Origin of the sequence: Microbacterium sp. M3, assembly GCF_033548675.1 — a bacterium.
GTDB lineage: Bacteria > Actinomycetota > Actinomycetes > Actinomycetales > Microbacteriaceae > Microbacterium > Microbacterium arthrosphaerae.
Genome location: NZ_JAWTZT010000001.1, coordinates 579,411 through 634,829, shown reverse-complemented (window position 1 = coordinate 634,829; position 55,419 = coordinate 579,411). Strand labels below are relative to the sequence as shown.

General features: G+C 71.9%; 53 protein-coding genes and 1 tRNA gene (2 of these 54 running past the window's edge). 40 read left to right on the top strand and 14 right to left on the bottom strand.

Going from position 1 to position 55,419, the window contains the following annotated elements; all coding sequences use genetic code 11:
- The 5 genes from R8Z57_RS02895 to R8Z57_RS02875 form a co-directional block, all read left to right on the top strand.
- On the top strand, positions 1 to 751 hold the 3' portion of the coding sequence (locus tag R8Z57_RS02895) for a DUF2510 domain-containing protein (RefSeq protein ID WP_318352245.1). Its footprint begins 218 nt before the window's first position; the window shows 751 of its 969 coding nt (coding positions 219-969); its start codon lies beyond the left edge, outside the window; the stop codon is at positions 749 to 751.
- Entirely contained in the window at positions 748 to 1,551 is an 804-nt protein-coding gene (locus tag R8Z57_RS02890; protein WP_318352244.1) for a sulfite exporter TauE/SafE family protein, read from the top strand. Before R8Z57_RS02895 ends, R8Z57_RS02890 begins: the two co-directional genes overlap by 4 nt.
- A 280-nt stretch (positions 1,552 to 1,831) precedes the next feature.
- Positions 1,832 to 2,281, top strand: coding sequence for a MaoC family dehydratase N-terminal domain-containing protein (locus R8Z57_RS02885; RefSeq protein WP_318352243.1), 450 nt, complete (start codon positions 1,832 to 1,834; stop codon positions 2,279 to 2,281).
- Positions 2,278 to 2,694 (top strand): MaoC/PaaZ C-terminal domain-containing protein, encoded by a 417-nt coding sequence (locus R8Z57_RS02880; protein WP_318352242.1) that lies wholly within the window; start codon positions 2,278 to 2,280, stop codon positions 2,692 to 2,694. The genes R8Z57_RS02885 and R8Z57_RS02880 overlap by 4 nt, the downstream gene beginning before the upstream one ends.
- 3 nt (positions 2,695 to 2,697) lie before the next feature.
- Positions 2,698 to 3,834, top strand: a complete 1,137-nt coding sequence (locus R8Z57_RS02875) for a UDP-N-acetylmuramate dehydrogenase (RefSeq protein WP_318352241.1) — start codon at positions 2,698 to 2,700, stop codon at positions 3,832 to 3,834.
- Here R8Z57_RS02875 and R8Z57_RS02870 read toward each other — a convergent pair.
- The 3 genes from R8Z57_RS02870 to R8Z57_RS02860 all read right to left on the bottom strand — a co-directional run bounded on the left by R8Z57_RS02870 (position 3,831) and on the right by R8Z57_RS02860 (position 7,029).
- Positions 3,831 to 3,959: a hypothetical protein gene (locus R8Z57_RS02870; protein ID WP_318352240.1), complete on the bottom strand. Its 129-nt coding sequence runs from the start codon at positions 3,957 to 3,959 to the stop codon at positions 3,831 to 3,833. The two genes, R8Z57_RS02875 and R8Z57_RS02870, sit on opposite strands and share 4 nt — an antisense overlap.
- Before the next feature lie 695 nt (positions 3,960 to 4,654).
- A complete protein-coding gene (locus R8Z57_RS02865; protein ID WP_318352239.1) occupies positions 4,655 to 5,536 on the bottom strand; it encodes an endonuclease domain-containing protein in 882 nt (293 codons plus the stop codon).
- Between the two features lie 290 nt (positions 5,537 to 5,826).
- Positions 5,827 to 7,029: a pyridoxal phosphate-dependent aminotransferase gene (locus R8Z57_RS02860; RefSeq protein ID WP_318352238.1), complete on the bottom strand. Its 1,203-nt coding sequence runs from the start codon at positions 7,027 to 7,029 to the stop codon at positions 5,827 to 5,829.
- Between the two features lie 178 nt (positions 7,030 to 7,207).
- Here R8Z57_RS02860 and R8Z57_RS02855 point away from each other — a divergent pair, with 178 nt between their 5' ends.
- From R8Z57_RS02855 to R8Z57_RS02835, 5 genes are all read left to right on the top strand, one after another.
- Positions 7,208 to 7,600: a hypothetical protein gene (locus tag R8Z57_RS02855; RefSeq protein ID WP_318352237.1), complete on the top strand. Its 393-nt coding sequence runs from the start codon at positions 7,208 to 7,210 to the stop codon at positions 7,598 to 7,600.
- An 86-nt stretch (positions 7,601 to 7,686) separates the two neighbouring features.
- The gene (locus R8Z57_RS02850; protein ID WP_318352236.1) at positions 7,687 to 8,598 is read left to right on the top strand and encodes an ABC transporter ATP-binding protein; all 912 of its coding nucleotides are present in this window, start codon (positions 7,687 to 7,689) and stop codon (positions 8,596 to 8,598) included.
- Positions 8,595 to 9,473, top strand: coding sequence for an ABC transporter permease (locus R8Z57_RS02845; RefSeq protein WP_318352235.1), 879 nt, complete (start codon positions 8,595 to 8,597; stop codon positions 9,471 to 9,473). Before R8Z57_RS02850 ends, R8Z57_RS02845 begins: the two co-directional genes overlap by 4 nt.
- A 70-nt stretch (positions 9,474 to 9,543) precedes the next feature.
- Positions 9,544 to 10,731, top strand: coding sequence for a sensor histidine kinase (locus R8Z57_RS02840; RefSeq protein ID WP_318352234.1), 1,188 nt, complete (start codon positions 9,544 to 9,546; stop codon positions 10,729 to 10,731).
- Positions 10,728 to 11,360 (top strand): response regulator transcription factor, encoded by a 633-nt coding sequence (locus tag R8Z57_RS02835; RefSeq protein ID WP_318352233.1) that lies wholly within the window; start codon positions 10,728 to 10,730, stop codon positions 11,358 to 11,360. Before R8Z57_RS02840 ends, R8Z57_RS02835 begins: the two co-directional genes overlap by 4 nt.
- A gap of 10 nt (positions 11,361 to 11,370) precedes the next feature.
- Here the strand turns inward: R8Z57_RS02835 and R8Z57_RS02830 are convergent, their stop codons facing one another.
- Complete coding sequence (locus R8Z57_RS02830; protein ID WP_318352232.1) at positions 11,371 to 11,688, bottom strand: hypothetical protein; 318 nt, start codon at positions 11,686 to 11,688, stop codon at positions 11,371 to 11,373.
- 23 nt (positions 11,689 to 11,711) lie between these two features.
- Here R8Z57_RS02830 and pnuC point away from each other — a divergent pair, with 23 nt between their 5' ends.
- The 7 genes from pnuC to R8Z57_RS02795 are packed head-to-tail and all read left to right on the top strand — an operon-like array spanning position 11,712 to position 19,545.
- Positions 11,712 to 12,323 carry a nicotinamide riboside transporter PnuC gene (gene pnuC, locus R8Z57_RS02825; RefSeq protein WP_318352231.1) on the top strand — a complete coding sequence of 204 codons (612 nt, stop codon included), beginning with the start codon at positions 11,712 to 11,714 and terminating at the stop codon, positions 12,321 to 12,323.
- On the top strand, positions 12,316 to 13,386 hold the full coding sequence (locus R8Z57_RS02820; RefSeq protein ID WP_318352230.1) for an AAA family ATPase: 1,071 nt from the start codon (positions 12,316 to 12,318) through the stop codon (positions 13,384 to 13,386). Before pnuC ends, R8Z57_RS02820 begins: the two co-directional genes overlap by 8 nt.
- A gap of 9 nt (positions 13,387 to 13,395) precedes the next feature.
- Entirely contained in the window at positions 13,396 to 14,967 is a 1,572-nt protein-coding gene (locus R8Z57_RS02815) for a MoxR family ATPase (protein WP_318352229.1), read from the top strand.
- Between the two features lie 5 nt (positions 14,968 to 14,972).
- Positions 14,973 to 15,614 carry a potassium transporter Kef gene (locus tag R8Z57_RS02810; RefSeq protein ID WP_318352228.1) on the top strand — a complete coding sequence of 214 codons (642 nt, stop codon included), beginning with the start codon at positions 14,973 to 14,975 and terminating at the stop codon, positions 15,612 to 15,614.
- A complete protein-coding gene (locus R8Z57_RS02805) occupies positions 15,611 to 17,548 on the top strand; it encodes a VWA domain-containing protein (protein WP_318352227.1) in 1,938 nt (645 codons plus the stop codon). Before R8Z57_RS02810 ends, R8Z57_RS02805 begins: the two co-directional genes overlap by 4 nt.
- A complete protein-coding gene (locus R8Z57_RS02800) occupies positions 17,541 to 18,149 on the top strand; it encodes a phosphohydrolase (RefSeq protein ID WP_318352226.1) in 609 nt (202 codons plus the stop codon). Before R8Z57_RS02805 ends, R8Z57_RS02800 begins: the two co-directional genes overlap by 8 nt.
- A complete protein-coding gene (locus R8Z57_RS02795) occupies positions 18,142 to 19,545 on the top strand; it encodes an AMP-binding protein (protein WP_318352225.1) in 1,404 nt (467 codons plus the stop codon). Before R8Z57_RS02800 ends, R8Z57_RS02795 begins: the two co-directional genes overlap by 8 nt.
- Positions 19,546 to 19,612: 67 nt before the next feature.
- Here the strand turns inward: R8Z57_RS02795 and R8Z57_RS02790 are convergent, their stop codons facing one another.
- Both R8Z57_RS02790 and aceB read right to left on the bottom strand, forming a co-directional pair.
- Positions 19,613 to 21,208: an isocitrate lyase gene (locus R8Z57_RS02790; RefSeq protein ID WP_318352224.1), complete on the bottom strand. Its 1,596-nt coding sequence runs from the start codon at positions 21,206 to 21,208 to the stop codon at positions 19,613 to 19,615.
- Positions 21,209 to 21,344: 136 nt separating this feature from the next.
- The gene (aceB, locus tag R8Z57_RS02785; RefSeq protein ID WP_318352714.1) at positions 21,345 to 22,985 is read right to left on the bottom strand and encodes a malate synthase A; all 1,641 of its coding nucleotides are present in this window, start codon (positions 22,983 to 22,985) and stop codon (positions 21,345 to 21,347) included.
- A gap of 237 nt (positions 22,986 to 23,222) precedes the next feature.
- On the opposite strand from aceB, the gene R8Z57_RS02780 reads away from it, so the two are divergent.
- Entirely contained in the window at positions 23,223 to 24,701 is a 1,479-nt protein-coding gene (locus R8Z57_RS02780) for a helix-turn-helix domain-containing protein (protein ID WP_378723073.1), read from the top strand.
- Positions 24,702 to 24,840: 139 nt separating this feature from the next.
- On the opposite strand, the gene R8Z57_RS02775 is transcribed toward R8Z57_RS02780, so the two are convergent.
- Entirely contained in the window at positions 24,841 to 26,244 is a 1,404-nt protein-coding gene (locus R8Z57_RS02775; protein ID WP_318352223.1) for an FAD-binding oxidoreductase, read from the bottom strand.
- 261 nt (positions 26,245 to 26,505) lie between these two features.
- Positions 26,506 to 28,047, bottom strand: coding sequence for a PucR family transcriptional regulator (locus R8Z57_RS02770; protein ID WP_318352222.1), 1,542 nt, complete (start codon positions 28,045 to 28,047; stop codon positions 26,506 to 26,508).
- Between the two features lie 93 nt (positions 28,048 to 28,140).
- Here R8Z57_RS02770 and gabT point away from each other — a divergent pair, with 93 nt between their 5' ends.
- The 12 genes from gabT (at position 28,141) to R8Z57_RS02710 (ending at position 40,007) form a co-directional block, all read left to right on the top strand.
- On the top strand, positions 28,141 to 29,502 hold the full coding sequence (gene gabT, locus R8Z57_RS02765) for a 4-aminobutyrate--2-oxoglutarate transaminase (protein WP_318352221.1): 1,362 nt from the start codon (positions 28,141 to 28,143) through the stop codon (positions 29,500 to 29,502).
- A 197-nt stretch (positions 29,503 to 29,699) separates the two neighbouring features.
- Positions 29,700 to 31,061 carry an NAD(P)/FAD-dependent oxidoreductase gene (locus tag R8Z57_RS02760; protein WP_318352220.1) on the top strand — a complete coding sequence of 454 codons (1,362 nt, stop codon included), beginning with the start codon at positions 29,700 to 29,702 and terminating at the stop codon, positions 31,059 to 31,061.
- Positions 31,058 to 31,975, top strand: coding sequence for a universal stress protein (locus R8Z57_RS02755; protein WP_318352219.1), 918 nt, complete (start codon positions 31,058 to 31,060; stop codon positions 31,973 to 31,975). The genes R8Z57_RS02760 and R8Z57_RS02755 overlap by 4 nt, the downstream gene beginning before the upstream one ends.
- The gene (locus R8Z57_RS02750; RefSeq protein WP_318352218.1) at positions 31,972 to 33,543 is read left to right on the top strand and encodes an APC family permease; all 1,572 of its coding nucleotides are present in this window, start codon (positions 31,972 to 31,974) and stop codon (positions 33,541 to 33,543) included. The genes R8Z57_RS02755 and R8Z57_RS02750 overlap by 4 nt, the downstream gene beginning before the upstream one ends.
- Before the next feature lie 40 nt (positions 33,544 to 33,583).
- Complete coding sequence (locus R8Z57_RS02745; RefSeq protein ID WP_318352217.1) at positions 33,584 to 34,948, top strand: NAD-dependent succinate-semialdehyde dehydrogenase; 1,365 nt, start codon at positions 33,584 to 33,586, stop codon at positions 34,946 to 34,948.
- A gap of 228 nt (positions 34,949 to 35,176) precedes the next feature.
- Complete coding sequence (locus R8Z57_RS02740; protein ID WP_318352216.1) at positions 35,177 to 35,614, top strand: pyridoxamine 5'-phosphate oxidase family protein; 438 nt, start codon at positions 35,177 to 35,179, stop codon at positions 35,612 to 35,614.
- 175 nt (positions 35,615 to 35,789) lie between these two features.
- Positions 35,790 to 35,862: transfer RNA gene (locus tag R8Z57_RS02735), tRNA-Trp, on the top strand.
- A gap of 96 nt (positions 35,863 to 35,958) precedes the next feature.
- Positions 35,959 to 36,231 carry a preprotein translocase subunit SecE gene (secE, locus tag R8Z57_RS02730; protein ID WP_318352712.1) on the top strand — a complete coding sequence of 91 codons (273 nt, stop codon included), beginning with the start codon at positions 35,959 to 35,961 and terminating at the stop codon, positions 36,229 to 36,231.
- A gap of 83 nt (positions 36,232 to 36,314) precedes the next feature.
- Positions 36,315 to 37,472 (top strand): transcription termination/antitermination protein NusG, encoded by a 1,158-nt coding sequence (nusG, locus tag R8Z57_RS02725; RefSeq protein WP_318352215.1) that lies wholly within the window; start codon positions 36,315 to 36,317, stop codon positions 37,470 to 37,472.
- A 130-nt stretch (positions 37,473 to 37,602) separates the two neighbouring features.
- Positions 37,603 to 38,034 (top strand): 50S ribosomal protein L11, encoded by a 432-nt coding sequence (gene rplK, locus R8Z57_RS02720; protein ID WP_192634886.1) that lies wholly within the window; start codon positions 37,603 to 37,605, stop codon positions 38,032 to 38,034.
- 14 nt (positions 38,035 to 38,048) lie between these two features.
- Positions 38,049 to 38,741: a 50S ribosomal protein L1 gene (gene rplA / locus R8Z57_RS02715; RefSeq protein ID WP_318352214.1), complete on the top strand. Its 693-nt coding sequence runs from the start codon at positions 38,049 to 38,051 to the stop codon at positions 38,739 to 38,741.
- Between the two features lie 219 nt (positions 38,742 to 38,960).
- Positions 38,961 to 40,007 carry an NAD(P)H-dependent flavin oxidoreductase gene (locus tag R8Z57_RS02710; RefSeq protein WP_318352213.1) on the top strand — a complete coding sequence of 349 codons (1,047 nt, stop codon included), beginning with the start codon at positions 38,961 to 38,963 and terminating at the stop codon, positions 40,005 to 40,007.
- 22 nt (positions 40,008 to 40,029) lie between these two features.
- Here R8Z57_RS02710 and R8Z57_RS02705 read toward each other — a convergent pair whose 3' ends face one another.
- On the bottom strand, positions 40,030 to 40,305 hold the full coding sequence (locus R8Z57_RS02705) for an acylphosphatase (protein ID WP_318352212.1): 276 nt from the start codon (positions 40,303 to 40,305) through the stop codon (positions 40,030 to 40,032).
- A gap of 60 nt (positions 40,306 to 40,365) precedes the next feature.
- Between R8Z57_RS02705 and R8Z57_RS02700 the strand changes: the two genes are divergently transcribed.
- Positions 40,366 to 40,719, top strand: coding sequence for a DUF1801 domain-containing protein (locus tag R8Z57_RS02700; protein WP_318352211.1), 354 nt, complete (start codon positions 40,366 to 40,368; stop codon positions 40,717 to 40,719).
- A 6-nt stretch (positions 40,720 to 40,725) separates the two neighbouring features.
- Here the strand turns inward: R8Z57_RS02700 and R8Z57_RS02695 are convergent, their stop codons facing one another.
- On the bottom strand, positions 40,726 to 41,439 hold the full coding sequence (locus tag R8Z57_RS02695; RefSeq protein ID WP_318352210.1) for a LysE/ArgO family amino acid transporter: 714 nt from the start codon (positions 41,437 to 41,439) through the stop codon (positions 40,726 to 40,728).
- 71 nt (positions 41,440 to 41,510) lie between these two features.
- Between R8Z57_RS02695 and R8Z57_RS02690 the strand changes: the two genes are divergently transcribed.
- On the top strand, positions 41,511 to 42,404 hold the full coding sequence (locus tag R8Z57_RS02690; RefSeq protein ID WP_318352209.1) for a LysR family transcriptional regulator ArgP: 894 nt from the start codon (positions 41,511 to 41,513) through the stop codon (positions 42,402 to 42,404).
- 193 nt (positions 42,405 to 42,597) lie between these two features.
- Here the strand turns inward: R8Z57_RS02690 and R8Z57_RS02685 are convergent, their stop codons facing one another.
- On the bottom strand, positions 42,598 to 43,623 hold the full coding sequence (locus R8Z57_RS02685; RefSeq protein ID WP_318352208.1) for an NADP-dependent oxidoreductase: 1,026 nt from the start codon (positions 43,621 to 43,623) through the stop codon (positions 42,598 to 42,600).
- A gap of 152 nt (positions 43,624 to 43,775) precedes the next feature.
- A complete protein-coding gene (locus R8Z57_RS02680) occupies positions 43,776 to 44,963 on the bottom strand; it encodes an ROK family protein (protein ID WP_318352207.1) in 1,188 nt (395 codons plus the stop codon).
- 113 nt (positions 44,964 to 45,076) lie between these two features.
- Here R8Z57_RS02680 and R8Z57_RS02675 point away from each other — a divergent pair, with 113 nt between their 5' ends.
- From R8Z57_RS02675 to R8Z57_RS02640, 8 genes are all read left to right on the top strand, one after another.
- Positions 45,077 to 46,183: a Gfo/Idh/MocA family oxidoreductase gene (locus tag R8Z57_RS02675; RefSeq protein WP_318352206.1), complete on the top strand. Its 1,107-nt coding sequence runs from the start codon at positions 45,077 to 45,079 to the stop codon at positions 46,181 to 46,183.
- On the top strand, positions 46,180 to 47,760 hold the full coding sequence (locus tag R8Z57_RS02670; RefSeq protein ID WP_318352205.1) for a sugar ABC transporter ATP-binding protein: 1,581 nt from the start codon (positions 46,180 to 46,182) through the stop codon (positions 47,758 to 47,760). Before R8Z57_RS02675 ends, R8Z57_RS02670 begins: the two co-directional genes overlap by 4 nt.
- Positions 47,757 to 48,857 carry an ABC transporter permease gene (locus R8Z57_RS02665; protein ID WP_318352204.1) on the top strand — a complete coding sequence of 367 codons (1,101 nt, stop codon included), beginning with the start codon at positions 47,757 to 47,759 and terminating at the stop codon, positions 48,855 to 48,857. Before R8Z57_RS02670 ends, R8Z57_RS02665 begins: the two co-directional genes overlap by 4 nt.
- On the top strand, positions 48,854 to 49,930 hold the full coding sequence (locus tag R8Z57_RS02660; protein WP_318352203.1) for an ABC transporter permease: 1,077 nt from the start codon (positions 48,854 to 48,856) through the stop codon (positions 49,928 to 49,930). The genes R8Z57_RS02665 and R8Z57_RS02660 overlap by 4 nt, the downstream gene beginning before the upstream one ends.
- Before the next feature lie 14 nt (positions 49,931 to 49,944).
- Positions 49,945 to 51,144 carry a substrate-binding domain-containing protein gene (locus tag R8Z57_RS02655; RefSeq protein WP_378723338.1) on the top strand — a complete coding sequence of 400 codons (1,200 nt, stop codon included), beginning with the start codon at positions 49,945 to 49,947 and terminating at the stop codon, positions 51,142 to 51,144.
- Between the two features lie 126 nt (positions 51,145 to 51,270).
- The gene (locus tag R8Z57_RS02650) at positions 51,271 to 52,125 is read left to right on the top strand and encodes a sugar phosphate isomerase/epimerase (RefSeq protein WP_318352201.1); all 855 of its coding nucleotides are present in this window, start codon (positions 51,271 to 51,273) and stop codon (positions 52,123 to 52,125) included.
- A gap of 80 nt (positions 52,126 to 52,205) precedes the next feature.
- On the top strand, positions 52,206 to 53,213 hold the full coding sequence (locus R8Z57_RS02645) for a sugar phosphate isomerase/epimerase (RefSeq protein WP_318352200.1): 1,008 nt from the start codon (positions 52,206 to 52,208) through the stop codon (positions 53,211 to 53,213).
- A 17-nt stretch (positions 53,214 to 53,230) separates the two neighbouring features.
- A complete protein-coding gene (locus tag R8Z57_RS02640) occupies positions 53,231 to 53,527 on the top strand; it encodes a Dabb family protein (protein ID WP_318352199.1) in 297 nt (98 codons plus the stop codon).
- Between the two features lie 38 nt (positions 53,528 to 53,565).
- Here the strand turns inward: R8Z57_RS02640 and R8Z57_RS02635 are convergent, their stop codons facing one another.
- Both R8Z57_RS02635 and R8Z57_RS02630 read right to left on the bottom strand, forming a co-directional pair.
- Positions 53,566 to 54,030: a MarR family winged helix-turn-helix transcriptional regulator gene (locus R8Z57_RS02635; protein WP_318352198.1), complete on the bottom strand. Its 465-nt coding sequence runs from the start codon at positions 54,028 to 54,030 to the stop codon at positions 53,566 to 53,568.
- Positions 54,031 to 54,041: 11 nt separating this feature from the next.
- On the bottom strand, positions 54,042 to 55,419 hold the 3' portion of the coding sequence (locus R8Z57_RS02630) for an MDR family MFS transporter (protein ID WP_318352197.1). It continues 371 nt past the right edge of the window; 1,378 of the gene's 1,749 nt are visible here — the last part of the coding sequence; the start codon falls outside the window, past its right edge; the stop codon is at positions 54,042 to 54,044.

Below are 55,419 nucleotides of genomic sequence, written 5' to 3'. Positions count from 1 at the left end.
CGCCGCCGCGGCGCAGCCCGTGGTCGGCGCGCACCCGGCGCCGGGGACGCCGGTCGAGCCCGCCGCCGGGGTGACGGCGTCCGGCGCCGCGGCATACGGGCAGCCGGGGTACGCGCAGCCGGGGTACGGGCAGGCGTCGTATGCGCAGGGCGAGTACGCCCAGCCGGGGTACGCGCAGGGGGCGTACCCCGACCCCGCGTATCAGGCGGGCGCGGCGACGGGCGGCGCCTTCGCCGCGGCGACCGAGCCGCGGAAGTCGAAGCTGTGGATCGTCTGGGTGGTGCTCGGGGTCGTGCTGCTGGGCGTCGTCATCGCCGCCACCGTGCTCATCCCGCTGCTGATCCTGTCGGCGTCGGCGGGCGGTGGGGCGGGGGCCGCCGGGCAGAGCGCCGACGAGCGCGCCGCCGCCTCGGCGGTGGAGGAGTACGACGCCGCGTGGCAGGACGGCGATTGCGACGGATTCACGGCCGCGACCAGCGACGACTTCCGTGCGCTCAACGGCTTCACCGACTGCACCGCGTTCGAGGCCGACGCCGAGGCGTTCGACGCGAACTTCGACGACTACGTGGTGACGATCACCGAGGTCGAGACCCAGGGCAGCCAGATCGCCGTGACGACGCGGGAGACCTACACCGCGCTCATCGACGAGAACGGCGAGCCCACCGACCCGACTCCGGGTGCCACCGTCTACCACTACACCCTCGTGGCGGCCGACGGCGGATGGGTCATCGACGACCTCACCTACGAATGAGCGAGCAGACAACGCCCACCCGCAGCGCGCGCTTCTTCCTCGTCTGCGTGCTGATCGGCCTCGTGGCGGGCCTGCTCTCGGGACTGTTCGGCGTGGGCGGCGGCACGGTCATCGTGCCGTTCCTCGTGCTGTTCCTCCGGTTCGACCAGCGCCTGGCGGCCGGAACGTCGCTCGCCGCCATCGTGCCCACGGCCACCGTCGGCGTCATCTCCTACGCGGTCCACGGCTCGGTCGCCTGGATCCCCGCGTTGCTGCTCGCCGCCGGTGCGGTCGTCGGCGCGCAGATCGGCACCTGGCTCCTGCCCCGGCTGTCGCTGACGGTGCTGCGCTGGGCGTTCGTGGCCTTCCTCGCCGCCGTCATCGTCAGCCTGTTCGTGGTGGTGCCGTCCCGCGATGCCGAGCTCGAGCTCACGTGGCTGAGCGGTGCGGCGCTGGTCGTGCTGGGCGTGGCCACCGGCATCCTGTCGGGACTCATCGGCGTCGGCGGCGGCATCGTCGTGGTGCCGGCGCTCATGCTGCTGTTCGGCACGAGCGACCTCGTGGCCAAGGGCACGTCGCTCCTCATGATGATCCCGACCGCGGTGTCGGGCACGATCGGCAACGTCCGTCGTCGCAACGTCGACCTCGTGGCGGCCGCCATCATCGGCGTGGCCGCCTGCACGACGACGGCGCTCGGCGCGTGGGCCGCCGTGCTGCTCGACCCGTTCCTCGCGAACGTGCTCTTCGCCGCCTACCTCGTCGTGATCGCGGTGCAGATGGGGCTGCGCGCCTGGCGCGGACGGGCGCGCCCCGCCCGCTGACGCACCGGGCGGTGGCGCTGGGCCGTCGCTCGTGCAGCCGCCGGTGAGACGCACTCGGGCGCGGGGCTCCGCCATCGCTCGCGTCGGGCCGGCGTGGTGCAGCCGACGCGGGGCTCCGCGATCGCTCGTACCGGCCGGTGGCGCTTGGGCCGTCGCTCGTGACCGGCAGGTGTGACGCACTCGGGCGCAGGGCTCCGCGATCGCTCGCTCCGCGCCGTCCGCCCTCGCACGCCCGATCTCGTCCGACCGGGCGCTCGGGACCGCTCGGTAGGATGTCCTGGTGCCAGTGAACCCCGAGCTCGTCGGCCGCGACTTCCCGCCGACCGCCCCCTACCTCGTGGGTCGCGAGAAGGTGCGCGAGTTCGCGCGCGCCGTCTTCGCCGACGACCCGCAGCACACCGACCCCGCCGCCGCGCAGGCGCTCGGTTACGCGGACGTCGTCGCGCCCCCGACCTTTCCGATCGTCGTCACCGACGCCACGCTCCAGCAGCTCCTCGCCGAACCCGACTCGGGCATCGTGCTGCAGAATGTGCTGCACGCCGAGCAGAAGTTCCGCTACAGCCGGCCGATCGTCGCGGGCGACGAGCTGACCGCACGGCTCGCCGTCACCGGGATCCGCGCGATGGGAGCCGCCGCGATGGTGACCAGCGAGTCCGAGATCACCGACGCCGACGGCGCCCACGTGGTGACCGCGACGTCGATTCTGCTGGTGGGGGAGGGCAGCGAGTGAGCGCGTTCGCGAACCTGAGCGTCGGCGACGTGGTCGCCGAGCGCACGGTGCATCTGACCCGGGAGTCCCTCGTGCGCTATGCGGGGGCATCCGGGGATTTCAACCCGATCCACTACCGCGACGACGTCGCCGCCGCCGTCGGCCTGCCGGGTGTCCTCGCCCACGGCATGCTCACGATGGGCGTCGCCGTCGGCACCCTGGCGTCGTGGCTGGGCGACAGCGGCCGCCTGCTCGACTACGGGGTGCGCTTCACCAAGCCCGTCGTGGTCGATCCCGAGACGGGCGCGGACGTCACCGTCGTGGCCAAGGTCGGAGCGGTCGACGACGAGTCGGCACGCATCGACCTCACCGTGTCGTACGCCGGCGCGACCGTGCTCGTCAAGGCGCAGGCGCGCGTGCGGACCACCGACTGACGCATGCCCGACATCACCCCGATCCCGCTCTCGGGACTGACCACGCTGCGCACCGGCGGCCTGCCCGCCCGCATGATCGACGCGGCGACGACCGACGAGCTCGTCGGCGCCCTGCGCGACGTCTGGGCGACCGGCGACGAGTGGCTCGTGCTCGGCGGCGGCTCCAACCTGTTCGTGGGAGACGAGCCGTTCGACGGCACCGTCGTGCGCGTGCTGACGAAGGGCATCGAGCGGATGCCGTCACCCCTGCCGGGTCGCGTGCGCCTCAGGGTGCAGGCGGGCCACGACTGGGACGACCTCGTCGCCTACGCCGTCGGCGAGGGCCTGGGCGGCATGGAGGCGATGTCGGGCATCCCGGGCACGGTGGGTGCGGCCCCGGTGCAGAACATCGGCGCGTACGGCCAGGAGATCGTGCAGACGCTCAGCGAGGTCGAGCTGCTCGACGAGTCGACGGGCGAGGTGTCGACGGTGCCGGCCGCCGAGCTCGGCCTGGGCTTCCGCACGTCGGTGCTGAAGCACCACTACGGCTCGGTTCCGGCCCGTCGCGCGGTCATCCTGTCGGTCACGCTCGATCTCCCCGAGGTCGGGCATGAGCCCCGCCGCATCGCGGGCGACCAGCTGCGCACCGCGCTGCGGCTGGCGCCCGACGACGAGGTCACCCTCGCCTGGGTGCGCGAGCGCATCCTCGAGACCCGGCGCAGCAAGGGCATGGTGCTCGACGCCGACGACCCCGACACCTACAGTGCCGGATCGTTCTTCCAGAACGCCGTGGTCACGGCATCCTTCGCACGCACCCTCCCCGATGCGTGCCCTCGCTGGCCGGTGCACCCCGACCTCGACCCGGTGCTCGTGATCCCGCTGGCGAGCTTCGACGGCCATGTGCCGGCGCCGAGCGCCGTCGAGTCCGACGTCAAGGTGAGCGCGGGATGGCTGATCGAGCACGCGGGCGTCCGCAAGGGCTTCAAGCTGCCGCGCTCGCGTGCGGGACTGTCGACCAAGCACGCGCTCGCGCTGACCAACCGCGGCCGGGCGACGGCGGCCGAACTCGCTGAGCTCGCCCGGTTCATCCAGGGCCGCGTGCAGGCCGAGTTCGGGCTCATCCTGCAGCCCGAGCCGGTCCTGGTGAACGTCGAGCTCTAGCCCGGCCGGTCTTCGTCGTCCTCGCCCGAGTCGCCGGCCTCGTCGACCAGCAGCTCGCGGTGCGCCGGTGCCAGGTTCGCCAGCGCGGCCACCAGTTCCATCGCGACCCTCAGTCGTCGTCCCATGGCGCGTGTCCTCTCGTCCGCCTTCACAAAGGACGACGAACGGCACGGCGCTCGTCTCGACGTTCCTCCCCGGTCCACTTCCCGCGCTCCCTCCCTCGAGTCGCCAAGACACGCCGGTCGGCCACACGCGGCTGCAGCGTGTCTTGGCGACTCGAGCGCTGCGCGGGCCGGCACGAGCGCTGCGCGGGCCGGCACGCGCGCAGCGCGGCCCAGCGGTGAGAGGTCTCCATACGGTCGCCACAACACGCCGGTCGGGCCGCGCGGATGCGGCGTGTCTTGGCGACTCGAGCATGAGGAGCGGGCCTGGTGCCGTCGGCCCGGCCGTGCGGGGAGACGCCCGGCCGCGCGGCGAGACGCCCGGCCGTGCGGCGAGACGCCCGGCCGTGCGGGGAGACGCCCGGCCGGTCCGCCACACGCAGCTGCGGCGTGTCTTGGCGACTCGAGCGCTGCGCGGCCCGGCACGCGCGCAGCGCGGCGCAGCGGTGAGAGGTCTCCGCGCAGTCGCCACAACACGCCGGTCGGGCACGCGTGGATGCGGCGTGTCTTGGCGACTCGAGCATGAGAAGCGGGCCCGGTGCCATCGGCCCGCCCGGGCGTGGAGACGCCCGGGCGGGCGTGGAGACGCCCGGGCGGGCGTGGAGACGCCCGGCCGTGCGGGGAGAGAGGCTGCGGGAGGGGCCGGGGCGCGACCGGCGTCAGCGGGCCAGCAGGCGACGGACGCGTGCGACCAGAGCGGCGGGGTCGTCGAGGTCCCGCGCGGTCACAACCGTCACCCTGTAGCCGAGGGACTCCAGTTCAGCGCGCCGGACCTGATCGCGGCTCCACTGGCCAGGGCTGACATGGTGCTCGCCGTTGTACTCGACCACCAGGCGTGCTGCGCGGTACAACATGTCCACCCGTGCGACGAAGCGTGTGCCGTCGAAGATCTCGACGTTCGTGTCCGGTGCGGGGAGGCCGGCGAGCACGAGGATCGCGCGAACCTCGGACTCGCGCGGCGACTCCACCCCGGGCGAGGCCAACGTCAGGGCTGTGGCGCGCGCTCGGGCGCCCCGGCCCGAGCCGGCTTGCGTATGCGCGTGACACAGCTGCTCCAGCGAAACCACCGGCCGGCGGCGCGAGATGAGGTGGTCGGTGATGGCCACGAATCGCGGGAGGGAGACGAGCGATGCGAGGCTCGCCCACGTACGCGCCGGCGTGGTCGTGCGGATCCCGCGCGCCTCGTGCACGTCGCCGGGCGCGATCTTCACCGCGCGCCCGACGACGCCGTCGCGACGGATGCGATTGGCCGGCAGTGCCACCCCGACCGTCGGTCGCGCGAACGCGCGCCATCCCAGCTCGAGGGGAAGCGGCATCCCATGCAGGACTCCTGCCGTGGCGTCGCACGCGAACGTGTGAGACGGAAGCACACTGAACAGCACGCGCAGGCGCTCGAAGTCGGACAGGGCGCGCTGGGCCCTCGTGCCGTGGAACGGCGCCGACAGTCGCTTGGCCTGCAATCGACCCGACGAGACACCGAGGAGTCGCGCATCGCGCACGAGGAAGGCGTCGCCGAGTTCGGACGGAAGGGCGGAGCGCATGCTTCATGCTGCGCCCGCTCGTGACCCGGCCGGCTGCACCTAACGGGATCTGTGCAGACTGCGCTTCGCGCACCGCGCTGTGGAGGAGACGCGGCCGGACGGCCGCGTCACAGCTCTCGAGGCACTCGCCACAACACGCCGATCGAGGGGCGGTCGCATCGGCGTGTCTTGGCGAGTCGGGTCAGCACGGCAGCGAGGGGGGAGGGGGGAGGGGGCGAGGGGGGAGGGCGAAAAGCGGAACGCGGATGCCTCGGGCCGAGGCATCCGCGTTCCGTGACGGTCGTGCGCGGTTACGAGGCGAAGAGGCGCTGCAGGCGCTGCACGCCTTCGAGGAGGGCTTCGTCGCCGAGCGCGTACGAGAGGCGCAGATAGCCGGACGGGCCGAAGGCCTCGCCGGGCACCACGGCGACCTCGGCCTCTTCGAGGATGAGGTCGGCGAGCTCGAGGGTCGTGGTGGGGGTCTTGCCGGCCCAGTCGCGCCCGAGGAGGCCGCGCACATCGGGGTAGGCGTAGAAGGCGCCGAGGGGCGTCGGGACCGTCACGCCGTCGATCTTCGACAGTTCGGTGACGATCGTGCGGCGGCGGCGGTCGAACGCCAGGCGCATCTGCTCGACCTCGCTCTGGGGGCCGGTGAGGGCGGCCAGCGCCGCGCGCTGCGCGATGTTGTTGACGTTGGAGCACAGGTGCGACTGCAGGTTGCCGGCGATCTTGATGGCGTCCTTCGGGCCGATCATCCAGCCCACGCGCCAGCCGGTCATTGCATACGTCTTGGCGACGCCGTTGACCAGGATCGTCTGCGCCGCGGCAGCCGGCGCCGCCTCGACGATCGACACGGCGCGCACGCCCTCGTAGACGAGGTTCTGATAGATCTCGTCCGAGATGATCCAGATGCCGTGCTCGACGGCCCACTCGCCGATCGCCCGCGTCTCCTCCTCGGTGTAGACCGAGCCGGTCGGGTTGGAGGGGGAGACGAACACGAGCGCGGTGGTCTTGTCGGTGCGGGCGGCCTCGAGCTGCTCGACGGTGACCTTGTAGTCCTGGTCGGCGCCGGCGAACACCTCGACGGGCACGCCGTCGGCCAGCGCGATCGCCTCGGGGTAGGTGGTCCAGTACGGCGCCGGCAGCAGCACCTCGTCACCGGGGTTCACCACGGTCTGGAAGGCTTGGTACACCGCCTGCTTGCCGCCGTTGGTGACGATGATCTGCGTCGGGTCGACCTCGAGGCCCGAGTCGCGCAGCGTCTTGGCGGCGATCGCCTCGCGCAGCACGGGGAGGCCGGCCGCCGGAGTGTAGCGGAAGTTCGCGGGGTCGCGCAGCGACTCGGAGGCCGCATCGACGATGGCCTGCGGCGTGGGGAAGTCGGGCTCGCCCGCCGCGTACGAGATGACGGGGCGGCCGGCGGCCTGCAGCGACTTCGCCTTGGCGTCGACCTTCAGGGTCGCGGACTCGGCGATGGCGGAGAGCTTACGGGAGAGCGGTGCGCGTTCGGTCACGCCTTCGAGCGTAGTCCGCGGGCGGTCCGCGGTCAGCCGCCGATCGCCGGCCCGTGGCTCGAGGTTGTGCGCGATGCGCGCAGCGCGCGACGGAACGTCCGGTCACGGCGCCCGCGACGGAACGTCCGGTCGCGGCGCGCCCTCCCGCCGTGGGCCGCCGCGGAGTAGCCTGTGCGACGTGGACGCGTGGATCTGGGGCGCCGTGGCGATGGCCCTCGTGCTGGTCGTCGCCGGCGGCATCGCCTGGTGGCTCGCGCGCGGCTGCGTGCTCACGATGGTCGGCGCGACCGGAGCGATCCTCGGCGGCGTGATCTCGCTCGTCACCGTCAGCGTGATGCTCGATCCCGACACGGCGCTGCGCGCGGCCGGGATCCTCACCGTCGTCTCCGGGGCGTGGCTGCTCGCCTGGGCACTGGCCGGCGGCATCCGCGGACAGCGCCTGCTCCGGGCCGAACAGCGAGCGGATGCCGCGACCCCCGCGCCTGCGCCGCGCACCGCGGCGACGCCCGGCACCGTCAGCCCGGGCGCCGCCGCTCCGACCGCTGCCGCGGTGCGCGCCCGCCACATCTGACCGAGCGCGCCATCCACCGAATGGGGGATGCCTCCTCCTGCGGATGACGGCTGGGCCGGGCACCCCCGTCGCACCAGGCTGGAAGCATGCAGACACAGGCGGTGCGGGTGCGGAACCTGCGCAAGACATACGGCGACCGGGCCGTCGTCGACGGGGTGTCGTTCGACATCGCGCAGGGCGAGACGTTCGCCCTCCTCGGACCGAACGGCGCCGGCAAGTCGACGACCGTCGAGATCCTCGAGGGGTACCGCCGGCGCACCGGCGGCGACGTCGAGGTGCTGGGCGTCGATCCGGCGACGGGCGGGCTCGACCTCAAGGCGCGGCTGGGCATCGTGCTGCAGTCCACCGGGCAGTCGGGGCTCGTCACGGTGCGGGAGCAGCTGCGGCAGTTCGCGGGCTTCTACCCCGATCCCCGCGACGTCGACGAGGTGATCGCGGCGGTCGGCCTGCAGGCGCAGGCCAAGACGCGCATCTCGAAGCTCTCGGGCGGTCAGCAACGGCGCGTCGACGTCGCCCTCGGCATCATCGGGCGACCCGAGCTGCTCTTCCTCGACGAGCCGACCACCGGCTTCGACCCGCACGCCCGCCGCGAGTTCTGGGACCTCATCCGCCGGCTCCAGGGCGAGGGCACCACGATCCTCCTGACGACGCACTACCTCGACGAGGCCGCGCAGCTCGCCGGCCGGGTCGCGGTGATCGCGGCCGGCCGCCTGCAGGCGATCGGACCGGTCGCGGGCTTCGGCGGCGAGGCGGCGCGCGTGCCCATCGTCAAGTGGCGGGAGGGCGGGATGCCGCGGCAGGAGCGCTCGGCCGATCCGCTGGCGTTCGCGACCGACCTCGCGGCGCGCCTGGGCCACGCGCCCGACGAGCTCGAGATCGTCCGCCCGAGCCTCGAGGACATCTACCTCGGCCTCGTCGCCGAAGCCGATGCCGCCCGCGACGCGGCCGGCGCGGACCCGGCGAGTTCGGCCGTCTCACCGAAGGGAGCGGGTCGATGAGCCTCGCCATGAACCAGCCGGGCACGGCCACCGCGGCCGCCGGCATCCGTCCTCGCCCGCGGCGTCGCAATCTCGTCGCGGTCGGCATCTGGCGCACGCGCTTCGAGCTCGTGCAGTACTTCCGTTCGGGCGACACGCTCTTCTTCACGTTCCTCTTCCCCGTCTTCATGCTGGGCCTGTTCAGCGTCGCGTTCGGGTCGGACGGCGACGTCCAGGTCGCTCCGGGCGTGCCCCCGATCTCGATGGCCGAGCTCTACCTTCCCGGCATGCTCGCGGCGGGGCTCCTGCTCTCGGGGTTCCAGAACCTCGCGATGGACATCGCCGTCGAGCGGTCCGAGGGCACGCTGAAGCGACTGGGCGGCACGCCGCTGTCGCCGGTGAGTTACTTCGTCGGCAAGATCGGACAGGTCGCGGTGACCGGTGTGCTGCAGGCGGCGCTGCTGCTGGTGTTCGCCGTCGTCGTGCTCGACGTGCAGCTGCCGACGTCGGCCGAGAGCTGGCTCACGTTCGCGTGGGTGTTCGTGCTCGGCATCACCACGTCGGCGCTGCTGGGCGTCGCGCTCTCGTCGGTGCCGCGCACCGCGAAGAGCGCCACGGCCGTGGTCGTGCCGATCGCCCTCGCGCTGCAGTTCGTGTCGGGCGTGTACCTCAACTTCTCGCAGCTGCCGGACTGGCTGCAGAACCTCGCGAGCATCTTCCCGCTGAAGTGGATGGCGCAGGGCATGCGGGCGGTGTTCCTCCCGGACGAGTACGCGGCGCTCGAGCAGAACGGCGAGTGGAACCTCGCCGGGGTCGCGCTCGCCCTCGCGGTGTGGCTCGTCGTGGGGCTCGTCCTGTCGCGCCTGACCTTCCGCTGGATCCGGCGCGACGCGTAGCCCGAGCCCGATCCGCCCCGTAGCCTGACGGGTGCCCGCCCGCTGTCCGGGCGGGCACCGGAGGATCCACATGCTCAAGCCACGCTGGTGGGACGTGACGGTCGGCGCCGGATCGCTCGCGATCGCCGTGGGCCTGATCTTCGGCTTCGGCCCCGACGACCCCGGGCGCGTCCTGGTCGGCCTCGCGAGCATCGCGCTCTTCGCGCTGACGTACGTCCTCATCGCCCGCCCCGCCCTCGCCGATCCGCCCGCAGGGTGGCGGTTTCCGGCCTTCCTCGTCGTCGCCGCGCTCTCGGTCGGAGTGGGTGCGGCGGCCGCGCCGTTCCTCGCGATGCTGCAGACGCTGGCCTACCCCCTCACATGGGTGCTCGGCGACACCCGGAAGCGCGGGATCCTCGGGTCCGTCGTCATCGCCGTCAGCGTCTTCACCGGCGTCTTCCTCGGCAGCGGCCTCACCGCCGACGCCGCCGTCTCGGGCGCGGCGACGGCCATCTTCTCCGTCGTCTTCGCCACGGCGCTCGGACTGTGGATCGCGAGCATCGCCGAGTACGGCGAGGAGCGGGCGCGCCTGGTCGGCGAGCTCACCGCCGCGCAGGCGCAGGTCGAGGCCCTGAGCCGCGACCGGGGCGCCGCGCAGGAGCGCGAGCGCCTCGCGCGCGACATCCACGACACCCTCGCCCAGACGCTCGCCGGTCTCGTGATCTTCGCCGAGCGCGCCGGCCGTCAGTCGCGGGAAGGACGAGCGGATGCCGCGGCCGAGACCATCGCGACGGTCGAGCAGGTCGCGCGCGACGCCCTGGCCGAGGCACGCGCGCTCGTCGCACGCACCGCGGCGGTGCCGAGCGAGCCGGTGCTCACCGCGGCGGTCGAGCGGCTGGTCGACCGCTTCCGCGCGCACGGCATCGCCACCGTGACCCTGGATGCCGACGTCGCCCAGAGCGCGGTCGACCGCGACACCGAGGTGGTGCTGCTGCGGTGCCTGCAGGAGGGACTCTCGAACGCCGCGAAGCACGCCGGTGCCGCGCATGTCACCGTGCACGTCGGCGTCGCGCCGGACGGCACGGCGTTGCTCGTCGTATCGGACGACGGGGCCGGGTTCGACCCGTCCGAGCCCACGCGCGGCTTCGGACTGTCGGGCATGCGCGAGCGGGTCGAGATCGCCGGTGGCACGCTGGAGGTGTCGTCCCGCCCGCACGCCGGCACGACGCTGCGGGTCTCGCTGCCGGCGGCACACGTCACCGAGGGGGAGCACGCATGATCCGGCTGCTGATCGCCGACGACCACCCGGTGGTGCGCGCCGGTCTTTCCGGGCTGCTGTCGGACGAGCCCGGCTTCGAGGTCGTGGCGGAGGCATCCGACGGCGACGAGGCGGTGCGCCTGGCGACCGCGACGCGTCCTGATGTCGTGCTGATGGACCTGCGCATGCCGCGCGTCGACGGCGTGAGCGCGACGGCCCGGATCGCCGGGGGAGAGGCGGGCAGCCCGCCGCCGCGCGTGCTGATCCTCACCACCTACGAGTCCGACGACCAGATCCTCGCCGCGATCGAAGCGGGGGCCGCCGGGTACCTGCTGAAGGCCGCCCCGCAGGCGGAGATCGTGGCGGGCATCCGGTCGGTGGCATCGGGTCAGTCGGCGCTGTCGCCGCAGGTCGCGGTCCGGCTGGTCGAGCGCATGCGGCGCCCCGAACCCGAAGCGGTGCTGACCGCTCGCGAGCTCGACGTGCTGCGGCTCGTGGCGAGCGGCCACAGCAACAAGCAGGCGGCGGCCGCGCTCGGCATCGGCGAGTCGACCGTGAAGACGCACCTGCTGAAGATCTTCGACAAGCTCGGCGTCGCAGACCGCACGCGGGCGGTGACGCTCGCCATGGAGCGCGGCCTGCTGGGGTGACCGAGTCGGCTCAGCGGAACGAGCCGGCGACGACGATGAAGCCGATCAGGCTCAGCACGACCGCGGCGGCCCCGAGGCTCACGGGCAGCACCGGGCGGCTGGTGCCCACGCCGAGTCCCGCCGCGACGAGGCCCAGGACGAGCCACACCCACCACGTCAGGAAGACCGCGGCCATCGGCAGCACCCCGGCCATGCTGCCGGCACCGGTCACGGTGAGCTCGATCAGCAGCAGCAGCGCGAGCGGCAGCGCGATGCCCGCGAGGGCGATCCAGCCGCAGGCCAGCGCACCGGCACGTCGGCGGTCCCGCGGCGGCGAAGGCGAGGTCATGACCTCACCCTAGGCTCTTGTGCGTGATCGACTTCCTCCTGGCCGAGTGGATGCAGATCCTCGGCTTCGCGACCGGGGCCGCGTGCGTGTTCCTCGCCGGCCGGCGCAACGTCTGGAGCTACCCGATCGGCATCGCGAACAACATCGTGTTCCTCGCGGTGTTCGTTCCGGCCGGGCTCTACGCGGCCGCCGGGCTGCAGCTGGTGTACCTGGCGCTCGGCGTGCACGGCTGGATCCGCTGGACGCACGGCGCCGAGCACGACAAGACCTACATCGCCCGCACGTCCCGCCGGGCGGTCGCGTCCCTCATCGTCGCCGGCCTCGCCGGAGCCGGTGTGCTCGCCTGGGTGCTCACGACCTTCACCGACTCGCACGTCGCGCTCGCCGACGCCGCCACCACCGCGGCGAGCCTTGTCGCCCAGTACATGCTCAACCGCAAGTGGATCGAGAACTGGTTCGTGTGGATCGCGGTCGACATCGCGTTCGTCGCCCTCTCGATCGCGACGGGACTGTGGATCATCGCCGCCCTCTACGCGCTCTTCATCGGCCTGTGCGTGTACGGCCTGCGCACGTGGCGACGCGTCGAGCGAGAGTCCCGGACGACGGATGCCGCAGCCGAGGTCGCGCGTGCGTGACCGGCGGTACCGGCACGGCCTGGTGATCGGCAAGTTCTATCCGCTGCACTCCGGGCACGGGCACCTCATCCGCGAGGCGGTGCGCTCGTGCGACCGCGTGACGGTGCAGGTGCTCGCGGCATCCGTCGAGTCGATCCCGCTCGAGACGCGGGCCGCATGGGTCGCCGAAGAGCACCCGAGCGTGCGCGTGGTCGCCGCGATCGACGACGCGCCCGTGGACTTCGGATCGGACGCCGCGTGGGACGCGCACGCCGCGGTCATCGCGGGACTGCTCGACGCGCCGGTCGACGCGGTCTTCACGTCCGACGCGTACGGCGAGGAGCTCGCCCGGCGGCTCGGCGCCGCCTGGGTGCAGGTCGACGCCGGGCGTGCCCGGAACCCGGTCTCGGGCACCGCGGTGCGCGCCGACCTCGCGGGGCACTGGCACGAGCTCGCACCCTCGGTGCGCGCATCCCTCGCCGGTCGCGTGGTGGTGCTCGGCGCGGAGTCGACGGGCTCCACGACGCTCGCCGAGGCGCTCGCCGCGCACTACGGCACGCTGTGGGTGCCCGAGTACGGCCGTGAGCTGTCGATCACGCGCGAGGGTGGACTCGACGCGCCGTGGCGCAGCGACGAGTTCGACGTGATCGTCGACCGTCAGATCGCGATGGAGGATGCCGCGCTCCGCCGCGTGCCGGTGCCGCTCCTCGTGTGCGACACCGACGTGCTGGCCACCGCGCTGTGGCACGAGCGCTACGTCGGCGGTCCGGCGCCCCGCATCCTGGCCCGCGCCGCAGCCCACCGCCCCGACCTGTACCTCCTCACCGGGGACGAGATCCCGTTCGTGCAGGACGGCATGCGCGACGGCAAGCACATCCGCCACACCATGCAGGAGCGGTTCCGCGAGGTGCTGGCCGCCCAGGCCGTGCCCTGGACGGAGGTGCGCGGCGACGTCGCGGCGAGGGTCGCGGCATCCGTCCCCCTCATCGACGCGGCGCTCGCGCGAAGGCACGCGTTCGCGGCCCCGCTGGAGGGCCGTCCCCACCACGAGCAGCTCGCGCTGCAGCGCGAGGCCGCGGGCTAGGCTGGCGCGATGGCGGATCGCTGGCACAAGGTCTCGGAGTCACCCACCACCCCGACCGCCGCGGGCGGTGTCGAGCAGCTCACCGCCGACGACCTGTTCCGCGAGCTCGACGCGGAGGTGCACGTGCCCCTCGACGAGAAGCTGCGCCGCACGTACTACTGGATCGTCAATCGCGCCGTCATCTCGCCCTACTACGACATCGAGTTCTCCAACGGGTCGCCGCTCAGCTTCCCGCTCGGCGATGCCGGGGCCGTGCTGACACTGCCGACCGACGCGTCGTTCTCGTCGAACGTGCTGCTGCCGCTGCTGTCGTTCGCCGTCGGCGGCAAGTGCCTGCTCATCGGCGGACCCGGCCGCGGCAAGACGACGGTCGCCGTGATCATGGGCGTGCTCTCCGGCTCGTCGGCCGAAGAGGTGCGCCGCGGGGTGCAGCAGGGGCAGCCGCAGCTCACGATCAGCGACCTCGTCGGCATCCCGCTGCCGCGCGACCTCATCGGCGCTTCGAGCCTCACCGAGATCGGCATCGCCTGGCGCGACTGGCTGACGCGGCCCGTGAAGATCGTCGACGAGTACAACCGCATCCCGACGAAGACCCAGTCGGCCCTGCTGACGATGGTCGCCGAGGGGTACGTCGAGAGCCACGACCAGATGCACCGCACCAACCCGGGGCGTGGCGTGGAGAGCTGGTTCTTCACCGCCAACGACGACGCGGGCGGCGGTACCTTCCCCGTGATCCAGGCCCTCCGCGACCGCATGGATGTGACGGTGCAGGCGGCGAGCTTCAACAGCCGGTTCCTCGACGAGCTCGTCACCCGCGTCGAGGCGGGGGAGAAGCCCGAGGAGCACGTGCCCGCCGAGCTCGTGTTCGCGCCCGGCGAGCACGCGCGTATGCGCGACGAGATCCGGGCGGTGCCGATGCCGCACGAGGTGCGGCGGCGCCTGGAGTTCTTCCTCAGCCACTTCGAGTTCGTGCAGGGTGGCGGGCGGCGCTTCGAGTACCGCACGAAAGACACCGTGACCACCGCGGGCGGCCGGGTCGCCGAGGTCATCGACGCCAACTCCGGCGCCGACCTCTCGGCCGACCTCGGCGCGCAGACCGTCAACGGGCTCTCGGTGCGGGCGCTGCAGACGCTCATCGTGTACGCCAAGGCCGTCGCGTGGTTCCGCGGGCGCCCGGCGGTCGGCATCGACGACGTCGCGGCGATGCTGCCGTTCGTGCTGCGCGGCAAGCTGCTGCCCAACGCCACGCACCCGCGGTTCGACGTCGGCGCCGAACGCGAGCTCGCCACCGACGTCATGAGCTGGCTCGCCGACCTCTTCGCCGAGTCGTGCCGCCAGTACGACGCGCTCGGCCGTGAGCAGGACGATCCGGTGCGGCGGCTGCTGGCTCAGCTCGACGAGGGTCTCGACGGCGTCAGCGCCGTCGAGGCGTCGCGCCGGCTCACCGAGATCGAGTCACGCGTGCGCGCGATCTCGGCGACCGGCAAGCTCTACGGCCGCGACTTCGACGACCTCACGACGCTCAAGTACCTGCACCAGCGCTACACGGCGTACGTCCGGTGGGCGGAGCACCGCGAATGATCCGGATGCCGCGTCATCTCGCCGGCGCCGGCCCCGCCTCCGGCGCCCCGGCGCCGGTGCCCGGCCTCGACCTCGACCTGGCGGCGCGGAACGTGCGGCGCGCCGGCGGCGACCCCGAGCGCTTCGCCGCAGCCCTCGGGGCGGCGCAGCGGGCCGACGCGGCGTCGGAGCACACCGTCGCGCTCGCCGGGGTCGCCGCGTGGCGCGCCGGCGCGCTCGCGTTCCGCGACGACGCCCTTGCGCGCATCGACGTGCTGCGGGGTGAGCCGGCCGGAGGCCGAGCGGTCGCCGCCGCCCTCGGTATCGCCGAGGCGGCGCTCGCGGAGTTCGCCGAGCGGCAGCGCACCGACCCGCTGTGGTGGCCGGGACGCACGGCCGAGCGCGGCTACGTGTGCGCCGTCGGCGGATTCCGCGGTCTCGGCGGGGCATGGCTGGCGCCGCCCGGTGGCGGCTACGCGCTCGCCGAGCCGGGAGCATTCGCCATCGCCGCCGACGAGCGGTGGTGGCGTCTGGACGCCGACGTGTGGGGCTCGCGCCTCACGCGCCTCGACGATGAGCCCGGGCCCGCGGCATCCGACTCCCTCGCGTCGATCGTCTGCCCCCAGGACTCCTATCTCGCGTGGGTGCATGTGCGGGATGCCGCGTGAGCGCGCTGCCGGCAGCGCCGGGGCGCGACGCACTGGCCGTGCCGCTGGACGGCGACGCGCGCGCGGCATGGGATCGCGCGCAGGAGCTGTGGGGCGTGCGGATGAGCGACGCCCGGCTGCTGCCGGGCGCCGGGGCAGAGAGCGGTGCGCCGGCATGGTTCACGTTTCCGCCCGCGGTCGCGGTGGATCCGCAGCTCGTGGCGGCGCTCGGCATCGGCGACGAGCTGGAGAGCGTCTTCGCGCACGAGCTCGGCCACCACGCCCTCGCGCCGAGCACGCGCATCGACGCACTGAAGATCCGCCATCAGCTCGCCCGCGCGCTGGCGGCCGCGGGCGCCTCGGCCGTGACCGGCGACGACGTCGCGCTGCTGTCGAACCTGTGGACCGACCTGCTGGTGAACACGCGCGTCGCGGTGCTGCAGCGTCGCCGCGACGGTGCCGGCGGCGAGCCGGGCATCGTGCGCACCTCGCGTCGCCTGTACCGCGCGAGCCGCGACAGCCCGAGCCGGCTGTGGTGGGTGTACCTCCGTGCGTACGAGCTCCTGTGGCACCTGCCCGCCGAGGCGCTGTGCCCCGCGACGCCGCCCCCGCCGGCGCGACCGCACGCCCCGGCGGCGCCGTCGAACGAGCGGCCGATCTCGGAGCTGCCCGAGCGCTTCCAGGAGAAGGAGCGCGCGCTGCGCGCGGCGCGCGCCGAGGCCGAGCGCATCGCCGCGGCACTCGACGGTGTCATCACCACCCACCCCGAGGTCGATGCCGACGACGTCGCCCGCATCGTGCGCACCTTCGCGAGCGATCCCGTCGGCGGCGCGCTCCGCTTCGGCGTGGTCATGGCGCCGTACCTCGTCGAGCAGCAGAAAGCGGAGCGCGGGAAGCCGGCGGCAGGCGCCGCAGCCGGTGCCGCCGGCGCGGCCGGCGATGGCGCGTCCGGCGCGGGCGCCGGCGCGCCCGGCCCGTGCGCCGCCGACCACGCGCCGGCGACGGCGGAGGAGCTCGGACGCATCCTCGCCGACCGGCGCCTGCACGGCGACATCCCGGCGCGCGGTCTCGGCGCCGCCGGCGCGGGCGGACCCGACGAGCAGGAGGGGCAGCGGCTCGGCGTCGCCCGCACGCTCGCGCTCTACGAGGGCTCGGACGAGGCGGCGGTGCTCGCCGCGTGGTACCGGTCCGAAGCCGCGCCGTGGGTGCGGCCGGTCACCGAGCGGCGGCCCGCGCGGCCCGCCCCCGAGCTGCCGGGACCACTGGAGTCGTGGGAGGTCGGCGACGATCTCGCCGACCTCGACTGGTCGGCGACGCTGCAGGCCGCGCCGGTCGTCGTGCCCGGCGTCACGACGCGGCGCCGGTCCCACCTCGACGACACGCCCGAGCCCGTGGAGGCCGGGATCGAGCTCGACCTCTACATCGACTCCTCCGGGTCGATGACCAGTCCGCGCCGTGGCTCCGCCGCGGTCCTCGCCGGCACGATCCTCGCGCTCTCGGTGCTGCGCGGCGGCGGGCGGGTGCGGGTGACGAGCTTCTCCGGGCCCGGCCAGGTCGCGGGGTCCGACACGTTCACCCGCGACCACGTGCGCATCGTGGCGGACCTCGCCTTCTTCTTCGCGGGGAGCACCTCGTTCCCGCTCGACCTGCTCGCCCGGCGGTACGACCCGCTCCCCGCGCTGACCGGCGATCCGGCGCACGACGACGTGCGACGGCACCTCGTAGTGCTCTCGGACGACGGCCTCACCTCGATGTTCGGCGAGGGCAATGAGCCGTACGCGGCCGTCGCGTCGCGCGTCCGGGGCAAGCTCACGACGGGCACGCTCGTGGTGCTCGACCGGATGCGCCGCGTCGAGCAGCTCGCCGCGGCGGCGGGGTACGCGACGCTGTACGTTCAGGCGATGGAAGACGCGCCGCGCGCCTGCGCGCGGCTCGCGGAGGTGCTGCATGGCTGAGGCCGATCGACTCCTCGAGGTATGGGCGGGCATGTCGCCGGCACTCGACACCCAGTGGGCGCAGCTGACGCCGGGCCCCGATCTCGCCGCCGTCGCCGCCCGGCTGTCGAGCGTGCCGCGGCCGTTCCTCGACGAGGGCGTCTCGATCCCGGCGCTGTCCGGCGACATCCTCGGGCGCCCGGTCGCGGCATCCGCACACGCCGACGACCGCCGGGTGCGACGAGGCGCTGCGGTCGCGCTGTGGCTCGTCGCGAGCGAAGCCGTCGTCGAGCCCTTCGATCCGCCGTTCGCGACCGCCGGCACCGCCCTCGCCGTCGACGCGCTCGCGCTGCGGCTCGCCCCCGTCGTCGACCCGCTGGACTGGCTGTCGGACGAGGAGCGCCGCGAGGAGGCGGTGCGGACGTTCCTGCTGTGGTGCGGACATCTTCCCGCGGGGGAGGATGCCGCGACCGCTCGGTCGCTGCTGGACGCCCGTGACTCGCTGCGACGCAACGCCGCGCTCGCCGAGGCCTACGCCGAGCACAGTCACCGGGCCGAGATCGCGCGACGGCTCCGGGAGGCGCGCGCCCGCGAGGCCGCGGCGAGGTACTCGAGTGAGTGAAGCGGCCGCGGGGTGGCCGGGTCCGCCTTCGGGCGCCGCGCCGGCCGACCCCGACGCCCCCGACCCGCTCGCGCTGCCCGAGTACGCGCCGGGTGAGGCGGCCGTGCTCACGGACGCCGAGCGGTGGCCGACCATGGACGCGGCCGGAGCCGCGCGCCTCGACCGGTGGCGCCGGCATCCGTCCGCTCCTCGCTGGGTGCACGCGACGGGCGACCGCCTCACGGCCGGCATGCTCGCGCGGGTGCGCGAACCGCTGCCCACCGACGACTGGCTCGACGCGCACCTCGCGACCGCGCGCGGCCTGCTGCACTACCGCCGGCTGACGGGCCTCGACCGGCTGGAGGACTTCCCGCCCATCACCCGCCAGCACCTCGTCGACGACATCGCGGCGTTCGTGCCGCTCGACGCCGATCTCGGCCGCATCCTGCACGGCACCAGCTCGGGCTCGACCGGTGCGGCGCTGCTGATCCCCGACGACGTCGAGGAGGTGGCGCGCGGCTTCCACCACCTGGTGCGCCTCGTGGCCGGGGAGCGGATCGTGTGGCAGCCGGACGGCGAGCGGCTGGCGCTCGCCCACCTGGTCCACCAGCGGCAGGCGTTCACCTATGTCTCGCTCGTGAGCGGCTTCGGGCAGCGGGCCATGGCACGCGTGAACCTCCACCGCGACGCGTGGGACGCGGCATCCGATCGCGCCGCCTTCCTGGCCGACGCCGACCCGCAGGTGCTGACGGGCAACCCGGCGAGCCTCGCCGAGATGCTCGCGCCCGATCTCCGCGACGCGGTGCGGCCGCTGGCGATCTTCTCGGGGGCGATGGCGCTGTCGGCGCCGCTGCGCGCCGACCTCGAGCGCGCCTTCGCCTGCCCGGTCTTCGACGTCTACGGCCTGCACGAGACGCGGCCGGTCGCGGTGCGCACCGACGACGGGCCCTTCCGGATGCTCGACCGGCGCGTGGTCGTGGAGGCCCTCGACGCGGCCGGCCGGCCGGTGCCCGAGGGGGAGATCGGCGAGATCACCGTCACCGCGGGGGAGAACCCGCTGCTGCCGCTGGTGCGCTACCGCACCGGCGACTTCGGCCGCCTCGTGCGGCTCGCCGACGGGGCGCTCGCCATCGCCGACCTCGAAGGGCGGGAGCACACCGTCTTCACCGCGGGTGACGGCCGCCGCGTGCCGAGCGTCGACCTCACCCAGCAGCTCCAGGCCCACGGCGCGCGCGGCTGGAGTGTGGAGCAGGCGGCGTCGGGCGACGTCGTGGCGCGCATCGCGGGCGGTGACGCCGGCGCCGTGGAGCGTGCGCTGGTGGCGCTCCTCGGCCGCGCGGTCCGCGTGCAGCGCGTCGAGCGCGTCGCCGACCTCGGCGAGGGCAAACCCCGGCGGTACCGCAGCGCCGTGGCGTGATCGGCACCGGGGGCAGGACGACGAATGCCGCGGACCGGTCGGGTCCGCGGCATCCGTCGTTCGAGCGTCAGCTGAACTGGTTCATCGTGTTGTGCTGACCGCCGGCCTTGAGGGCCGCGTCACCGGCGAAGTACTCCTTGTGGTTGTCGCCGATGTCGCTCCCCGCCATGTTCTGGTGCTTCACGGTCGCGATGCCCTCGCGGATCTCGCGACGCTGCACGCCCTTCACGTAGGCGAGCATGCCTTCGTCGCCGAAGTAGCCCTTGGCCAGCGTGTCGGTCGACAGGGCGGCCGTGTGGTACGTCGGCAGGGTGATCAAGTGGTGGAAGATGCCGGCGCGGGCCGACCCGTCGCGCTGGAACGAGCGGATCTTCTCGTCGGCCAGGCGCGCGAGCTCGGTGTCGTCGTAGTCGACGCTCATCAGGTTGCCGCGGTCGTACGCCGTGACGTCCCCGCCCTGCTCCGCGAGCAGGTCGTAGGCCTGCTGCCGGAAGCTCAGGGTCCAGTTGAACGACGGGCTGTTGTTGTAGACGAGCTTCGCGTTCGGGACCACCTCGCGGATGCGGTCGACCATTCCGGCGATCTGCTCGACGTGCGGCTTCTCCGTCTCGATCCACAGCAGGTCGGCGCCGTGCTGCAGCGACGTGATGCAGTCGAGCACGACGCGGTCCTCGCCGGTGCCGGGGCGGAACTGGTACAGATTGCTCGCCAGGCGCTTCGGGCGCAGCAGCCTGCCCTCTCGGCGGATGACGACGTCGCCGTCGCTGAGGTCGGCCTCGGAGATCTCCTCGACGTCGAGGAACGCGTTGTACTGGTCGCCGAGGTCGCCCGGCGTGCGCGACACGGCGAGCTTCTGGGTGAGTCCGGCCCCGAGCGAGTCGGTGCGCGCCACGATGATGCCGTTGTCGATCCCGAGCTCGAGGAACGCGTAGCGGACGGCGTTGATCTTGGCGAGGAAGTCCTCGTGGGGGACGGTGACCTTGCCGTCCTGATGGCCGCACTGCTTCTCGTCCGAGACCTGGTTCTCGATCTGGATCGCGCAGGCGCCCGCCTCGATCATCTTCTTGGCGAGCAGGTACGTGGCCTCGGGGTTGCCGAAGCCGGCGTCGATGTCGGCGATGATCGGTACGACGTGGGTCTCGTACGTGTCGATCTGCGACTGGATGAACTCCTCGGCCGTCTCGTCGCCGGCCGCGCGGGCCGTGTCGAGCTGCGTGAAGAGCAGGTCGAGCTCGCGCGCGTCGGCCTGGCGCAGGAACGTGTAGAGCTCCTCGATCAGGGCGGGCACGGCGGTCTTCTCATGCATCGACTGGTCGGGGAGGGGGCCGAACTCCGAGCGGAGCGCCGCGACCATCCAGCCCGAGAGGTAGAGGTAGCGCTTGTTCGTCGACTTCAGGTGCTTCTTGATCGAGATGAGCTTCTGCTGCCCGATGAAGCCGTGCCAGACGCCGAGCGACTGCGTGTACACCGACGAGTCGGCGTCGTACTCGGCCATGTCGCGGCGCATGATGTCGGCGGTGTACTGGGCGATCTCGAGCCCGGTGCGGAAGCGGTTCTGCGCCCGCATGCGCGCCGCGGACTCGGGGTCGATGGCGTTCCAGCCGGAGCCGTTCTGCTCCGTGAGCGCCCGGATGGCCTCGATGTCGTCGTGGTAGGTGGTCATGTCAGGTCCTTTGCGGTCGATGCGTGGTGTCCGGGCATGCCGAAAGGAGGGCATGTCCCAAAAAGCGGGGTGCGTGTCCCGATTTCCACCGTTCGGACGGACCGTTGGGGTGGAAATCGGGACATGCACGCGGGGGTCAGTCGGTCGCGACGAGGTACTTCGTGTAGGCGGGCAGGGTCAGGAAGGCGGGGAACTCCTGCCCGAGCGCCACCTCGCGGAAGATGTCCGCCGCGTCGTCGAAGCGGTCGCCGCCGGTGCGCTCCGCCGCTCCGAGAACCTGGGTGATGAGGCCCTCGATGTAGTCGCGCGTGATCGGGGTGCCGTCCTCGGTGGTCTGGTCCTGGTGGATCCACTGCCACACCTGCGAGCGCGAGATCTCGGCGGTGGCGGCATCCTCCATGAGGTTGTCGATCGCCACGGCTCCGAGACCGCGCAGCCACGCCTCGATGTAGCGGATCGCCACCGACACGTTGCCGTGCACGCCCGCCGCCGTGATCGGGCGGCCGATGTGGACGTCGATCAGGTCGGCTGCCCGCACCTCGACCTCGGGGCGCTGCCGGTCGAGCTGGTTGGGGCGGTCGCCCAGCACCGCGTCGAACTCGGCGCGCGCGACCGGGATGAGGTCGGGGTGCGCCACCCACGTGCCGTCGAAGCCGTCGCCGGCCTCGCGCTTCTTGTCGGCGGCCACCTTCTCGAAGGCGCGCTCGGTGACCTCGGGGTCACGGCGGTTCGGGATGAAGGCGCTCATGCCGCCGATCGCGAAGGCGCCGCGCTTGTGGCACGTCTGCACGAGCAGCTCGGTGTAGGCCCGCATGAACGGCACCGTCATCGTGACCTCGCTGCGGTCGGGCAGCACGAAGCGCGCACCGCGCCCACGGTAGTTCTTGATGATCGAGAAGATGTAGTCCCAGCGCCCGGCGTTCAGGCCCGCGCAGTGGTCGCGCAGCTCGAACAGGATCTCCTCCATCTCGAATGCCGCGGGCAGCGTCTCGATGAGCACCGTGGCGCGGATGGTGCCGTGCGGCAGACCCACGTACCGCTCGCTGAACGTGAAGACGTCGTCCCAGAGCTTCGCCTCTTCGCTGGACTCGAGCTTCGCGATGTAGAAGTACGGGCCGCGGCCGTTCGCGATCAGGGCTTGCGCGTTGTGGAAGAAGTAGAGCCCGAAGTCCACCAGCGAGCCCGACGCGGCCATCGTGCGGCCGGCGCGGTCGGTGAAGCGGATGTGCTGCTCGGGCAGGTGCCAGCCGCGCGGCCGCATCACGATCGTCGGGGTCTCGGTGGCCGTCACCTCGTACCGCTTGCCTTCGGCGCTCGTGAACGAGAGCTCGCCGCGGATCGCGTCCCGCAGGCTCAGCTGACCCTCGACCACGTTCTTCCAGGTCGGGCTCGTCGCGTCCTCCTGGTCGGCCAGCCACACCTTCGCGCCCGAGTTCAGCGCGTTGATCGTCATCTTCGGGTCGGTGGGGCCCGTGATCTCCACGCGGCGGTCGTGCAGCCCGGGGCCGGCGCCGGCGACCCTCCACTCGGCGTCCTCGCGGATGTGCCGGGTGTCGTCGCGGAACTGCGGGTCGTGCCCGTTGCCGACCTCGAACCGGCGCCGCATGCGGTCGGCGAGCCGGTCGTGGCGGCGCGCGCCGAAGCGGTGGTGCAGCTCGGTGAGGAACGCCAGCGCGTCGGGCGTGAGGATCTCGTCGTAGCGCGGGCCGAGGCGGCCGGCGACCTCGATCGACGGCTCATGGGTCTGCGTCGGGATGGGGCCGGTGCGCGTGCGCATCGGGGTGGCGGTTGCAGGTGTCATGTCCCTGCCTTCCTGTGTGTGGGTGTCGTCCGAGTGGAGTTGTGGGGATGCCGCGACCCGGCGGTGTCGGCCGGGCTGCGGCATCCGTGATCCGCTTGCTGGGTGGATCGACAGGAGTTCGTGAGACCACTATCGGGTGAACTTCGAGGGCGAAACCGACGAATCCCGCTGTGAACTTTTCGGGAAATTCTGCTTTCGTGACAGAATCGGCCCATGACGACCATGGCGACCGCGGACGTGCGCGGCGAAGTCCCCGACGATGAAGGGGTGGATCCCCTCACCATCGGCCGCCGCATCCGGCAGCTGCGCACGGAGCGCGGCATGACGCTCGACGAGCTCGCCGCGGCGGTGGATCGCGCGCCGAGCCAGCTGTCCATGATCGAGAACGGCCGGCGCGAGCCGAAGCTCACGCTGCTGCAGGCGATCGCCCGGGCGCTCGGCTCATCGATCGACGCGATCCTCGAGTCCGAGCCGCTGGACGAGCGCGCCACGCTCGAGATCTCGCTCGAGCGCGCGATGCGGGGGCAGACGTTCCAGGCGCTCGGCATCCCGCCGTTCCGCATCGGCAAGACGGTGCCGAACGAGGCGCTCAAGGCGATGCTCGCGCTGCAGGGCGAGATCGAGCGCCTGCGCGACGAGCGCGCGGCGACCCCGGAAGAAGCCCGGCGTGCGAACGTCGCCCTGCGACGCCTCATGCGCACGCAGAACAACCACTTCGAGGAGCTCGAGCAGCACGCGGCCCGCATCCTCGACGCCGTCGACCACCCCGGTGGCCCGCTCACGCAGCGGACCGCGTCGGATATCGCCGCTCACCTGGGCTTCACCCTGCACTACGTGCCCGACCTGCCGCAGACGACGCGATCGGTGGCCGACATCAAGAACGGCCGGCTCTACCTGTCGAGCCGGCTCGCGGCGAAGGGCGATCCGCGCACCGCCGTGCTGCAGGCGCTGTCGAGCCGCATCCTCGGCCACCGCGAGCCGACGTCGTACGCCGAGTTCCTGCGGCAGCGCGTCGAGACCAACTACCTCACGGGCGCCCTGCTCATCCCCGAGGCCCACGCGGTGCCGTTCCTCCAGGAGGCCAAGAAGGACCGCGCGATCTCGATCGAAGACCTCCGAGACGCCTACTCGGTGTCGTACGAGACGGCCGCGCATCGCTTCACCAACCTCGCGACCGTGCACCTCGGCATCCCGGTGCACTTCCTCAAGGTGCACGAGTCGGGCACGATCACGAAGGCGTACGAGAACGACGACGTGAACTTCCCGACCGATCGCCTCGGGTCGATCGAGGGGCAGATGTGCTGCCGTCGCTGGACGTCGCGCGTGGTCTTCGACGTCGACGACCACTTCAACCCGTATTACCAGTACACCGACACCGGCAACGGGACGTACTGGTGCACGGCCCGCGTCGAGCTCTCGAGCGAGGGCGCGCACTCGGTGTCGGTCGGCGTGCGCTTCGACGACACCAAGTGGTTCCTCGGCCGCGACACCCCGAACCGCGGCGTGTCGAAGCACTCCGTCGAGGTGTGCTGCCGCCGCGCGCCCGCCGACCTCGAGGCCTCGTGGCGCGACCACTCGTGGCCCAACGTCCGCACCCCGCGGACGCTGCTCGCGACCCTCCCGACCGGCGCCTTCCCGGGCGTCGACACCACCGACGTGTACGAGTTCCTCGAGGCCCACGCGCCCCGCTGACCGCCGCCGGCCCCGCGCCGGCCGCGACGGGTCTCACCCGATTTGGAATCGCGCACTTTGCAGCCTGCGACCCGCAGAAACCGCAAAGTGCGCGATTCGAAGTCGCAGGGACCCTGGCCGGATCGGCGGCGGCGGGTCGTCAGCGGCGGCCGGCCACCCAGTCGGCGATGTGCGCGGGCCAGGCGGTGCGCGAGGAGGATCCGGATGCCTCGAACCGGTCCGCCGTCCGGTACGCGGCGTAGATCGCGCTCACGGCCGTCCACCGCAGCGGCTCCGGCTCCCAGCGCTTCGCCCGGTGCCCGACCCAGGGGAGCCGGGTGAGCGGGGTGTCGCGCTCGAGCACGAGGTCGGCGAGGGTGCGGCCGGCGAGGTTCGTGGCCGTGACGCCGGTGCCGACGTAGCCGCCGGCCCACCCCAGGCCGGTGCGGCGATCGTGGCCGACCGTCGCCGCCCAGTCGCGCGGCACCCCGAGCACGCCGGCCCAGGCGTGCGCGACCGGCACCTCCGCGGCATCCGGGAAGAACGCGCGCAGCAGCCGCGTGAGCGACGCGATCGTGCGCTCCTGGGTGCTGCCGTCGGTGTCGACGCGCGAGCCGTAGCGGTACGGCACGCCGCGTCCGCCGAACGCGATGCGGTCGTCGGCGGTGCGCTGGGCGTACATGTACACGTGGGCGAAGTCGCCGAGCGTCTCGCGGCCGCCCCAGCCGACAGCGTCCCAGAAGGCGGCGGGGAGCGGCTCGGTCACGATCATCGACGAGTTCATCGGCAACCACGTGCGGTGCTCGCCGCGGAGGTCGGCGGTGAACCCCTCGGTGGCGCGCAGCACGTGCGTCGCCCGCACGGTTCCGCGGTCGGTCACGGCGCGGCCGGGGGCGACCTCGTGGACGTGCGTCTGCTCGTAGATCGGCACGCCGAGCCGTTCGACCGCGTCCGCAAGGCCCCGCACGAGCTTCGCGGGGTGGATACGGGCGCAGTGCGGATGCCACATCGCGCCGAGCGCGCCGGCGATGCGGATGCGGGATGCCGCGGCCGCGGCATCCAACACCTCCACATCGGTGTGGGGCCACGACTGCTCCGACGCCGCACCGGCCCGGAGGCGGGCGAGCTGCGCCGGGGTGCGCGCGACCTCGAACTCGCCGCCCCGGACGATATCGGCGTCGATGCCCTCGCGGGCGGCGACCGTGACGACCTCGTCGACCGTCTCGTTCAGCGCGCGCTGCTGCGCGATCGCGGCGTCGCGCCCGTGCGACGCGGCGTAGCGCTCGCAGCCGCCGGTGACGCTGTTCGTGAGCCAGCCGCCGTTGCGGCCGGAGGCGCCGAACCCGGCGAAGCGCTGCTCGAGCACGACCACCCGCAGATCGGGCTGCGCGCGTTTGAGGTAGTAGGCGGTCCAGAGGCCGGTGTATCCGGCGCCGACGATCGCGACGTCGGCGTCGAGGTCGCCGGGCAGGGGAGCGCGGGGTGCCGGGAGTCCGCCGAGGCTGCGCCACCACCACGACACGTCGCCGTTGCGGACCTGGGTGTCGGACCTCGGCGCGCTCATGCGCTCATCCTGCCGCGAGACAGGGGCGTCGGCGCCCCGCGATGTGTCGCGATCTCCTCCTCGCTCGGACGTTTCGGCGCCCCTCCCTCGCCCCTCCTTCTCCCTCCCTCCCTCCCTCGCCCCTTCGAATCGCGCACTTTGCAGTCTGCGGGGGGCGAAAACTGCAAAGTGCGCGATTCGAAGGCACTGGGAGACGGCGCCGGGGTAGTCGGCGCCGGGGCGGGGGAGAGGGACGGGGGAGAGAGAAGGGGGAGAGGGGGGTCAGGCCGACGGGTCCAGGGCGCGGAGCGCGGCCCACAGCTCGGCGCGCGTGGCGAACGAGGAGAGATCGCGCCCCAGCACGCGCTCGACGAGAGCCAGCCGGGTGCGTACGGTGTGGCGGTGCACCCCGAGGGACTGAGCGGATGCCTCGTGCGAGCAGTCCTCGTCGAGCCACACCTGCAGCGTCTCGAGGAGTCGCGTGCCCTGTGCGGCATCGTGCTCGCGCAGCGGTGCGAGCTCCGCACGGGCCAGCGCGCGGGCTTCGTCGGTGAGGGCGGAGAGGACGCCGCTGCGAGCGACGTCGGCGAACGCGGTGACCGCCCCCGCGCCGCGATCGCGCGCGACGCGGGCCTGACCGGCCGCCGCGGCGAACGCGTCGTAGCCCGTCGGGTCCGAGACTCCGAGGCGCACGTCGAAGCGCGCCGCCAGCTCCTCGACGGCCGAGAGGTCGTCGGCCGGCACCACGAGCACGAGGCCGTCGTCGCCGCGTCCGAAGAACAGCGCACCGCGCCGTTCGTCGGCCCACAGCTCCAGCAGCTCGGTGATGCCGTCGACGCGCGCGGCTGCGGCATCCGTCATCGCGACCACGACGGGCGCGGAGGGCAGCGGGCCCCACAGCTCGCGGGAGGCACGGCGGGCGAGCGCCGGATCGCCGGCGAGCAGCGACTGCACGAGGCCCGCGCGCAGCGCGCCGCGAGCCCGGCTGAGGCCCTGCTGCTGCTCGAGGGCGAGCCCCGCCATCGCGATGACCGCCGTGACGACGACGCGTCCCTCCTGGTCGAGGTCGCCGGCGCCGATCGCGATGACGCCGCGCAGGTGGCCGCCGCGTCCGAGCGTCTGCAGGGTGAACGCGGTCTCGCCGATCCGCAGCGAAGAGCCCGCGCGCGCTCCGCGATGCAGGACGCCCGTGACCTCGCGCTGCAGGCCCGCCGCCGTCGTGACGTCGAGGCCGCCGACGGGGTGCTCGCGGGCCAGCTCCCCGGCGGCGTCGAACATGCCGACCCACGTGCCCAGCTGCTTCGCGAGCTCGGTGACCGTGGCGCCCAGTCCGTCCGGGCGGAGCGCGGCCAGCGCGATCGCCCGCTGCGCCGCGAGCGCCCAGCTGCGGCGGGCGTACGCCTCGGCCGCGATCGCCTCGGCGTTGGCGCGGGCCACCGCGATGAACGGCGTGCGATAGGGCACCTCGAACAGCGGCATCCGCTCCGCACGGCAGGCGTCGACGAGCGCCGACGGAATGCCGGCGCGTGCCACTTCGGTGCCGAAGCCGAGCCCGACCACGCCGCGCGCGGCCAGGCGGTGCACGTAGGAGCGGAAGGGATCCGCATCCCCGGCCTCGTCCGCATCGCCGAGCGGGAACTGCGTGCCCGTCGTCAGCAGCACGAGCCCTTCCGACAGGAACGGCGTGGGGTCCACCAGGTCCGAGCTGTGCACCCACCGGATCGACCGGTCCAGCGCGGCCTGGTCCACATCGTCGTCCGCGAGCGACAGGCGCAGATCACGACGGGCGAGGAGGGCGCGCAGGGTGGGGGCATCGGCATCCATATCGCTCCGAGTGTACGACTGGTATAGCGCGCCGGACAGAATGTACACCGAGGCGGGTGCGGGGGCTTCGCGGGGCCGCATACGCTCCCCAGCATGAGCAGCGCAGCCGACACCCTCATCGACACCCCCCTCGGCGGTCCGACCCTCCCGCAGGAGCGCCGCCTGGTCACCAGCATCCCGGGCCCCCGCTCGCAGGAGCTCATCGACCGCAAGGCCGGTGCCGTCGCCGCGGGCGTCGGGCACACCGCCCCCGTCCACGCCGTCGCCGCCGGCGGTGGCGTGATCCTCGACGCGGACGGGAACTCGCTCATCGACCTCGGCTCGGGCATCGCCGTGACCACGCTCGGCAACGCGCACCCCAAGGTGGTCGCTGCCGTGCAGGAGCAGGTCGCGCAGTTCACCCACACCTGCTTCATGATCGCGCCGTACGACTCCTACGTGTCGGTGGCCGAGGCGCTCAACCGCCTGACCCCGGGCGACCACGCCAAGAAGAGCGCGCTGTTCAACTCCGGCGCCGAAGCGGTGGAGAACGCGGTCAAGATCGCCCGCAAGTACACCGGCAAGCAGGCCGTCGTCGCCTTCGACCACGGCTACCACGGCCGCACCAACCTCACGATGGCGCTCACCGCCAAGTCGATGCCCTACAAGAGCGGCTTCGGGCCGTTCGCGTCGGAGGTCTACCGCGCCCCGCTGTCGTACCCGTACCGCGACGGCCTGACCGGCGCCGAGGCGGCGAAGAAGGCCATCTCGATCATCGAGAAGCAGGTCGGCGCCGACAACCTCGCGGCCGTCATCATCGAGCCGATCCAGGGCGAGGGCGGGTTCATCGTCCCGGCCGACGGCTACCTGCCGGCGCTCGTGGAGTGGTGCCGCGCGAACGACGTGGTCTTCATCGCCGACGAGATCCAGACCGGCTTCGCCCGCACCGGCCGCATGTTCGCGAGCGAGGTCTTCGGGATCGTCCCCGACCTCATCACCACCGCGAAGGGCATCGCCGGCGGCCTGCCGCTGGCGGCCGTGACGGGCCGCGCCGAGATCATGGACGCCTCGCACGCCGGAGGGCTCGGCGGCACCTACGGCGGAAACCCCATCGCGTGCGCCGCCGCGCTCGCCGCGATCGACGTGTTCGAGAACGACGGGATGCTCGAGCGCGCCGCCGGGATCGAGACCATCCTCACCGGCCGCCTGCGCGACCTGCAGGCCTCCGACCCTCGCATCGGCGACGTGCGGGGCCACGGCGCCATGATCGCCGCGGAGTTCGTCGACCCCGCGACGGGGGAGCCGGATGCCGCGCTCACCGCCGCGGTCGCCAAGGCGTGCATCGCACAGGGCGTCATCGTCCTCACCTGCGGCACCTACGGGAACGTGATCCGTTTCCTGCCGCCCCTGTCGATCTCCGACGACCTGCTCCACGAGGGCCTGGACGTCGTCGCGGCCGCACTGGCCGGCAGCTGATTCCGGATGCCGCGGCCGGCGCACCACGACGGTCGCGGCATCCAACCCCTCCCTCTCCCGCAGCGTGTCCCGATTCTTCGCAGCCATGTCCCGATTTCGTCGCCACCGCGGCCGGGGAGCGAACGATTCCGGGACATGGATGCCTTGCACCCGACCCTGAGCGCCGAGACAGCGCAGAACCTGACGAAGGAGTCCGAATGACCGAGCTGACCCGCGACGTCGTCATCGTCGGCGCCGGCGCCGCCGGCACCACCGCCGCCAACGAGCTGAAGAAGGCAGGGCTGTCGGTCGTCGTGCTCGAGGCCCGCGACCGCGTCGGCGGGCGCCTGTGGACCGACGTGGTCGACGGCGCCATGCTGGAGATCGGCGGGCAGTGGGTCTCGCCCGACCAGGACGCGCTCAAGGAGACCCTCGCAGAGCTCGGCCTCGAGACCTACAGCCGCTACCGCGAGGGCGAATCCGTCTACATCGGCAGGAGCGGCGAGCTCACGCGGTTCACCGGTGAGATCTTCCCCGTCGCGCCCGAGACCGAGAAGGAGATCGTGCGCCTCATCGAGGTGCTCGACGGGATGGTCGCCGAGATCGACCCCGACAAGCCGTGGGAGCACCCCGACGCCGAGGCGCTGGACCGCGTCTCGTTCGAGGCGTGGCTCGAGGAGCAGACCGACGACCAGGAGGCCCGCGACAACATCGCCCTCTTCATCGCCGGCGCCATGCTCACCAAGCCCGCCTACGCGTTCTCGGCGCTGCAGGCCCTGCTGATGGCCGCGAGCGCCGGCAGCTTCTCGCACCTCGTCGACGCCGACTTCATCCTCGACGAGCGCGTCGTCGGCGGACTCCAGCAGGTGCCGCTGCTGCTGGCCGAGCGGCTCGGCGACGACGTCGTCCTCGACCAGCCCGTCACCGAGGTGCACTGGGGCGAGGACGGCGTGCGCGTCGTCACCGACAACGGCCTCGAGGTGCGCGCCCGCTTCGTGATCCTGGCGCACGCGCCGATCCTCTACCCGTGGATCGAGTTCCAGCCCGCGCTGCCGCGCCTCAAGCAGCAGATGCACCAGCACATCTCGATGGGCTTCGTCATCAAGGTGCACGCCGTCTACGACCGTCCGTTCTGGCGCGAGCAGGGCCTGTCGGGCACCGCCTTCAGCCCCTACGAGATCTCGCACGAGGCGTACGACAACACCAACCACGGCGACGAGCGCGGGACGCTGGTCGGCTTCGTGTCGGACCGCAACGCCGACGACCTCTTCCGCGTGTCGGCCGAGGAGCGCAAGGAGCGCATCCTCGAGTCGCTGTCGCACTACTACGGGCCCGAGGCGAAGAACCCCCTCGTGTACTTCGAGAGCGACTGGGGCGCCGAGGAGTGGACCCGGGGCGCGTACGCCGCGAGCTTCGACCTGGGCGGACTCGCCCGCTACGGCGCAGACCTCCGCACCCCCGTCGGCCCCATCCACTTCGCGTGCAGCGACATGGCGGGCGCCGGCTACCAGCACGTCGACGGCGCGATCCGCATGGGTCGCCTGGTCGCGGCCAACATCGTCGAGGCGGCACGCCGGTGAGCGGCCGCATCGTCGTCGGGTACACCGCGACGGATGCCGGAGCCGACGCGGTCGCGCTCGGCACGCGCCTCGCCGCGGCCGCGGACGCCGCGCTCGACCTCGTCCTGGTGCTCCCGGCCGAGGACCGCAGCGTCATCACGCCGCCGGACGCGAGCTACGACCGCTACCTCGTGGCCCAGGCCGAGGCCTGGCTCGCCGAGGCCTCCGCCACGGTTCCCGGCGCCGTGACGCACGCCACCCACGTCCGGTTCGGCGATTCGTTCGCGGAGGGACTGATCGCCGCCGCGCACGAGTTCGCGGCATCCCTCATCGTCGTCGGCGCCGCCAACGGCGGCCTGCGCGGTCGCCACCGCCTCGGCACCGTGGCGAACGAGTTGCTGCACTCGTCGGACGTGCCCGTCGCCCTCGCGCCGGAGGGGACGCGCCGCACGCGGGTGAACGGCGTCAGCCGCGTGACCGCCGCGATCGGCACGCGCCCCGGCGCCAGCGCCCTGCTCGACGCGAGCGTCCGGCTCGCATCGGCGACCGGTGCCCGGCTGCGGCTGCTGTCGCTCGTGTCGGTCGACCTTCCGGCCAGCGTCGACACCGGGGTCATCCGCATCGCGGGCGCCGCCCACGCCGACGACGTGCTCGGCAAGGCGCTCGACGCCCTCCCGCAGGGCATCGACGCCGACGTCGTCGTGGCACGCGGCGACAGCATCGAAGACGCCGTGGCACACCTCGGCTGGGAGCCGGGCGAGCTGGCGGTCGTCGGCTCGAGCCGCCTCGCGCAGCCCCGGCGCCTTTTCCTCGGCTCGACGGCGGCGAAGATGCTGCACGAGCTTCCCGTCCCGATGGTCGTCGTGCCCCGCACGCGCGGCAAGGAGGGCGCCGGTGCGACGCAGCCCGGCGCCGAAGAAGGAGCACGCGCATGAGCGCTTCCCCGCAGCCCCGCGGCGCCGCCGCACCACTGGCCCCGTCGTCCGGCGCCGGCGCCGGCGGCCTGTCGAAGAAGGGACTGAGCGCCGGCGCCGTCGGCGTGGTCGGTGCCGTGGTCATCGGCATCTCGACGATCGCCCCGGCCTACACGCTGACCGCCTCGCTCGGCCCGACGGTCGCCGTCGTCGGCACGCAGGTGCCCGCGATCATCCTCGTCGGCTTCATCCCGATGCTGCTGACGGCGTTCGGCTACCGCGAGCTCAACCGGGCGATGCCCGACTCGGGCACCTCGTTCACCTGGGGTGTGCGGGCCTTCGGCCCCTGGATCGGCTGGATGACGGGGTGGGGCCTCATCGCCGCCACCGTCATCGTGCTCTCGAACCTCGCGGGCATCGCCGTGGAGTTCCTCTTCCTGCTGATCGCGCAGCTCTCGGGCAACGAGGACATCGCGAACCTCGCGTTCAACCCGTTCATCAACGTCTTCGTGTGCCTGCTCTTCATGCTCGGCGCCACCCTCGTCTCGTACCGGGACATGCAGACGACCCAGAAGTTCCAGTACGTGCTGGTCGGATTCCAGGTCGTGGTGCTGGTGCTCTTCGCGGTGGTCGCCATCGTGAAGGCCGTCGACGGCGAGGCGCCCGACACGACCGCGTTCTCGTGGTCGTGGTTCAACCCGCTCGAGGTGCCCTCGTTCAGCGCCTTCGCCGCGGGCCTGTCGCTGTCGATCTTCATCTTCTGGGGCTGGGACGTCGTCCTCACCATGAACGAGGAGACGAAGAACCCCGCCAAGACCCCCGGCCGCGCGGCCATGCTGACCGTCGTGATCGTCGTGAGCCTGTACCTGCTGCTCTCGATCGGCCTCATCATGTTCGCCGGCGTCGGCGAGGGCGCCCTGGGCCTGGCGAACGAGGAGATCTCGGCCAACGTGTTCTTCGCGCTGTCCGACCCGATCCTCGGTCCGCTCGCGTTCCTGGTGTCGCTCGCCGTGCTGTCGAGCTCGGCCGCGTCGCTGCAGTCGACGGCCGTCGGCCCGGCGCGGACGCTCCTGGCGATGGGGCACTACGGTGCGCTGCCGCCGAAGTTCGCCCGCGTGAGCCCGCGGTTCTTCACGCCGGGCTACGCGACCGTGGTCTCGGCGGTCGTGGCCTCCGTCTTCTATGCGGTCATGCGCGTCCTCAGCGAGAACGTCCTCACCGACACGATCCTGTCGCTCGGCATGATGATCTGCTTCTACTACGGGCTCACCGCGTTCGCATGCGTCTGGTACTTCCGCAAGCAGTGGTTCGACTCGGTGCGCAGCTTCTTCTTCACGTTCCTGTTCCCGCTCGTCGGCGGCGGCATCCTCGCGGTGCTGTTCGTCACGACGCTGATCGACTCGATGGACCCCGCCTACGGCAGCGGATCGAGCATCTTCGGCCTCGGCCTGGTGTTCGTGCTGGGCGTGACCGTGATCCTCGCGGGCGTCGTCATCATGATCTGGCAGTCGATCAAGCGTCCGGCGTTCTTCCGCGGTGAGACACTCGGTATCGATGCGCCCGAAAGCCTTCGACGCGCCCGCCGCTGACAGGCAGACTGTCCCCAATCCATCCGATCGGAGAGGAAACATGACCGACTACGCCGTCGTCAACCCGGCCACGGGCGAGACCCTGGCCACGTACCCGACCATCAGCGACGAGGCGCTCGAGACCGCGATCGCGGGAGCGGATGCCGCCTACCGCACGTGGCGCGACGTGCCGGTCGCCGAGCGCGCGGCCCGGATCCGCAAGGTGGCAGAGCTCCACCGCGAGCGTCGCGACGAGCTCGCCGCGATCATCGTCCGCGAGATGGGCAAGCCGCTGTCGGCCGCGCTCGGCGAAGTGGACTTCGCCGCCGACATCACCGAGTACTACGCCGACAACGCCGAGAAGGTCACGGCCGACCAGCCGATCGACATCCTGGGCGAGGGCACCGCGGTCATCCGCCGCACGCCGCTGGGCGCGCTGCTGGGCATCATGCCGTGGAACTTCCCCTACTACCAGGTGGCCCGCTTCGCCGCGCCGAACATCGTGGTGGGCAACACCATCCTGCTCAAGCACGCCCCGCAGTGCCCCGAGTCGGCGGCGGCCATCGCCCAGATGTACGCGGATGCCGGACTCGGCGACGGCGTCTACACGAACGTGTACGCCACCAACGACCAGGCGGCGACGATCATCGCCGACCGCCGGGTGCAAGGCGTCTCGGTCACCGGCTCCGAGCGCGCGGGAGCGGCGGTCGCCGCCCTCGCCGGCCAGAACCTGAAGAAGGTCGCGCTCGAGCTCGGCGGCTCCGACCCGTTCATCGTGCTGTCCACCGACGACCTCGACGCGACCGTCGAGGCTGCCGTGGAGGCCCGCATGGACAACAACGGCCAGTCGTGCAACGCCCCCAAGCGGTTCATCGTGCAGGAGGGCCTCTACGACGCGTTCCTCGAGAAGTTCACCGCCGCGATGACGGCGTCGAAGATGGGCGACCCGTTCGCCGACGACACCGTCCTCGGCCCGCTGTCGTCGCTGGCCGCCGCCGAGCGCCTGCAGGAGCAGGTGGATCGCGCCGTGGCGCAGGGTGCGACGCTCGTGGCCGGCGGCACGCGGGACGGTGCGTTCTACGAGCCCACGGTGCTCGCCGGGGTCACCTCCGACATGGACGTCTACCGCGAGGAGCTGTTCGGGCCGGCCGGTGTGGTCTACAAGGTCGCCGACGAGGACGAGGCGGTCGCGATCGCCAACGACACCAGCTTCGGGCTCGGCTCCTACGTCTACACCACCGACCCCGAGCAGGCCGAGCGCATCGCGAACAAGATCGACGCCGGCATGGTCTACGTCAACATCGTGCTCGCGGACTCGCCCGAGCTGCCCTTCGGCGGCGTGAAGCGGTCCGGCACCGCCCGCGAGATGGGCCTGCTGGCCGCCGACGAGTTCGTCAACAAGAAGCTGATCCGCGTCGCCGGCTGACACGAACGTCGTCGAACCAGGGGATTCGCGTCGAACTCGAGGGCATCGCCCTCGGTCTCGGCGCGAATCCCCGGTCTCGGCGGCTCAGTGCGAGGCCCCGCTTCGGAGGCGACCGGATCGCCGGAGTCCCACAGGTCGTCCAGGCGGGTCTGGGGGAGCGGCATGCCCGAATGCTCCCGCCGCCGTCCGGGGGTGTCGCCGTCGCGGTGGGCGGGCCAGGATGGAGTCATGGCAGACACACCGGATCCCGTCGTCGCCCTCTCCGATGAAGAGTGCTGGGAGCGCCTGCGGGGGCAGGAGCTCGGACGCCTCGTCACCCGGGTCGGCGAGGTGCTGGACATCTTCCCCGTGAACTACGTCGTCGATGGCGAGAGCGTGCTGTTCCGCACCGCGCAGGGCAGCAAGCTGTTCGAGCTCACCGTCAACGATGAGGTGCTCTTCGAGGTGGACGACCACACCGACGCCGACGCGTGGAGCGTGATCGTGCGGGGACGCGCTCATCCGCTCGACCGCTCCGCCGACGTGGAGCGCGCTGACGGACTCGGCCTCAAGCCCTGGATCCCGACGCTCAAATACACCTTCGTGCGCGTCGAGGCGACGGCGATCTCGGGGCGGGCGTTCGCGCGCACTCCGGAGCCGGATCGCTACGGCGTGCAGCAGTACTGAACCGGTGACGGCGCGCGTGCAGAGGCGGTCCCGGTTCGCGGGGCCAGCGGGCATGCCGTACACTGGATCATGCAGTTGAAGTCTGCATTCTTTCGCCGTGCCCGTCTCCGGGTGCGGATCCTCAAGCCGCGGTGAGAGGGGAAGAGTGCGGGCATCACGAGACCTCCGGGTCTCTAGGGCGGTAGCTCAATTGGCAGAGCAGCGGTCTCCAAAACCGCAGGTTGCAGGTTCGATTCCTGTCCGCCCTGCGCATCAGCGCACACCGATGGAACGACATCGGTGGAAGTTGGTAACGAAGTGCAGTCGGCCCGTGCCGGCTCACGGAAGGTAATCAGGTGGCATCGATGGTTCAGGACGAGCCGAAGGGCGAGGTCGTCCCCGCTGACGGGACGACCGCTCCCCGCGAGAAGAAGCCGAACGTCTTCGCTCGTATCGCCCTGTTCGTCCGCCAGGTCTTCGCCGAGCTCCGCAAGGTCGTCACCCCGACGCGCCAGGAGCTGCTGAAGTACACGGCGGTGGTGCTCGGCTTCGTCGTCGTGATGATGGCCCTCGTCTACGGGCTCGACGTGCTGTTCGTGTGGATCACGGCGTACGTCTTCGGAGTGCCCGGCGCCTGATCCCGAGCGCCTCCGGCTCGCACCGGCGGCATGACACGGGCGGACCTCAGGTCCGGCAGCGGACGGAACGGAAGAGAACTCACGTGACTGAAAGATATGTCGACGACGCCGATTGGGCGACGGCCGCCGAGCAGTCGTCGGAGGACGACGAAGCGCAGGAAGGCAACGTCCTGGCCGCGGAGGAGCGGTCGGTCGAGGCCGCCGAGCACGCCGCGATCCACATCGTCGACGACGCCGACGAGGATGACGCGGACCTGGACGACATCGACATCGACGACCCGGAGGCGGACGCCATCGTGAACGACGCGCTGAACCTGGACGAGACGGCCGAGACCGAGGCCGCGGCCGAGGTCATCAACGACTCCATCGCCGAGGAGGTCGCCGAGCGCGAGGCCGAGGCCGCCGACGAGGTGGCGCCCTACGACGGTCCCGACGTGAACGGCGACGAGGACGAGCCGGTCCTCGACGAGGACTTCGTCGAGGAGGTGGATGCCGCAGCCGGCGTCGTGGACGAGGTCGAGGCTTCGGTCTCCCCGGCCGACGCCGCCGAGGCTCCCGCAGACTTCGACGGCGAGAGCTCCGAGGGCGAGCTCTCCGAAGACGAGGGCGACGACGACGAGGACCCCTACGAGGCGTTCCGCACCGAGCTGCGCACCCTCCCGGGCAAGTGGTACGTCATCCACTCCTACGCCGGCTTCGAGCGCAAGGTGAAGGCCAACATCGAGCAGCGCAAGTCGACGCTCGAGGTCGAGGAGGACATCTACCAGATCGAGGTCCCGATGGAGGACGTCGTCGAGATCAAGAACGGGCAGCGCAAGATGGTCACGCGCGTCCGGATCCCCGGCTACGTGCTCGTGCGCATGGAGCTCAACGAAGACACCTGGTCGGTCGTGCGTCACACCCCCGGCGTGACCGGCTTCGTCGGCAACGCCCACAACCCGACCCCGCTGCGCTTCGAAGAGGCCTTCAACATGCTGAAGAGCCTGGTCGAGGTCAAGGAGGTCGCGGGCGCCAAGGGCGGTGCGGCCAAGAAGGGCGCGGCCACCGCTGCGCGCGTCATCCCGGCCGAGGTCGACTTCGAGGTCGGCGAGACGATCACCATCAAGGAAGGCTCGTTCGCGGGCCTGCCCGGCACGATCAGCGAGATCAAGCCCGAGAGCGGCAAGCTCACGGTCCTCGTCTCCCTCTTCGAGCGCGAGACCCCGGTCGAGCTCAGCTTCGACCAGGTCACGAAACTCTGAGCTACCTGCTGGTAGACTCTGCAGGTTTGCGCGTGCGCTGAGCGCCCGCGCGATCGACACCGCGGTCCGGAACGGCCGGATTCGCGGGAGAACAGGGTGCCCCGGCATCCGTTCGTTGAAAGGAAAGAGAATGGCACCGAAGAAGAAGGTGACCGGCCTGATCAAGCTTCAGATCAACGCCGGTGCCGCCAACCCGGCGCCGCCGATCGGCCCCGCGCTCGGTCAGCATGGCGTCAACATCATGGAGTTCTGCAAGGCGTACAACGCCGCGACCGAGTCGCAGCGCGGCAACGTCATCCCCGTGGAGATCACCGTCTACGAGGACCGCAGCTTCACCTTCATCCTGAAGACCCCGCCGGCCGCGGAGCTCATCAAGAAGGCCGCCGGCCTCCAGAAGGGCTCGCCGACGCCGCACACGACCAAGGTGGGCAAGCTCACCAAGGACCAGGTGCGCCAGATCGCCGAGACCAAGCAGGCCGACCTGAACGCGAACGACATCGAGGCCGCCTCGAAGATCATCGCCGGCACCGCCCGTTCCATGGGCATCACGGTCGAGGACTGAGGGGAAGAGTAATCATGGCTACCAAGTCCAAGGCCTTCCAGGCCGCTGCCGCCAAGATCGAGGCGGACAAGTTCTACACGCCCACCGAGGCCGTCGCGCTCGCGAAGCAGACCGGCTCGGCGAAGTTCGACTCGACCGTCGAGGTCGCGCTGAAGCTCTCGGTCGACCCGCGCAAGGCCGACCAGATGGTGCGCGGCACCGTCATCCTCCCGCACGGCACCGGCAAGACCGCCCGCGTCATCGTATTCGCGACGGGTCCGGCCGCTGAGGCCGCGATCGCCGCGGGTGCGGATGAGGTCGGCGGCGCCGAGCTCATCGAGAAGGTCGCCGGCGGCTGGACCGCGTTCGACGCGGCCGTCGCGACGCCCGAGCTCATGGGCCAGGTCGGTCGCCTGGGTAAGGTGCTCGGCCCCCGCGGCCTCATGCCCAACCCCAAGACCGGCACCGTGACCCCCAACCCGGCCAAGGCCGTGGAGGAGATCAAGGGCGGCAAGATCGAGTTCCGCGTCGACAAGCACGCCAACGTGCACTTCGTCGTCGGCAAGGCGTCGTTCTCGGCCGAGCAGCTCGACGAGAACCTCAAGGCCGCGCTCGAGGAGATCGTGCGCCTGAAGCCCTCGAGCTCGAAGGGCCGTTACATCCAGAAGGGCGCCGTGTCGACCACGTTCGGCCCCGGCATCCCGCTGGACGTCAACGCGCTCGTCTGAGTCGTCTCGACAAGCTCAGCGACCGCCAGGTCGCACCGAAGGCCCCACCCGCTCGGGTGGGGCCTTCGTCGTTGCTGCCGACCGATTTCGAATCGCGCACTTTGCAGTTCCAGCCCCCGGATCGGTGCGAAGTGCGCGATTCGAAATCGGCGTGGGGGTCGGGGAGGCGACGCGGAGGGGGACGTCATCGCGGGGACGGAGCGGAGTAGCGTCGCAGGTATGGTCGCCACGCTCCAGGAACTGTTCGGAATCGACGCGCCGATCGTGCTCGGCCCCTTCGGCGGGCTGTCGTCGGTCGAGCTCACGGCGGCGGTGTCGGAGGCCGGCGGACTCGGATCGTACGGCCTCTACGGGTACTCCGCCGACCGCATCAGCGACACCGTGGCCGCGCTTCGCTCGGCCACGGCGCGGCCGTTCGCGGTCAACCTCTGGCTACCGACGGGCGACGAGGTGACGCCGGCCGACGTCGACCTGGCGCCGGCCACCGAGGCTGCGGCACCGCTCTTCGACGAGCTGGGGCTGGCGCGTCCCACCCCGCCGCTGGAGTTCCTCCCCGACCTCGACGCGCAGCTGACGGCGGTGCTGGATGCCGCGCCCGCCGTCCTCAGCCTGGTGTTCGGTGCGCCCTCCGAGCGCCTGGTGGCGCCGGCGCACAGTCGCGGCGTCCGTCTCATCGGCACGGCCACGACGGTCGCGGAGGCCGTCGCGCTGGAGGCGGCCGGCGTCGATGCCGTCGTCGCCACCGGAGCGGAGGCAGGCGGACACCGCGTGTCGTTCCTGCGGCCGGCCGAGCAGTCGCTCGTGGGCACGTTCGCGCTGGTGCCGCAGGTCGTCGACGCCGTGGACGTTCCCGTCATCGCGGCAGGCGGCATCGCCGACCGGCGGGGCGTCGCGGCGGCGTTCGCGCTCGGCGCGTCGGGCGTGCAGGTCGGCTCTGCGTTTCTGCGCACGACGCAGTCGGAAGCCACGGCGGCGCACCGCGCTGCGCTCGCGGACGCCGTCGACACGAGCACCGTCCTCACCCGGGCGATGAGCGGGCGGCTGGCCCGCGGCATCCCGAACCGCGCCATGCGCACCATCGAGACGGCGGGCGTGATCGCACCGTTCCCCGCGCAGAACTGGCTCGCCGGGCAGTTCCGCGCGGAGGCCGGGCGCCGCGGCGCCGGCGACCTGGTGTCGCTGTGGGCGGGCCAGGCCGCGGGGCTCGCGACCAGCGATGACGCCGCAGAGGTCTTCGCAGAGCTGACCGCCGGAATCCCCGGCTGACCGCGGTCGCGGCCGCGCCGGGTCACGCGGTCGGTCGCACCTCGAAGCCGCGCTCGCCGGTGGTGGCGGCATCCGTCACCGTCGCATTCTCGACGCGCGAGCCGGGCGGTCCCTCGGCCATCCACGCGAGCACCTCGTCGAGCTGGGCGGGTGCGCCCTCGACCTCGGCCTCGACCGAGCCGTCGCGCCGGTTGCGCACCCAGCCGGCGACCCCCGCCTCGTGCGCGATCATGCGCAGGGTGTAGCGGTAGCCGACGCCCTGCACGTCACCGCGGACAGTCACGTGCACGCGCTTCATGCGTCCATCGTGCACCCGGCGGGGTGTCGCCGGCGAGCCACCCGATGGCAGGATGCGGGCATGGGAACCGTCGATGACCTCCTGGCCGGGCTCGATGCCGCCGACCGCCCCTCGATCGAGCGCATCTACGCGATCGCCCGGGAGCAGGCGCCCGACGCCGAGCAGGGGCTCGGATACGGGATGCCGGCTCTCGTGTATCGCGGCAAGCCGCTGGTGTCGGTGATGCGGGCGAAGAAGCACATCGGCGTCTACCCGTTCAGCCCCGATGCGGTGTCGGCGGTGGCTGCGTCGCTCGAGGGGCATCCCGGCGTCGGGCTCGACAAGGGGACGATCCGCTTCCAGCCGGAGCATCCGCTGCCCGATGACGTGGTGCGGGCGCTGATCGCGGCGCGCAAGGCCCAGATCGACGGCTGACTCCGGTCAGTGGGGGAGGACGAGCGAGACCCCCAGGACGATCATCACGACGGCGATCACCGCATCGAGGATGCGCCAGGCTCGCGGCGTGGAGAGCCAGCGGCCGAGCGCCCGCGCGCCGAACGCGAGGCCGAAGAACCACAGGACGCTCGCGGCCATGGCCCCTGCCGCGAACACCCATCGCGCCTCGCCGTGGGTGTTCGCGACCGTGCCGAGGAGGAACACGGTGTCGAGGTACACGTGCGGGTTGAGCCAGGTGAGCGCGAGGCACGTCAGCAGCACCGGCAGCAGGCGCTTGGCGGTGGGGGGCGCCACGACGGCGGCGGGGACGGATGCCGCGGCCACCGTCCCGCGTGGCGGCTCCGGCGAGGCGGGGCCGGGGATGTCTCCGGCGTCGGCGGCAGGGGCGGCGGTGCCGTCGCCGAGCACCTCGCCGGACGGACGCCAGGCGCGTCGCGCGGCGAGCACGCCGTAGCCCACGAGGAAGAGCGCACCGGCCCAGAGCACGGCGTCGATCAGCCACGGGGCGCCCGCCAGCACGAACCCGATGCCCGAGACCCCGAGGGCGATCAGCAGTGCATCCGACACCGCGCAGATCGCCGCCACCGCGAAGACGTGCTCCCGGCGCAGGCCCTGACGCAGCACGAACAGGTTCTGCGCGCCGATGGCGATGATGAGGGAGAGCCCGAGGCCGAGACCGGCGAGCAAGGGGGTGAGCATGCTTCGACGCTACGGCGGTCGCGACCGGTAGTACAGCTCATGTTCCTTCAGTACCATTAGCACCACTGAAGATGCGCATCCCGTTCGAGCTTGCCGAGACGCTGGCCGTCGTCGTCGACGAGGGCACGCTGGATGCTGCCGCGCGGCGGCTGCACGTCACGCCGTCCGCCGTCAGCCAGCGCATCAAGGCCCTCGAGGAGCAGCTCGGCCGGCTGCTGCTCGTGCGGTCGAAGCCGGTGCGGCCGACGGAGGCCGGCATGTCGGTCGTCCGCCTGGCGCGACAGACGGCGCTCCTCGAGCACGACGCGCTGACCGAGCTCGGCGCCGACGACGACGCGACCGCGATCACCAGCGTGCCGCTCGCGGTCAACGCCGACTCGCTGGCCACCTGGTTCCTCGAGCCGCTCGCACGGCTGGCGCAGCGGCATCCGGTCGTCTTCGACCTCCACCGCGACGATCAGGACTTCACCGCCGGACTGCTCGAATCGGGCACCGTGATGGGCGCGGTCACCTCGCGGGCCGCCCCCGTCGCGGGATGCCGCTCATCGGTGCTGGGCGCGATGCGCTACGAAGCCGTGGCCACGCCCGCATTCGTCGAGCGGTGGCTCGGAGGCGACCGCGGTGCGGCGTTGGCCGCTGCGCCGCTCGTGGACTTCGACCGCCGCGACGACCTGCAGAACGAGTGGCTCGCGCGGCAGGGGGTCGAACCCGGGCTGCCGCCGCGGCACTACGTGCCCGCCTCGAACGACTTCGCGGCGGCCGTGCGACTCGGGCTGGGGTGGGCGATGCTGCCGCGCTTCCAGTCCCAGGACGCCCTGGAGCGGGGCGAGCTCGTGCTTCTCGGCGGCGCGCCGGTCGACGTCGTGCTGCACTGGCAGCAGTGGAACCTGCGCTCGCCGCTGCTCGATGCGATCGCCGACGCGATCGTCGCCGAGGGGCGGCGGGTGCTCGCCGCGGTCGGGTGACCGCGCGCCGAGGGGGCAGCGGTTCCGCTGCGGACGGGCCGGGCGCCGCGGCCGTCTCCGGCGACCCGCGCCCGCGCGGCCGATCCCGGCGACCCGTGCCCGTGCGGGCAACCCGGCGACCCGCGCCGCGCGGCCGAGCCCGCCGACCCGTGCCCGCGCGGGCAGCACCCGGCGACCAGCGCCCGTGCGCAGGTCAGTCGTCGCTGACCCGCAGCACCACCTTGCCGCGCGTGTGACCGCCCTCGATCGCGCGATGGGCGGCGGCCGCATCGGAGAGGTTGAAGACCTGCTCGATGTAGACCTGCACCGCGCCGGAGTCGAGCAGACGCGCGATCGTCGCGAGCGCGCTGCCGTCGGGGGTCACCTTGAACGACGTCGCCCGCACACCGGCGTCGGCTGCCGCCTCGGCATAGCCCGGCCAGGATCCGGTGGGCACCAGCACGTACAGGCCGCCCGGGCGCAGCACCTGGAGCGATCGCATCCCTGTCCGAGCCTGCACGTTCCCCACGAGGTCGATCACGACGTCGACCTCACCGACCACCTCCTCGAACCGGGTGGTGGTGTAGTCGATCACCACTGAGGCGCCGAGCTCACGCAGCCACGACGCGTTGCGGGCAGAGCCCGTGACCGTGACGTGTGCGCCGAAGTAGGCGGCGAACTGCACGGCGAAGTGACCGACCCCGCCGCTGCCGGCGTGGATGAGCACGCGCTGCCCCTCGTGCGCGTGCGCGGTCTCGACCACGAGCCCCCAGGCCGTCAGTGCGGCCAGCGGCACGCCGGCGGCCTCGACGTGCGACAGGCTCGCCGGTTTGCGGGCGACCGACAGCGACGGCGCCACCACGTAGCCGGCATAGGTGCCGCCGGTGCGCGGGAAGGAGGCCATGCCGAACACCGCGGTGCCCGGCGGGAACGGATGCGACTCGTAGGGGCTCTTCACCACGACGCCGCTGAAATCGAACCCGAGCGTCGCGGGGTACGCATCGATGGCTGCCGAGACGCCTCTTCCGGCGCGGGTCTTCGCGTCGATCGGGTTGACGCCGGCGGCGACCACGCGCACGAGCAGCTCGGTGAGCACGGGGGAGGGGACGGGAACGGATGCCGCACGCAGCGCATCTGCGTCGCCGGCGGCGTCGATGACGATCGCCGCCATCTCGGCGGGCGGCGCCTCGACCGTCGCGAGCGGGGACTCGGGCGTCGATCGCAGCGGTCGGAACCTCATGGTGCACTCCTTCCGCGGGCGTGCCGTCATCGGCACCGACTGAACCCCGGTGGCACCAGTCAACCGCGAGTTCGTCTCGGTCGTGTTACGCGGGTGCTAAGCGTCGGGCACGGCCCCCGGCGCGCCCCGGCCCGGATCGCGCACCGGAGGCGTCACGCCCGGGCGGCGCGGAGCTCGACGGCGGCGGGGGAGAGCACCTGCTGGGTGACCATGATCGCCGCGCCGAGCACGCCGGCGGTCTCGTCGGCCTGCGACTGCACGATGCCCAGGTGCTGGGTCGCGAGGGGGATGGACCGGCGGTAGACGACTTCGCGGACGCCGGCGAGCAGGTGCTCGCCCGCGCGCGCGATGCTGCCGCCGATGACGATGACCGACGGGTTAAGCATGTTGACCACCGTCGCGAGCACCTCGCCGACCTCGCGACCGGCCTGCCGCGTTGCGGTGATGGCGGCGGGGTGGCCGGCCCGCACCAGCGCCACGACCTCCGAGCCGCCCGCGGCATCGATGCCCTGCGCACGCAGGTCGGCCGCGATGGCCGTACCGCTGGCGATGGCCTCGAGATCGCGCTGGTCGCCCGGGGGCCGGGGCGAGTCGTGGCTGTAGGGCACCTGCACATGGCCCATGTCTCCCGCCGAGCCCTGCGCTCCTCGCTGCAGCGCGCCGCCCGAGATGATGCCGGCGCCGATGCCGGTGGACACCTTGACGAAGATGAGGTCCGCCACGCCCGGCCAGCTGAGCGCCTGCTCGCCGAGTGCCAGGATGTTCACGTCGTTGTCGACGAGGACGGGCACGTCGAAGGTGCGCTGCACGTAGTGCGGCACGTCGAAGCGGTCCCAGCCGGGCATGATCGGGGGGTTGGTGGGTCGCCCGGTCGAGTGCTCGACGGGGCCGGGCACGCCGATCCCGACGCCCACCACCTGGGTGGGCGCGATCCCCTGGCGCTCGAGCAGGCCGGCGCCCTCGGCGATCACCGAGTCGAGCACGCGCTCGGGCCCGTCGGCGATGTCCAGCGGGTGGGTGTGGGACGTCAGGATGTTCGCCGCCAGATCTGCGACCGCGACCGTGGCATGCGTCGCGCCGAGGTCGACGGCGATCACCACGCCGGCGAGCGGATTGAACGCCACGCGGGCGGGCGGCCGGCCGCCGGTGGAGGCGGCTTCGCCCGCCGGTCGGAGCAGTCCCGCGGCCAGCAGCGTGTCGACGCGGCCCGACACGGTCGACCGGGCGAGGCCGGTGAGCGTGGCGAGCTCCGCCTTGGTGCGCGCGTGACCGTCGCGGAGGATCTGGAAGATCTCGCCCGCTCCGCCGCCGGCTCCACTGCCGCGCAATGCGTCGACCATGGCGACAGTAAAGCACAGGGCTTGCGTCGTCCGAGGGCGACCTTAACATCACGACCAGATCACTTTTGACGGAGTGCTAGCAAAAGTCTGGCGTTGCGTGTCAGAATCGCCGCATGACTACGGAAGTCATCGACATCGGCGTCGAGACGCTGCGCACGGGCATCGTGGGCGGCGGCTTCATGGCGCGGGTCCATGCCGCGGCGGCGCGACGTGCGGGTGCACGACTCACCGCACTGGCCTCCTCCCGCCGCGACCGCGCCGAGTCGGCAGCACGAGAGCTCGGCATCGCCCGCGCGGAGGACGACGCGGACGGGGTGTTCGCGGCATCCGACATCGATGTGGTGCACATCTGCACGCCCAACGCCACGCACGCGGCCTACGCCGCGGCGGCGCTCGCCGCCGGGAAGCATGTCGTGTGCGAGAAGCCGCTCGCGACGTCGGCCGCCGACGCCGGGCCGCTCGCGTCCGCGGCCGCTGACGCCCGCGTCGTGGCGGCCGTCCCCTTCGTCTACCGCTACCATCCCATGGTCCGTGAGGCCCGCGCGCGGGTCGATGCCGGCGAGGTCGGCACACTCCTGACGGTCGACGGCGCCTATCTGCAGGACTGGATGCTGCGTCCGAGCGACGACGACTGGCGGGCGGATGCCGCGACCGGCGGTCCGTCGCGCGCCTTCGCCGACATCGGCTCGCACCTGTGCGACTTGATCGAGTTCGTCACCGGCGACCGCATCGCCCGGCTGGCGGCGCGGACCCGGCGGGTGTTCGACGCGCGCGGCGGACGCGAGGTGGCCAACGAGGACGTCGCCGCCGTGCTGTTCGAGACGACGGCGGGAGCCCTCGGCACCCTCGTGGTGTCGCAGATGGCGCCCGGTCGCAAGAACGCGCTCACCCTGGAGCTGCACGGCACGCGCCGCAGCCTCCGGTTCGAGCAGGAGCGACCCGAAGAGCTGTGGGTGGGCGGGCGCAAGGCCTCGCGGCTGCTCCTGCGCGACCCCGCGCACGCCGCCCCGGCCGCCGCGCGGCTGCAGACCCTTCCCGCCGGGCATCCGATGGGGTACCAGGACGCCTTCGACGGGTTCATCGCCGATGTCTACGCCGCGATCGGCGGCGCCGACCCCGACGGCCTCCCGACCTTCGCCGACGGCCTGCGCGCCGCGGTGCTCACCGATGCCGTGCTGGCCGCGGCGCACGACCGAACCTGGATCGAGGTGCCGGCATGACCGACACGATGCTCGCCGACACCCCCGTGCCGCCCGGCGGCTCGGACGTGGTGCTGCGTGCCCAGGGCATCTCGAAGGCGTTCTTCGGCGTCCGGGTGCTCTCCGACATCGACCTCGACGTCCGCCGCGGCGAGGTGCACGGCCTCGTCGGCGAGAACGGCGCCGGCAAGTCGACGCTCATGAAGATCCTCGCCGGCGTGCATGCCGCCGACACCGGGACCGTGGAGTTCGAAGGGCGCCCGGTGGCGTTCTCCCACCCGCGCCAGGCGATGGACGCGGGTCTCGTCACGGTGTTCCAGGAGTTCAACCTGCTCCCCGAGCGCACGGTCGCGCAGAACGTCTTCCTCGGTCGTGAACCGCGGCGCGCGGGCTTCGTCGACAGGAAGGGCATGGAGCGGCGCACCGGAGAGCTGCTCGACGGCCTCGGCGTCACGTTCATCGACCCCGGCGCGCGCGTCGGCTCGCTCACCGTCGCCGAGCAGCAGATCGTCGAGATCGTCAAAGCGCTCTCGTTCGACGCGCGGGTGATCTCGATGGACGAGCCCACCGCCGCCCTGAGCGATCACGAGGTCGAGCTCCTGTACGCGATCGTCCGCAAGCTCACCGCGCGAGGCGTCGCCGTCATCTACGTGTCGCACCGCCTCAAGGAGATCTTCGACCTCTGCGATCGCATCACGATCCTGAAGGACGGCGCCCTGGTGTCGACGGATGCCGCGGCCGACCTCACCGACGTCGAACTGGTCCGTCGGATGGTGGGCCGGCCCCTGCAGTCGTACTTCCCCTCACCCGTCGAGGGCACGACGCTCGGCGCACCCCGACTCGAGCTGACCGGGTGCGGCAACGAGTTCGTCGACGGCGTCTCGCTGACCCTGCGCGCCGGCGAGATCGTGGGGCTGGCCGGTCTGCAGGGCTCGGGGCGCACCGAGCTCGTCGAGGGGATCTTCGGCGTCCACGGGTTCACCCGAGGGGGAATGACGCTAGACGGGCGATCCGTGCGCTTCCGGAGTCCGCGCGAGGCGGTGCGGGCCGGCCTTGCGCTCGTCACGGAGGATCGCAAGGCGCAGGGGCTCGCGCTGGGGCAGTCCATCCTCGACAACGGCCTGCTCGTCGTGCGGAGCGTCTTCGCCGGTCGCACCGGCGCCGCCCGCAAGCGGGTTCCCGGCATCCTGAGCTCGCTCGAGGTGTCGTCTCGCGGTGTCGACCAGGAGGTGCGGTTCCTCTCCGGCGGCAACCAGCAGAAGGTCGTGCTCGCCAAGTGGCTGGTCACCGACCCGCAGATCGTGCTGTTCGACGAGCCCACCCGCGGCATCGACGTCGGTGCGAAGGTCGCGGTCTATCAGCTCATGCGCCAGCTGGCGGCCGAGGGGAAGGCGGTCCTCATGGTCTCGAGCGAGCTGCCCGAGGTGATCGGCATGAGCGACCGCATCCTCGTCATGCGCGACGGCGAGCTCGCCGCCGAGCTTCCGGCGGGATCAGCCGAGCACGAGGTGCTCGCCGCCGCCACGGGCTCGGCCGAAGAGCCCGGGCGGGCCGACGTCGCGGATCCGCGGCTCGACGACGAGGGGAGCAGGCCGTGAAGCGCCTCCGCATCGACTCCACCGTGATCGTCCTCGGCATCCTGCTCCTCGTCATCGTCGTGGGCGCGATCCTCGTCGCGACCGTCGGCCGCAGCTTCTTCAGCCCGGGCAACATCCGCGACATCCTCACCGGGATGAGCGTGCTGGGACTCGTGGCCATCGGCCAGACACTGGTGATCCTCGGCGCCTCGCTCGATCTCTCGGTCACCTACGTGATCAGCCTCGCCAGCCTCATCGGCGCGACGACGATGAACGGCAACCCCGCGAACATCCCGTGGGCAGTCACCCTGACCCTCATCGTGTGCGCCGCGATCGGTCTCGCGAACGGCCTGATCGTGACGGTGCTCAAGGTTAACGGCTTCATCGCGACCCTCGGCGTGGGGCTGATCCTGCAGGGCGTCCTCAACACCAACTTCCAGGGGAGCGCCGGCGAAGTGCCGTGGGCGTTCCAGCTCATCGGCGCCACGGGCGTCGGTCCCGTGCCCGTCTCGACCATCGTGATGATCGCGCTCGCCGTCATCGTCTGGTTCCTGCTCGACCGCACCCGCACCGGCGCGCACCTCTTCGCCGTGGGCGGCGACCCCGAGGTCGCACGGCTGTCGGGGGTCCGCACGCGGCCGCCTCTCATCGCCGCCCACGTGCTCTGCTCGGTGTTCGCGGGTCTCGCCGGACTGCTGCTGGCCAGCCGGCTCGGCGTCGGAAGCCCCACGGTCGGGCAGCAGGGCGGCTACGCGCTGCTGTCGATCGCGGCCGTCGTGCTCGGCGGCACGCTGCTCATGGGCGGGCGCGGCTCGATCTGGGGCACGATCGGCGGCGTGGCGATCTTCGCCGTCGTCGACAACGTCATGAGCGTCATGCAGGTGAACCCGTTCCTCAAGGACGTCGTGCGCGGCGTGGTCATCGTCGCGGCCGTCGCCGTCTACAGCCGCCGGGCTGTGGTGCGCCGGCGCACGAGGTTCGGCCCGGGCGGCACCCGGACCGGTGGCGACGCTGAGGCGGAGGCCGCCGCATCGGCGATGGTGGCGGCATCCCACGCCCTCGAAGCCGAGGCCGATGCGACCGATGGCGGAACGACCACGCGAGGGGGTGCACGATGAGGTTCCTGAAGGCACTCGTGAGCCCGCGGGGAGCGGTCTTCCTGCTCCTGGTGATCCTGCTCGTCGCCGTCATGGCGCTGAACCCGAACTTCGCGGAGCCGGGGCAGCTCATGCGCTTCATCCAGCGCGTCGCGCCCGTCGCGATCGTGGCCATCGGGCAGTACTTCGTGATCATCGCGGGAGAGTTCGACCTCTCGCAGGGCTCACTCATCACCGCGCAGGTGATCGTGGCGGGCAACCTCGTGGGGCAGGACGAATCCCGCACCATCCCGGTGCTCGGCCTCATGATCGTGCTCGGGCTCTTCGTCGGCCTGGTGAACGGGCTCCTGACGACACTGCTCAAGGTGCCCTCGTTCATCGTGACGCTGGGCATGATGCTCGCCCTGCTGGGGCTGGTGCTGTGGTGGACCGGCGGCGCGGCGACGGGCAATCCGCACGACAGCTTCCGCCAGATCGGGCGCGGCGGAATCCGCGACATCCCGGTCATCGACTTCCTGCCGTGGGCGGTGCTCGTCCTCGCGGTGTGGCTGGCGCTCGGCATCTGGATCACCAAGCGTCCGCTCGGCAAGCTCCTCATCGCGATCGGCGACAACGCGCGTGCCGCCCGCTACTCCGGGGCGCGCGACTGGTGGGTCACGACGCGGGCGTTCATGATCTCGTCGCTGTCGGCGACGGTCTCGGCGGTGCTGCTCGTCGGCTACGCCGGTGTGCACCCGTCGGTGGGCCGCGGCTACGAGTTCGTCGCGATCACCGCGGTCGTGCTCGGCGGGGTCGTGCTCGGCGGCGGGCGCGGCTGGATCGTGGCGGCCGTGGCGGGTGCCTTCGTGCTCGAGGCGCTGTTCCTGCTGCTCAACATCGCCGGAGTCCCGGCGACCCTGCGCGACGCCGTGCAGGGCGTCATCATCATCGCCGCCGTGGCGTACTCGGGCCTGGTGTTCCGGTCCCGCCGCCGCGGCGGCCCCGCAAAGACTTCTCCCGTCCAGGGGAAGAGACCCGACGCTCCCGATGGCGCCGAGGTGTCCGCATCACCTGCCCTCGCTCGCGAGGGTGTCGCAGAATCCAGAGGAGACTAGCAATGCGACGATCAATGAAGATCGCCACCACGTCGGTGGCGCTCGTGGGCCTCTTCGCCCTCGCCGGGTGCACGACCGACCCGAACGTGGCGCCGCCGGACTCGTCCGCGGCACCGACCGAGGACTCGGGCGAGAACTCGTGGTTCGACCAGGAGCTGTTCGACACCCAGATGGCCCAGCGCGAGGTCGTGCCCGAGGGTCCGGAGGACGAGCCCTACCTGCAGTACATCGACGCCGAGATGGTCGACACGACGCAGTACGCGAGCCCCGGCGCGAAGAAGGCGTGCTTCGCCAACGCGTCGATCTCGAACCCGTGGCGTCAGACCGGCTGGATCACCATGAACCAGCAGCTGCAGGTGCTGCAGGAGTCGGGTGTCATCAGCGAGATGGAGACGCGCGACGCGCAGGACTCCGACGACACGCAGATCGCCGACATCGACTACTTCATCTCGGAGGGCAACTGCGACGTCTTCATCATCTCGCCGAACAGCACGGCGGCGATGACCCCGGCCGTCGAGCGCGCCTGTGAGACCGGCAAGCCGGTGATCGTGTTCGACCGCGGTGTGGAGACCGACTGCCCGGTCACGTTCATCCACCCGATCGGCGGCTTCGCGTGGGGCATCGACACCGCGCAGTTCCTCATCGACAACCTCGAGGAGGGCGACAAGGTCGTGGGCCTGCGCATCCTTCCCGGCGTCGACGTGCTGGAGCAGCGCTGGGCCGCGGCGGAGTACATGTTCGAGGAGGCCGGCATCGAGGCGGTCGACTACTTCACGGGTGCCGACCCGGCCGAGATCAAGAGCATCATCTCCGACGAGCTGGCCAAGGGCGACGTCGCGGGCGTGTGGATGGATGCCGGTGACGGCGCCGTCGCCGCCATCGAGGCGTTCGAGGACGCCGGTGTCGACTACCCCGTCATGACGGGTGAGGACGAGATGAGCTTCCTGCGCAAGTGGAAGGAGACGGGCCTGACCGGTCTTGCCCCGGTCTACTCGAACTTCCAGTGGCGCACGCCGCTGCTGGCGGTGCAGAAGATCTTCGCCGGTGAAGAGGTGCCGAAGGAGTGGGTGCTGCCGCAGAGCCCCATCACCGCCGAAGAGGTCGACCAGTACCTCGAGGCCAACGACGGCATGCCCGACGGCCACTACGCGAAGTTCGGCGGCGAGAACCTGCCGGGCTACCCGGAGGTCTGGCAGGAGCGCCAGATCCCGTAACCCAGCCGACCGTGTCCCACTTTCTGGGAGTCATGTCCCGATGACACCGCTTTCCGGGTCTCGGGAAGGGCAGAAAGTGGGACACGGTCGCATCCACGCCGGTCTGCGGCAGAGAGGAGCACGCGCATGCAGCGCACGATCGGCGTCAACACCTGGGTGTGGACCTCGCCGCTGACCGATGAGTCGCTGGCCGCGCTCGCCCCGAAGATCGCCCGCATGGGGTTCGGGGCGATCGAGCTTCCGCTCGAGAACGCGGGGGACTGGGATGCCGCGCGCGCGGGTGAGCTGCTGGGCTCGCTGCGGCTGCGGCCCGTCGTCGTGGGTGCGATGGGCCCCGGCCGCTCGCTCGTCGACCGGGCGGGCAACGTGCCCGCCACCCAGGAGTACCTGCGCACGTGCCTCGCCGCCGCGCGCCGGGTCGGGGCATCCGTCGTCGCGGGGCCTTTCTACGCGCCCACCGGGGTGACCTGGCGCATGACCGCCGCCGAGCGCACCGAGATCGTGGCGCAGCTGCAGCGCAACCTGCGCCCGCTGGTCGAGGAGGCCGCGGTCGACGGGCTCGCGCTCGGGGTCGAGCCGCTCAACCGGTACGAGACCAGCGTCATCAACACCGTCGAGCAGGGGCTCGACGCACTCGGGCCGCTCCTGGGGCCGGGTCTCGGCCTGGCGCTGGACACCTACCACCTCAACATCGAGGAGAAGCGGCCGGATGCCGCCATCCGCGCCGCGTCGGGCCACATCACGCACGTCCAGGTGTGCGGCAGCGATCGCGGCGCGGTGGGCGACGACCACACCGACTGGCCCGCGACCCTCGCGGCGCTCGACGCCGCCGGCTACGACGGCATCCTCGGGCTCGAGAGCTTCACCGGCGAGAACGCCACCATCGCCGTCGCCGCCTCGGTGTGGCGGCCGCTCGCCTCGAGCCAGGACGAGCTCGCCGAGCGGTCCCTGGCGTACCTGACGGCACTTCAGACAGACTGAGCCCGACCCCGGGCGCCGCCCTGCGACCCGGGCGACGGAAGGGGCGGGCGCCCCGATCGGACTCCAACGGAGGAGCACACATGGCCGAGCATCCCGTCACCCTGTTCACGGGGCAGTGGGCGGATCTGCCGTTCGAGGAGGTGGCTCGGCTGGCGGCGTCGTGGGGGTACGACGGGCTCGAGATCGCGGCATCCGGTGATCATCTGGATCTGAAGCGTGCCGACGAGGACGACGCGTACGTGCAGTCGCGGCGGGAGATCCTGGACCGGCACGGGCTGAAGGTGTTCGCGATCTCGAACCATCTGGGTGGTCAGGCGGTGTGCGACGCGCCGATCGACTTCCGCCACCAGGCGATCCTGCGTGAGTACGTGTGGGGCGACGGTGACGCCGAGGGGGTGCGGCAGCGTGCGGCGGAGGACATGAAGCGCTCGGCACGCGTCGCGCGCAAGCTCGGCGTCGATGTCGTGGTGGGGTTCACCGGGTCGTCGATCTGGCCGTACCTGGCGATGTTCCCGCCGGTGCCGGCGGCGGTGATCGAGAGCGGGTTCGAGGACTTCGCGGCGCGGTGGAACCCGATCCTGGATGTGTTCGACGCCGAGGGGGTGCGGTTCGCGCACGAGGTGCACCCGGGCGAGATCGCCTATGACTACTGGTCGAGCGTGCGGGCACTGGAGGCGATCGGGCACCGGGCGGCGTTCGGGTTCAACTGGGATCCGTCGCACATGATGTGGCAGAACATCGACCCGGTCGGGTTCATCTGGGATTTCCAGGACCGGATCTATCACGTGGACTGCAAGGACACCCGGATGCGGCCGCGCAACGGCCGGGCGGGGGTGCTCGGGTCGCACCTGCCGTGGGGGGATCCGCGCCGCGGCTGGGACTTCGTCTCGACCGGGCACGGCGACGTGCCGTGGGAGGACTCGTTCCGCGCGCTCGACGCGATCGGCTACACCGGCCCGATCTCCATCGAGTGGGAGGACGCCGGCATGGACCGGCTCCACGGCGCCGAGGAAGCGGTCCGGTTCGTGCGGTCACTGCTGTGGCCCCCGCCGGCCGCATCGTTCGACGCCGCGTTCAGCAACCAGTGATGCGGAAGACTCGGAGCATGCCGATTCAGCACACCGTCGTCTTCCGCCTCTCCCACGCCGAAGGTTCCGCCGAGGAGCAGGCGTTCCTCGCCGATGCGCGCGCCGCGCTCACGTCGATCCCGGGCGTCGACGACTTCCAGGTCAACCGGCAGGTGAGCCCGAAGAGCGACCTCGGTCACCAGTTCTCGATGGTGTTCGCCGACGAGGCCGCCTATCAGGCCTACAACGACCACCCCACGCACGTGGCGTTCGTCGCCGAGCGCTGGGTGCCGGAAGTGGCGCAGTTCCAGGAGTACGACTTCGTCCAGGCCTGAGACCGCGGACCGGGGCGCCCGGCAGGGCCGCTGGGCGGTCAGACGGCCGGCGTCTCTCCGGCGGTGAGAGCGTGGAGCAGCCGCGTCAGGTTGAGGATGTCGTCGACCGGCCACTCCTGGAGGGCGTCGACGAGCAGGCTCTCCTGCGGTGCCCGCGCCTCGGCGAGCCGCTCCAGGCCGAAGGCCGTGGGCGAGAGGAGGCTCGACCGGCCGTCGTCGGGGTCGGGCGTGCGCTGGACGAGTCCGAGCTGCTCGAGCTCACGCACCGTGCGACTGATCTGGCCCTTGTCGGACATGAGCGACTCCGCCAGGGCGGAGAGGGTGATGCCCTCGCGCCGCACGATCGTCGTGAACACCTTGTAGGCGCCGGGCAGCATGCCCGGGCTCACCCGGTTGGCGTTCTCGGTGATGATCTTCCGGAAGCGGTTGATCAGCTCGCCGAACTCCGCCTCGAGGGCGCGCACCGCCTCGGTGCGCGCCGCTCGGGTGTCGTCGGAGATCATCGTGTTCGACATTAGCGCCGGGTGACGGATGCCTCGTCCGCCGTCTCTGCGGGCGAACCGGGGCCTGCGGCCGCGGCGCGGGACGCGGCATCCGTGTCCACCGTCGCGGTGGCTGTCAGGGTCTCCATGCCCTCCGCGACCGAGACCGTCGCAAGGTCGGCCTCGCTCGCCCGGACGCGCTCGCTCGTGGTCATACGCGTGAGCGGGTTGTTGGGCAGGAAGATGATCGCGATGAGGCTCACGACCGCCAGCGGCACGGCGATGAGGAACGAGTGCGCGATGGCCTGGGCGTAGACGTCCTCGACGATGATCCGGATCGACTCCGGCAGCGCCGACACCTGCGGGATGGTGCCCGCGGCCAGCTGCTCGCCGATCGCGGCACCCTTCTCGCCCAGCTTCATCAGGGCAGCCCCGATGTCGTCCTTGCGCTCGGCGAACAGGTCGGTCGCCGACGTGGCGAGCGCCGCGCCCATCACCGAGACGCCGATCGTGCCGCCGAGGCTGCGGAAGAACGTCACGCCCGAGCTCGCGACGCCGATCTCGGTCGGCTTGGCGGTGTTCTGCACGATGAGCACGAGGTTCTGCATCGTCATGCCGACGCCTGCGCCGAGCAGGAACATGTAGAGCGAGACGAGCACGAAGTTCGTGTCGTAGTGGATCGTCGACAGCAGATACGAGCCGGCGATCAGCAGCACGCCGCCCACGATGAGGTAGGGCTTCCAGTGGCCGTGCTTGGTGACGAGGCCGCCGATGACGATCGAGGCGAGGAGCAGGCCGCCGATCATCGGGATGGTCATGAGGCCGGCCTCGGTCGGGGTCGCGCCGCGCGCGAGCTGCATGTACTGGCTGAGGAACACCGACGTGCCGAACATCGCGATGCCGATCGAGATCGACGCGACGACCGCGAGCGTGAAGGTGCGGTTGCGGAACATCGTCAGGGGGACGAGGGGCTCCTTCGAGCGCAGCTCGACGATCACGAACAGCAGGGCTGCCAGGAGCGCGCCGCCGACCATGAGGATCGTCTCGGTGCTCCACCAGTCGTAGTCCTTGCCCGCGTTGGTCACCCAGATGAGGAGCAGCGAGACGGCGGTCGACAGCAGCACGATGCCGAGGTAGTCGATGCGCGCCTTGGTCTTCGGACGCGCCGGCAGGTGCAGTGTGCGCTGCATGATGACGAGCGCCGCGACGGCGAAGGGGAGGGCGATGAAGAAGTTCCAGCGCCAGTCGATCGTGTCGGTGATGAACCCGCCGAGGAGCGGACCGCCGACGGTGGCGACGGCCATCACGGCGCCGAAGAGGCCCATGTAGCGGCCGCGCTCGCGGGGGCTGATGATGTCGGCCATGATCACCTGGCTGAGCGCGGCGAGGCCGCCGGCGCCGATGCCCTGC

What these genes read in the sequence shown, in the direction of transcription:
- R8Z57_RS02775 (WP_318352223.1), bottom strand. Translation starts at nt 26,244, where the DNA reads ATGAGCGCGCCGAGGTCCGACACCCAGGTCCGCAACGGCGACGTGTCG.
- R8Z57_RS02660 (WP_318352203.1), top strand. Translation starts at nt 48,854, where the DNA reads ATGAGGTTCCTGAAGGCACTCGTGAGCCCGCGGGGAGCGGTCTTCCTG.
- R8Z57_RS02870 (WP_318352240.1), bottom strand. Translation starts at nt 3,959, where the DNA reads ATGGGACGACGACTGAGGGTCGCGATGGAACTGGTGGCCGCGCTGGCG.
- rplA (WP_318352214.1), top strand. Translation starts at nt 38,049, where the DNA reads ATGGCTACCAAGTCCAAGGCCTTCCAGGCCGCTGCCGCCAAGATCGAG.
- R8Z57_RS02695 (WP_318352210.1), bottom strand. Translation starts at nt 41,439, where the DNA reads ATGCTCACCCCCTTGCTCGCCGGTCTCGGCCTCGGGCTCTCCCTCATC.
- secE (WP_318352712.1), top strand. Translation starts at nt 35,959, where the DNA reads ATGGTTCAGGACGAGCCGAAGGGCGAGGTCGTCCCCGCTGACGGGACG.
- R8Z57_RS02850 (WP_318352236.1), top strand. Translation starts at nt 7,687, where the DNA reads ATGCAGACACAGGCGGTGCGGGTGCGGAACCTGCGCAAGACATACGGC.
- R8Z57_RS02770 (WP_318352222.1), bottom strand. Translation starts at nt 28,047, where the DNA reads ATGGATGCCGATGCCCCCACCCTGCGCGCCCTCCTCGCCCGTCGTGAT.
- R8Z57_RS02690 (WP_318352209.1), top strand. Translation starts at nt 41,511, where the DNA reads ATGCGCATCCCGTTCGAGCTTGCCGAGACGCTGGCCGTCGTCGTCGAC.
- R8Z57_RS02640 (WP_318352199.1), top strand. Translation starts at nt 53,231, where the DNA reads ATGCCGATTCAGCACACCGTCGTCTTCCGCCTCTCCCACGCCGAAGGT.
- R8Z57_RS02835 (WP_318352233.1), top strand. Translation starts at nt 10,728, where the DNA reads ATGATCCGGCTGCTGATCGCCGACGACCACCCGGTGGTGCGCGCCGGT.
- R8Z57_RS02685 (WP_318352208.1), bottom strand. Translation starts at nt 43,623, where the DNA reads ATGAGGTTCCGACCGCTGCGATCGACGCCCGAGTCCCCGCTCGCGACG.
- R8Z57_RS02670 (WP_318352205.1), top strand. Translation starts at nt 46,180, where the DNA reads ATGACCGACACGATGCTCGCCGACACCCCCGTGCCGCCCGGCGGCTCG.
- R8Z57_RS02790 (WP_318352224.1), bottom strand. Translation starts at nt 21,208, where the DNA reads ATGACCACCTACCACGACGACATCGAGGCCATCCGGGCGCTCACGGAG.
- rplK (WP_192634886.1), top strand. Translation starts at nt 37,603, where the DNA reads ATGGCACCGAAGAAGAAGGTGACCGGCCTGATCAAGCTTCAGATCAAC.
- R8Z57_RS02845 (WP_318352235.1), top strand. Translation starts at nt 8,595, where the DNA reads ATGAGCCTCGCCATGAACCAGCCGGGCACGGCCACCGCGGCCGCCGGC.
- R8Z57_RS02890 (WP_318352244.1), top strand. Translation starts at nt 748, where the DNA reads ATGAGCGAGCAGACAACGCCCACCCGCAGCGCGCGCTTCTTCCTCGTC.
- R8Z57_RS02705 (WP_318352212.1), bottom strand. Translation starts at nt 40,305, where the DNA reads ATGAAGCGCGTGCACGTGACTGTCCGCGGTGACGTGCAGGGCGTCGGC.
- R8Z57_RS02745 (WP_318352217.1), top strand. Translation starts at nt 33,584, where the DNA reads ATGACCGACTACGCCGTCGTCAACCCGGCCACGGGCGAGACCCTGGCC.
- R8Z57_RS02865 (WP_318352239.1), bottom strand. Translation starts at nt 5,536, where the DNA reads ATGCGCTCCGCCCTTCCGTCCGAACTCGGCGACGCCTTCCTCGTGCGC.
- R8Z57_RS02815 (WP_318352229.1), top strand. Translation starts at nt 13,396, where the DNA reads ATGGCGGATCGCTGGCACAAGGTCTCGGAGTCACCCACCACCCCGACC.
- R8Z57_RS02875 (WP_318352241.1), top strand. Translation starts at nt 2,698, where the DNA reads ATGCCCGACATCACCCCGATCCCGCTCTCGGGACTGACCACGCTGCGC.
- R8Z57_RS02645 (WP_318352200.1), top strand. Translation starts at nt 52,206, where the DNA reads ATGGCCGAGCATCCCGTCACCCTGTTCACGGGGCAGTGGGCGGATCTG.
- R8Z57_RS02655 (WP_378723338.1), top strand. Translation starts at nt 49,945, where the DNA reads ATGAAGATCGCCACCACGTCGGTGGCGCTCGTGGGCCTCTTCGCCCTC.
- aceB (WP_318352714.1), bottom strand. Translation starts at nt 22,985, where the DNA reads ATGCGCACGCGCACCGGCCCCATCCCGACGCAGACCCATGAGCCGTCG.
- R8Z57_RS02680 (WP_318352207.1), bottom strand. Translation starts at nt 44,963, where the DNA reads ATGGTCGACGCATTGCGCGGCAGTGGAGCCGGCGGCGGAGCGGGCGAG.
- R8Z57_RS02710 (WP_318352213.1), top strand. Translation starts at nt 38,961, where the DNA reads ATGGTCGCCACGCTCCAGGAACTGTTCGGAATCGACGCGCCGATCGTG.
- gabT (WP_318352221.1), top strand. Translation starts at nt 28,141, where the DNA reads ATGAGCAGCGCAGCCGACACCCTCATCGACACCCCCCTCGGCGGTCCG.
- R8Z57_RS02650 (WP_318352201.1), top strand. Translation starts at nt 51,271, where the DNA reads ATGCAGCGCACGATCGGCGTCAACACCTGGGTGTGGACCTCGCCGCTG.
- R8Z57_RS02760 (WP_318352220.1), top strand. Translation starts at nt 29,700, where the DNA reads ATGACCGAGCTGACCCGCGACGTCGTCATCGTCGGCGCCGGCGCCGCC.
- R8Z57_RS02800 (WP_318352226.1), top strand. Translation starts at nt 17,541, where the DNA reads ATGGCTGAGGCCGATCGACTCCTCGAGGTATGGGCGGGCATGTCGCCG.
- R8Z57_RS02740 (WP_318352216.1), top strand. Translation starts at nt 35,177, where the DNA reads ATGGCAGACACACCGGATCCCGTCGTCGCCCTCTCCGATGAAGAGTGC.
- R8Z57_RS02635 (WP_318352198.1), bottom strand. Translation starts at nt 54,030, where the DNA reads ATGATCTCCGACGACACCCGAGCGGCGCGCACCGAGGCGGTGCGCGCC.
- R8Z57_RS02750 (WP_318352218.1), top strand. Translation starts at nt 31,972, where the DNA reads ATGAGCGCTTCCCCGCAGCCCCGCGGCGCCGCCGCACCACTGGCCCCG.
- R8Z57_RS02830 (WP_318352232.1), bottom strand. Translation starts at nt 11,688, where the DNA reads ATGACCTCGCCTTCGCCGCCGCGGGACCGCCGACGTGCCGGTGCGCTG.
- R8Z57_RS02840 (WP_318352234.1), top strand. Translation starts at nt 9,544, where the DNA reads ATGCTCAAGCCACGCTGGTGGGACGTGACGGTCGGCGCCGGATCGCTC.
- R8Z57_RS02780 (WP_378723073.1), top strand. Translation starts at nt 23,223, where the DNA reads ATGACGACCATGGCGACCGCGGACGTGCGCGGCGAAGTCCCCGACGAT.
- R8Z57_RS02675 (WP_318352206.1), top strand. Translation starts at nt 45,077, where the DNA reads ATGACTACGGAAGTCATCGACATCGGCGTCGAGACGCTGCGCACGGGC.
- R8Z57_RS02700 (WP_318352211.1), top strand. Translation starts at nt 40,366, where the DNA reads ATGGGAACCGTCGATGACCTCCTGGCCGGGCTCGATGCCGCCGACCGC.
- R8Z57_RS02810 (WP_318352228.1), top strand. Translation starts at nt 14,973, where the DNA reads ATGCCGCGTCATCTCGCCGGCGCCGGCCCCGCCTCCGGCGCCCCGGCG.